Annotated in this window: 63 protein-coding genes (2 of these 63 cut by a window edge); 33 read left to right on the top strand and 30 right to left on the bottom strand. The window is 65.0% G+C overall.

Annotated elements, in window-relative coordinates:
* Positions 1–686, bottom strand: the 5' portion of a protein-coding gene (purB, locus tag IVA81_RS35520) for an adenylosuccinate lyase (RefSeq protein ID WP_247326891.1). It extends 622 nt beyond the left edge of the window; only the first 686 of its 1,308 coding nucleotides appear in the window; it begins with the start codon at positions 684–686; its stop codon lies off the left edge, out of view.
* Between the two features lie 571 nt (positions 687–1,257).
* Here purB and IVA81_RS35525 point away from each other — a divergent pair.
* Positions 1,258–1,845, top strand: a complete 588-nt coding sequence (locus IVA81_RS35525) for a TetR family transcriptional regulator (RefSeq protein ID WP_247326892.1) — start codon at positions 1,258–1,260, stop codon at positions 1,843–1,845.
* Between the two features lie 28 nt (positions 1,846–1,873).
* On the opposite strand, the gene IVA81_RS35530 is transcribed toward IVA81_RS35525, so the two are convergent.
* From IVA81_RS35530 to IVA81_RS35540, 3 genes are all read right to left on the bottom strand, one after another.
* Positions 1,874–2,179, bottom strand: coding sequence for a hypothetical protein (locus tag IVA81_RS35530; RefSeq protein WP_247326893.1), 306 nt, complete (start codon positions 2,177–2,179; stop codon positions 1,874–1,876).
* Between the two features lie 113 nt (positions 2,180–2,292).
* On the bottom strand, positions 2,293–2,943 hold the full coding sequence (locus IVA81_RS35535) for a response regulator transcription factor (protein ID WP_246928647.1): 651 nt from the start codon (positions 2,941–2,943) through the stop codon (positions 2,293–2,295).
* Between the two features lie 7 nt (positions 2,944–2,950).
* Entirely contained in the window at positions 2,951–4,321 is a 1,371-nt protein-coding gene (locus IVA81_RS35540) for a histidine kinase (protein ID WP_247326894.1), read from the bottom strand.
* Positions 4,322–4,506: 185 nt separating this feature from the next.
* On the opposite strand from IVA81_RS35540, the gene IVA81_RS35545 reads away from it, so the two are divergent.
* The 5 genes from IVA81_RS35545 (at position 4,507) to IVA81_RS35565 (ending at position 8,877) form a co-directional block, all read left to right on the top strand.
* Positions 4,507–5,292: a MotA/TolQ/ExbB proton channel family protein gene (locus tag IVA81_RS35545; RefSeq protein ID WP_247326895.1), complete on the top strand. Its 786-nt coding sequence runs from the start codon at positions 4,507–4,509 to the stop codon at positions 5,290–5,292.
* Positions 5,289–5,975, top strand: coding sequence for a hypothetical protein (locus tag IVA81_RS35550; protein ID WP_246931042.1), 687 nt, complete (start codon positions 5,289–5,291; stop codon positions 5,973–5,975). The genes IVA81_RS35545 and IVA81_RS35550 overlap by 4 nt, the downstream gene beginning before the upstream one ends.
* Complete coding sequence (locus IVA81_RS35555; RefSeq protein ID WP_247326896.1) at positions 5,968–6,573, top strand: hypothetical protein; 606 nt, start codon at positions 5,968–5,970, stop codon at positions 6,571–6,573. Before IVA81_RS35550 ends, IVA81_RS35555 begins: the two co-directional genes overlap by 8 nt.
* A gap of 118 nt (positions 6,574–6,691) precedes the next feature.
* A complete protein-coding gene (locus tag IVA81_RS35560) occupies positions 6,692–7,432 on the top strand; it encodes a metallophosphoesterase family protein (protein WP_247326897.1) in 741 nt (246 codons plus the stop codon).
* Positions 7,433–7,437: 5 nt separating this feature from the next.
* Positions 7,438–8,877, top strand: coding sequence for a bifunctional serine/threonine-protein kinase/universal stress protein (locus IVA81_RS35565; protein WP_247326898.1), 1,440 nt, complete (start codon positions 7,438–7,440; stop codon positions 8,875–8,877).
* Positions 8,878–8,902: 25 nt separating this feature from the next.
* Here IVA81_RS35565 and IVA81_RS35570 read toward each other — a convergent pair whose 3' ends face one another.
* The 5 genes from IVA81_RS35570 to IVA81_RS35590 form a co-directional block, all read right to left on the bottom strand.
* On the bottom strand, positions 8,903–9,094 hold the full coding sequence (locus IVA81_RS35570; protein ID WP_247326901.1) for a hypothetical protein: 192 nt from the start codon (positions 9,092–9,094) through the stop codon (positions 8,903–8,905).
* 24 nt (positions 9,095–9,118) lie between these two features.
* Positions 9,119–9,298 carry a hypothetical protein gene (locus IVA81_RS35575; protein ID WP_247326903.1) on the bottom strand — a complete coding sequence of 60 codons (180 nt, stop codon included), beginning with the start codon at positions 9,296–9,298 and terminating at the stop codon, positions 9,119–9,121.
* Positions 9,299–9,303: 5 nt separating this feature from the next.
* Positions 9,304–9,447 carry a hypothetical protein gene (locus IVA81_RS35580; RefSeq protein ID WP_247326905.1) on the bottom strand — a complete coding sequence of 48 codons (144 nt, stop codon included), beginning with the start codon at positions 9,445–9,447 and terminating at the stop codon, positions 9,304–9,306.
* A 165-nt stretch (positions 9,448–9,612) separates the two neighbouring features.
* Positions 9,613–10,314 (bottom strand): ribulose-phosphate 3-epimerase, encoded by a 702-nt coding sequence (gene rpe, locus IVA81_RS35585; protein WP_247326907.1) that lies wholly within the window; start codon positions 10,312–10,314, stop codon positions 9,613–9,615.
* Between the two features lie 164 nt (positions 10,315–10,478).
* Entirely contained in the window at positions 10,479–10,709 is a 231-nt protein-coding gene (locus IVA81_RS35590) for a hypothetical protein (RefSeq protein WP_247326909.1), read from the bottom strand.
* Between IVA81_RS35590 and IVA81_RS35595 the strand changes: the two genes are divergently transcribed.
* Entirely contained in the window at positions 10,708–11,346 is a 639-nt protein-coding gene (locus tag IVA81_RS35595; protein WP_247326911.1) for an EF-hand domain-containing protein, read from the top strand. The genes IVA81_RS35590 and IVA81_RS35595 overlap by 2 nt on opposite strands.
* 13 nt (positions 11,347–11,359) lie before the next feature.
* On the opposite strand, the gene IVA81_RS35600 is transcribed toward IVA81_RS35595, so the two are convergent.
* Genes IVA81_RS35600 through IVA81_RS35610 form a run of 3 tightly spaced genes read right to left on the bottom strand, consistent with a single transcriptional unit; the run spans position 11,360 to position 15,484 of the window.
* Entirely contained in the window at positions 11,360–11,572 is a 213-nt protein-coding gene (locus IVA81_RS35600; protein WP_247326913.1) for a KTSC domain-containing protein, read from the bottom strand.
* A gap of 50 nt (positions 11,573–11,622) precedes the next feature.
* A complete protein-coding gene (locus tag IVA81_RS35605; protein ID WP_247326915.1) occupies positions 11,623–12,618 on the bottom strand; it encodes a P1 family peptidase in 996 nt (331 codons plus the stop codon).
* 58 nt (positions 12,619–12,676) lie between these two features.
* Positions 12,677–15,484 carry a PAS domain S-box protein gene (locus IVA81_RS35610; RefSeq protein ID WP_247326916.1) on the bottom strand — a complete coding sequence of 936 codons (2,808 nt, stop codon included), beginning with the start codon at positions 15,482–15,484 and terminating at the stop codon, positions 12,677–12,679.
* A gap of 245 nt (positions 15,485–15,729) precedes the next feature.
* Between IVA81_RS35610 and IVA81_RS35615 the strand changes: the two genes are divergently transcribed.
* Entirely contained in the window at positions 15,730–16,116 is a 387-nt protein-coding gene (locus IVA81_RS35615; RefSeq protein ID WP_247326917.1) for a response regulator, read from the top strand.
* An 80-nt stretch (positions 16,117–16,196) separates the two neighbouring features.
* Here IVA81_RS35615 and IVA81_RS35620 read toward each other — a convergent pair whose 3' ends face one another.
* From IVA81_RS35620 to IVA81_RS35640, 5 genes are all read right to left on the bottom strand, one after another.
* Positions 16,197–17,315, bottom strand: a complete 1,119-nt coding sequence (locus IVA81_RS35620; protein ID WP_247326918.1) for a branched-chain amino acid ABC transporter substrate-binding protein — start codon at positions 17,313–17,315, stop codon at positions 16,197–16,199.
* Positions 17,316–17,477: 162 nt separating this feature from the next.
* Positions 17,478–18,221, bottom strand: a complete 744-nt coding sequence (locus tag IVA81_RS35625) for an ABC transporter ATP-binding protein (protein ID WP_247326919.1) — start codon at positions 18,219–18,221, stop codon at positions 17,478–17,480.
* Entirely contained in the window at positions 18,218–19,051 is an 834-nt protein-coding gene (locus tag IVA81_RS35630; protein WP_247326920.1) for an ATP-binding cassette domain-containing protein, read from the bottom strand. The genes IVA81_RS35625 and IVA81_RS35630 overlap by 4 nt, the downstream gene beginning before the upstream one ends.
* Positions 19,048–20,343, bottom strand: coding sequence for a high-affinity branched-chain amino acid ABC transporter permease LivM (gene livM, locus IVA81_RS35635; RefSeq protein WP_247326921.1), 1,296 nt, complete (start codon positions 20,341–20,343; stop codon positions 19,048–19,050). Before livM ends, IVA81_RS35630 begins: the two co-directional genes overlap by 4 nt.
* Positions 20,344–20,370: 27 nt before the next feature.
* Positions 20,371–21,288, bottom strand: coding sequence for a branched-chain amino acid ABC transporter permease LivH (locus tag IVA81_RS35640; RefSeq protein ID WP_246924939.1), 918 nt, complete (start codon positions 21,286–21,288; stop codon positions 20,371–20,373).
* Between the two features lie 277 nt (positions 21,289–21,565).
* Between IVA81_RS35640 and IVA81_RS35645 the strand changes: the two genes are divergently transcribed.
* A complete protein-coding gene (locus tag IVA81_RS35645) occupies positions 21,566–21,745 on the top strand; it encodes a hypothetical protein (protein WP_247326922.1) in 180 nt (59 codons plus the stop codon).
* A gap of 194 nt (positions 21,746–21,939) precedes the next feature.
* Positions 21,940–22,494, top strand: a complete 555-nt coding sequence (locus IVA81_RS35650; protein ID WP_247326923.1) for a hypothetical protein — start codon at positions 21,940–21,942, stop codon at positions 22,492–22,494.
* Here the strand turns inward: IVA81_RS35650 and IVA81_RS35655 are convergent.
* From IVA81_RS35655 to IVA81_RS35665, 3 genes are all read right to left on the bottom strand, one after another.
* A complete protein-coding gene (locus tag IVA81_RS35655; protein ID WP_247326926.1) occupies positions 22,456–22,848 on the bottom strand; it encodes a carboxymuconolactone decarboxylase family protein in 393 nt (130 codons plus the stop codon). The genes IVA81_RS35650 and IVA81_RS35655 overlap by 39 nt on opposite strands.
* A 107-nt stretch (positions 22,849–22,955) precedes the next feature.
* Entirely contained in the window at positions 22,956–23,738 is a 783-nt protein-coding gene (pcaD, locus tag IVA81_RS35660; protein ID WP_247326927.1) for a 3-oxoadipate enol-lactonase, read from the bottom strand.
* Between the two features lie 27 nt (positions 23,739–23,765).
* Entirely contained in the window at positions 23,766–25,121 is a 1,356-nt protein-coding gene (locus IVA81_RS35665) for a 3-carboxy-cis,cis-muconate cycloisomerase (RefSeq protein ID WP_247326928.1), read from the bottom strand.
* Positions 25,122–25,292: 171 nt separating this feature from the next.
* On the opposite strand from IVA81_RS35665, the gene IVA81_RS35670 reads away from it, so the two are divergent.
* From IVA81_RS35670 to IVA81_RS35715, 10 genes are all read left to right on the top strand, one after another.
* On the top strand, positions 25,293–25,739 hold the full coding sequence (locus IVA81_RS35670) for a carbon monoxide dehydrogenase subunit G (protein WP_246931074.1): 447 nt from the start codon (positions 25,293–25,295) through the stop codon (positions 25,737–25,739).
* Positions 25,740–25,874: 135 nt separating this feature from the next.
* Positions 25,875–26,360 (top strand): (2Fe-2S)-binding protein, encoded by a 486-nt coding sequence (locus tag IVA81_RS35675; RefSeq protein ID WP_247326929.1) that lies wholly within the window; start codon positions 25,875–25,877, stop codon positions 26,358–26,360.
* Positions 26,361–26,387: 27 nt separating this feature from the next.
* The gene (locus IVA81_RS35680) at positions 26,388–27,194 is read left to right on the top strand and encodes a xanthine dehydrogenase family protein subunit M (protein WP_247326930.1); all 807 of its coding nucleotides are present in this window, start codon (positions 26,388–26,390) and stop codon (positions 27,192–27,194) included.
* A 62-nt stretch (positions 27,195–27,256) separates the two neighbouring features.
* A complete protein-coding gene (locus IVA81_RS35685) occupies positions 27,257–28,177 on the top strand; it encodes a MoxR family ATPase (RefSeq protein WP_247326931.1) in 921 nt (306 codons plus the stop codon).
* A 125-nt stretch (positions 28,178–28,302) separates the two neighbouring features.
* Positions 28,303–29,505: a VWA domain-containing protein gene (locus IVA81_RS35690; protein ID WP_247326932.1), complete on the top strand. Its 1,203-nt coding sequence runs from the start codon at positions 28,303–28,305 to the stop codon at positions 29,503–29,505.
* Between the two features lie 10 nt (positions 29,506–29,515).
* Complete coding sequence (locus IVA81_RS35695) at positions 29,516–29,839, top strand: XdhC family protein (RefSeq protein WP_247326933.1); 324 nt, start codon at positions 29,516–29,518, stop codon at positions 29,837–29,839.
* A 2-nt stretch (positions 29,840–29,841) separates the two neighbouring features.
* Positions 29,842–30,543, top strand: a complete 702-nt coding sequence (locus IVA81_RS35700) for an XdhC family protein (protein WP_247326934.1) — start codon at positions 29,842–29,844, stop codon at positions 30,541–30,543.
* Positions 30,540–32,144 (top strand): molybdopterin-binding/glycosyltransferase family 2 protein, encoded by a 1,605-nt coding sequence (locus IVA81_RS35705; protein ID WP_247326938.1) that lies wholly within the window; start codon positions 30,540–30,542, stop codon positions 32,142–32,144. Before IVA81_RS35700 ends, IVA81_RS35705 begins: the two co-directional genes overlap by 4 nt.
* Before the next feature lie 209 nt (positions 32,145–32,353).
* Complete coding sequence (locus IVA81_RS35710) at positions 32,354–32,743, top strand: DUF4189 domain-containing protein (RefSeq protein ID WP_247326941.1); 390 nt, start codon at positions 32,354–32,356, stop codon at positions 32,741–32,743.
* 65 nt (positions 32,744–32,808) lie between these two features.
* Positions 32,809–33,219, top strand: coding sequence for a DUF2000 family protein (locus IVA81_RS35715; protein WP_247326944.1), 411 nt, complete (start codon positions 32,809–32,811; stop codon positions 33,217–33,219).
* 122 nt (positions 33,220–33,341) lie between these two features.
* Here the strand turns inward: IVA81_RS35715 and IVA81_RS35720 are convergent, their stop codons facing one another.
* From IVA81_RS35720 to IVA81_RS35730, 3 genes are read right to left on the bottom strand one after another with little or no spacing between them, the layout of a single operon-like run.
* Positions 33,342–33,755, bottom strand: coding sequence for a GFA family protein (locus tag IVA81_RS35720; protein WP_247326945.1), 414 nt, complete (start codon positions 33,753–33,755; stop codon positions 33,342–33,344).
* A 12-nt stretch (positions 33,756–33,767) separates the two neighbouring features.
* Positions 33,768–34,232 carry an SRPBCC domain-containing protein gene (locus tag IVA81_RS35725; protein WP_247326947.1) on the bottom strand — a complete coding sequence of 155 codons (465 nt, stop codon included), beginning with the start codon at positions 34,230–34,232 and terminating at the stop codon, positions 33,768–33,770.
* Positions 34,229–34,564: a metalloregulator ArsR/SmtB family transcription factor gene (locus IVA81_RS35730; protein ID WP_247326950.1), complete on the bottom strand. Its 336-nt coding sequence runs from the start codon at positions 34,562–34,564 to the stop codon at positions 34,229–34,231. Before IVA81_RS35730 ends, IVA81_RS35725 begins: the two co-directional genes overlap by 4 nt.
* Before the next feature lie 113 nt (positions 34,565–34,677).
* Between IVA81_RS35730 and IVA81_RS35735 the strand changes: the two genes are divergently transcribed.
* The 7 genes from IVA81_RS35735 to IVA81_RS35765 all read left to right on the top strand — a co-directional run bounded on the left by IVA81_RS35735 (position 34,678) and on the right by IVA81_RS35765 (position 41,046).
* Positions 34,678–35,364 (top strand): TetR/AcrR family transcriptional regulator, encoded by a 687-nt coding sequence (locus tag IVA81_RS35735; RefSeq protein ID WP_247326952.1) that lies wholly within the window; start codon positions 34,678–34,680, stop codon positions 35,362–35,364.
* Entirely contained in the window at positions 35,361–36,149 is a 789-nt protein-coding gene (locus IVA81_RS35740; RefSeq protein ID WP_247326954.1) for an efflux RND transporter periplasmic adaptor subunit, read from the top strand. The genes IVA81_RS35735 and IVA81_RS35740 overlap by 4 nt, the downstream gene beginning before the upstream one ends.
* The gene (locus tag IVA81_RS35745) at positions 36,146–37,078 is read left to right on the top strand and encodes an ABC transporter ATP-binding protein (RefSeq protein ID WP_247326956.1); all 933 of its coding nucleotides are present in this window, start codon (positions 36,146–36,148) and stop codon (positions 37,076–37,078) included. The genes IVA81_RS35740 and IVA81_RS35745 overlap by 4 nt, the downstream gene beginning before the upstream one ends.
* On the top strand, positions 37,075–38,238 hold the full coding sequence (locus IVA81_RS35750; protein WP_247326958.1) for an ABC transporter permease: 1,164 nt from the start codon (positions 37,075–37,077) through the stop codon (positions 38,236–38,238). The genes IVA81_RS35745 and IVA81_RS35750 overlap by 4 nt, the downstream gene beginning before the upstream one ends.
* Before the next feature lie 29 nt (positions 38,239–38,267).
* The gene (locus IVA81_RS35755) at positions 38,268–39,575 is read left to right on the top strand and encodes an adenylate/guanylate cyclase domain-containing protein (protein WP_247326960.1); all 1,308 of its coding nucleotides are present in this window, start codon (positions 38,268–38,270) and stop codon (positions 39,573–39,575) included.
* A gap of 143 nt (positions 39,576–39,718) precedes the next feature.
* Positions 39,719–39,934 carry a hypothetical protein gene (locus tag IVA81_RS35760; RefSeq protein WP_247326962.1) on the top strand — a complete coding sequence of 72 codons (216 nt, stop codon included), beginning with the start codon at positions 39,719–39,721 and terminating at the stop codon, positions 39,932–39,934.
* Positions 39,935–40,131: 197 nt separating this feature from the next.
* Positions 40,132–41,046 carry a PhzF family phenazine biosynthesis protein gene (locus IVA81_RS35765; protein ID WP_247326964.1) on the top strand — a complete coding sequence of 305 codons (915 nt, stop codon included), beginning with the start codon at positions 40,132–40,134 and terminating at the stop codon, positions 41,044–41,046.
* Positions 41,047–41,148: 102 nt separating this feature from the next.
* Here the strand turns inward: IVA81_RS35765 and IVA81_RS35770 are convergent, their stop codons facing one another.
* Positions 41,149–41,610 carry a DUF488 domain-containing protein gene (locus tag IVA81_RS35770; RefSeq protein ID WP_247327126.1) on the bottom strand — a complete coding sequence of 154 codons (462 nt, stop codon included), beginning with the start codon at positions 41,608–41,610 and terminating at the stop codon, positions 41,149–41,151.
* Positions 41,611–41,775: 165 nt separating this feature from the next.
* Positions 41,776–42,612: a DUF72 domain-containing protein gene (locus IVA81_RS35775; protein ID WP_247326967.1), complete on the bottom strand. Its 837-nt coding sequence runs from the start codon at positions 42,610–42,612 to the stop codon at positions 41,776–41,778.
* A 103-nt stretch (positions 42,613–42,715) separates the two neighbouring features.
* Between IVA81_RS35775 and IVA81_RS35780 the strand changes: the two genes are divergently transcribed.
* From IVA81_RS35780 to IVA81_RS35795, 4 genes are all read left to right on the top strand, one after another.
* On the top strand, positions 42,716–43,096 hold the full coding sequence (locus tag IVA81_RS35780) for a hypothetical protein (RefSeq protein WP_247326968.1): 381 nt from the start codon (positions 42,716–42,718) through the stop codon (positions 43,094–43,096).
* 145 nt (positions 43,097–43,241) lie between these two features.
* Complete coding sequence (locus IVA81_RS35785) at positions 43,242–43,439, top strand: hypothetical protein (protein WP_247326969.1); 198 nt, start codon at positions 43,242–43,244, stop codon at positions 43,437–43,439.
* Between the two features lie 273 nt (positions 43,440–43,712).
* Entirely contained in the window at positions 43,713–44,846 is a 1,134-nt protein-coding gene (locus IVA81_RS35790; RefSeq protein ID WP_247326970.1) for a glycosyltransferase family 2 protein, read from the top strand.
* A 6-nt stretch (positions 44,847–44,852) separates the two neighbouring features.
* On the top strand, positions 44,853–46,355 hold the full coding sequence (locus IVA81_RS35795; protein WP_247326971.1) for a glycosyltransferase family 39 protein: 1,503 nt from the start codon (positions 44,853–44,855) through the stop codon (positions 46,353–46,355).
* A gap of 5 nt (positions 46,356–46,360) precedes the next feature.
* Here IVA81_RS35795 and IVA81_RS35800 read toward each other — a convergent pair whose 3' ends face one another.
* Both IVA81_RS35800 and IVA81_RS35805 read right to left on the bottom strand, forming a co-directional pair.
* Positions 46,361–48,247: an adenylate/guanylate cyclase domain-containing protein gene (locus IVA81_RS35800; protein WP_247326972.1), complete on the bottom strand. Its 1,887-nt coding sequence runs from the start codon at positions 48,245–48,247 to the stop codon at positions 46,361–46,363.
* Between the two features lie 73 nt (positions 48,248–48,320).
* On the bottom strand, positions 48,321–48,842 hold the full coding sequence (locus IVA81_RS35805) for a FecR domain-containing protein (RefSeq protein WP_247326973.1): 522 nt from the start codon (positions 48,840–48,842) through the stop codon (positions 48,321–48,323).
* 653 nt (positions 48,843–49,495) lie between these two features.
* Here IVA81_RS35805 and IVA81_RS35810 point away from each other — a divergent pair.
* A complete protein-coding gene (locus tag IVA81_RS35810) occupies positions 49,496–50,572 on the top strand; it encodes a tlde1 domain-containing protein (protein WP_247326974.1) in 1,077 nt (358 codons plus the stop codon).
* A gap of 30 nt (positions 50,573–50,602) precedes the next feature.
* Here the strand turns inward: IVA81_RS35810 and IVA81_RS35815 are convergent, their stop codons facing one another.
* The 3 genes from IVA81_RS35815 to IVA81_RS35825 form a co-directional block, all read right to left on the bottom strand.
* On the bottom strand, positions 50,603–51,967 hold the full coding sequence (locus tag IVA81_RS35815; RefSeq protein ID WP_247326975.1) for a caspase family protein: 1,365 nt from the start codon (positions 51,965–51,967) through the stop codon (positions 50,603–50,605).
* A 110-nt stretch (positions 51,968–52,077) separates the two neighbouring features.
* Positions 52,078–52,707, bottom strand: coding sequence for a glutathione binding-like protein (locus tag IVA81_RS35820; RefSeq protein WP_247326977.1), 630 nt, complete (start codon positions 52,705–52,707; stop codon positions 52,078–52,080).
* An 11-nt stretch (positions 52,708–52,718) separates the two neighbouring features.
* Positions 52,719–53,312 carry a cysteine hydrolase family protein gene (locus IVA81_RS35825; RefSeq protein WP_247326980.1) on the bottom strand — a complete coding sequence of 198 codons (594 nt, stop codon included), beginning with the start codon at positions 53,310–53,312 and terminating at the stop codon, positions 52,719–52,721.
* A gap of 130 nt (positions 53,313–53,442) precedes the next feature.
* Here IVA81_RS35825 and IVA81_RS35830 point away from each other — a divergent pair, with 130 nt between their 5' ends.
* Positions 53,443–53,503, top strand: the start of a protein-coding gene (locus IVA81_RS35830) for a LysR family transcriptional regulator (RefSeq protein WP_247327128.1). It continues 773 nt past the right edge of the window; only the first 61 of its 834 coding nucleotides appear in the window; it begins with the start codon at positions 53,443–53,445; the stop codon falls past the right edge of the window.

Consider the following 53,503-nt stretch of genomic DNA (forward strand, 5'->3'; position numbering starts at 1 on the left):
AACACCGAGAAATACATCGCGTGGCGGTCGCGCGGGATCACCTGGGTCGAGATCGGCTCGGGGACGAGGCCCATGGCTTTCGCCACGTGCTCTTCGACGCGTGGATCGATCTGCGCGAAGGTGCCGACGGCGCCGGAGATGGCGCAGGTCGCGACCTCCTTGCGCGCCGCAATCAGGCGCTCCTTGGCGCGCGTGAATTCGGCATAGGCATAAGCGAGCTTGAGGCCGAAGGTCACGGGCTCGGCATGGATGCCGTGGCTGCGGCCGATGGTCGGCGTCATCTTGTGCTCGAAGGCGCGCTTCTTCAGCGCCGCCAGCACCTTGTCGATGTCGGCGAGCAGCAGGTCGGCGGCGCGGGTGAGCTGGACGTTGAGGCAGGTGTCGAGCACGTCGGACGAGGTCATGCCCTGATGCACGAAACGCGCCTCGGGGCCGACGATCTCGGCGAGGTGGGTGAGGAAGGCGATGACGTCGTGCTTGGTCTCGCGCTCGATCTCGTCGATGCGGGCGACGTCGAAGGTGGCGTTCTTGGCCTTGGCCCAAACCGTCTTGGCGGCCTCCTTGGGGATGGTCCCAAGCTCGGCCAGGGCGTCCGCCGCGTGCGCCTCGATCTCGAACCAGATCTTGAACCGGGTCTGCGGCTCCCAGATCGAGGCCATTTCCGGGCGGGTATAGCGGGGGATCATCTGACGGCTCCAAAGAGGTGGGCGGGGACACCCCAGGGATGCTAGGGGCGCAGGCTCCGGCCAAAATGCTTTTTACGCCGCGATTTAGCAGAGCGGCGAGGGCGAAACAAACGTTCCGGCCCACGGAGCGGGGTATGGGGCGGTTAATCCACCGGCGGGGGCTGAAACGGGGTCGCCCCGGAACTGAAAAATTAGCTGTCAATCACGGATCATTGACTGACAGATATTGAAATCTGTCAGCGGGACGTGTATATCCGTTCTCGGACGCTCCGATTGGGCGTCCCGCGACAAGCCCCGGGGAGCCCGACATCCGAACCAAGCTCGGATCGGAGGGTGGATTGAAGAACGGGACCGCGGACGAATGGAGACTTAAGACAATGACGACCGAAATCCTCAATCTGACCGGCGTGATTGGGCATTGGCTCAATGTGCTGGTGGCGCGCCAGATCGCGGCGCAGGCTGCAAAACTGCCTCACTAAGGCATAGGCTTTCCGAAACGACCGGCCAGGGCGCTTCGGAAGCAGCTCTACTGCCGGGGTAACTGAGCCCTGAACGGGAACATGGTGCTGGCATGACTGAAGCTGTTGTCTTGACGCCGGAGCGGATCCTCGAAGTCACTGAGGACGTGCTCAGGCGCTTCGGACTTGCCAAGGCCACTGTGGTCGACGTTGCCCGTGCGCTCGATGTGAGCCACGGCAGCGTCTACCGCCATTTTCCCAGCAAGGCTTCGCTGCGCGAGGCCGTTGCCAAACGCTGGCTCGACCGCATCGATGCGCCGTTGCGCGCGATCGTCGAGGAGCAGGGGCCGGCGCCGGCCAGGCTCGATCGCTGGCTGCGTACGCTGTTCGCTGCCAAGCGTTCGCGCGTGCTCGACGACCCCGAGATGTTCGACACCTATCTGACGCTGGCACGCGAGGCCTGTGCGGCCGTCAAGTGTCACAAGGACACCATGATCGACCAGATCGCGGCGATCCTGAGCGACGGCGTGAAGCAGGGCGTGTTTGCCGTGGACGACGTCAAGACCACCGCGCGTGCCATCTTCGATGCCACCGTCCGGTTCCACCACCCGGCTCATGCCGACGAGTGGAGGGACGCCGATCTCTCCGCGCGCGTGGACGCGACGTTGGCGCTGCTTCTGCGCGGGCTGAAAGCGGGATAGACCGCCGCACCTGCTCAGCACGTACCAGTCAAACTCGCGCCTTCTGAAGATGGACGCCGTTGTGAACCGGTGGCGAGGACGCCGAGCGTCTGCGCGCATGGACGTTCGGGTCGGACGATGGCACGACCGGGGGACTTTCCGGATATGCATTGACCGCGATTTCGACGGAGTCCTTTGACCGCTTGCGCAGGCGGTAGAAGGTCAGCTCCTGATCGAGCATGGGGCAGCGGAAGTGGACGACCGCGGTGTCCGGCAGACGGCAGAGTTCGTCGATGAGTTCGCCTACTGTGATGATCGGGGGATGGTCGACTGCGTTGTGATGACCCTTACTCATGACCTATGACTCCTTCACTCCGGTACTAACCGGACTCGGACAGTCTCTGTTCCAATCTTGCTCAGTAGATTGAGAAGCTTCCCGGGGGCCAGGACAGTGCGGCAGCTCTGCTGCTAGATCCTCGTCAGACCGCATGTGGCGGCGAGCCGCACCAGCTGCGCATCCGTGCGCGCGCCGGTCTTGGTCTTGATGAGGTAGTGATAGTTCTGCACCGTCTTCACACTGAGATTGAGATGCGTCGCGATCTGCTCGGTGGTGGCGCCGCCGGCGAACTGGCGCAAAATCTCGATCTCGCGTTCGCCCAGTTGATCCAGCACTGAGCCGGTCGACAGGCTGTCCTCGGCGAGGATATGCGCGATATCGTCGCTCATGGCGCGTTCGCCGCGGGCGACGCTGCGGATGGCACCTACCACCGCCGACGGCTCGCTGCTCTTGGTGACGAACCCGCTGGCGCCGGCGCTGAAGGCGGCTTTCACCAGCACGGCCTCGTTGTGCATGGTGAAGACGAGGATTCGCGCCCGCGGGCTGCGGGCGCGGATGTTGCGGATCGCTTCCAGCCCGCTCGCGCCCGGCATCGAGATGTCGAGCACGACGACATCGGGGTCATGCGCCTTGAAGGCGCCGTAGGCGTCCGCGGCGTTGTCGGCTTCCGCCACGACATGCAAATCGCCCTGGCTTTCCAGCACGCGCCGATAGCCTTGCCGGACGATCGGATGGTCGTCGACGAGCAGCACGGAGATGCCTGTTGCTGCAACCTCGCTCATTTCGGCCTCATGCGGCGAGCGGAATGGTGGCGGCGACACTGAGGCCGCCGCGGGCAGGCAGGATCGACAACGATCCACCGGCGGCCGCAACGCGTTCGCGGATGCCGGTAAGGCCGAATCCGGCCGATTGCGCGACGCGCTCCGCATCGCCGCCGCCGTCGTCCTCGACGTGGATCAGCAGCGCGTTGTCCTCGCCGGCCCGGCGTTCGATGCGCAAGCTGATCTCGCGGGCCGCACCGTGACGCAGCGCGTTGGTCAGACATTCCTGTGCCACGCGATAGGCCGTGGTGGCGGCCGGTCCGCGCACGTCCGTCAGATCACCCCTGAGATCGAGCTGGATCGTCGGCCGCGCCGCGCTCTGCGAACGCCAGCTGTCGACGAGATTGACGAGGCTTGCCTCGAGCCCGAGTTCCACGGGCAGGGGATTGCGCAGGCGCTTCAGCGCATCGCGAAGCGAGGCCATCAGATGATGGGTGGCCTGCGAGATCATGCGTGCATCCTGTGCGATGGCTATATCCCTGTCGTCCTTCGCGCTGGCGGTCTCGATCGTGTTGGCGAAGGCGAGGATGGCGGAGAGATTCTGTCCGAACTCGTCGTGGAGTTCGCGGGCGAGGGCGCGGCGCTCGTCGTCGCGGATCTCGATCAGGCGCCGCGTCAGTGCAGCGCGCTGCTCGGTGGCTTCCTCCAGCCGGCCGCCGAGCTCGCCGACGGCGCTGCCGATCATTGCCAGCTCCATGGAACGGAAGCGTGGTAGTTTAGTGCGATACTGTCCGCGTGCCATGCGCTGCAAGGCGGTCACGATCGCGCGCGCCGGTGCCAGCGCATGCGCGATCGCCAGCGAAGCCAGCAGCGCAATCGCTGCCGCCATCAATAGCGCGACGTCGATCACGTTGAGGATGTACTCCCAAGCGAGCGAAATGGCGGCCGCGGCATCCGGCGTCGCGACCACGCTGCCGGCAGAATCGGCGCGGGGGCTGACTGGCCGCACCACCTCGGCATGGCTGCCGAGGAAGGTCGGCACGATTGCGGCGAACCAGCGCGGCGGCGTCTTGCCCAGTCCCTCGCTCTGGCCGCAGAGCGGCTTCTCGAATGCTGTGGCGGGCTGGAACTCGACGCAGACGCCGGGTGAGATCAGCTTCATCGTCTCCAGGGTGCGCCAGTCCGGAACGGGCAGGAGATGCTCCCGCGCTCTGCTGCTCCGCAACAAAAGCTCACGCCAATACAGCGCCTGAAGCGCCTGTGCCACCCGCTGCGCCGAGGCCGCCGTCGCCCGGTCGACGCTGCGATAGGCGTCGAACGTGGCCCATATGGTTGCCGCGCCGAGACACAGTGCCACGATAAGAAGCAGACGGGCGACGAGCTGAAGCACGAGGCGCATGCGATCACCCCCAACGTTTGGTAAGCTCAGCCTAACAACGCCGCCGCCCCTTGCCAATCGCGGGGTGTGGCAGGACGGCAGCTCGGGCAAATTTCCCAAGCCGGATTGGGCATGGGTCTTTGGACCGGGCGCGGCGGCTTTGATCTAATCGGTGGGGAATTGTTGCAAGCCAGGAGCAGTACGGCATGAGTTCGATGACGATTGGACCGATCGCGCCGTCTGCGACCGACCCATCCGAGCGCAGCGCGCTCCTGTTCTGGATGATCTTCACCGGGCTCTCGATCTTCGCCGTCGTGCTGCTGTGGCGCTTCGGCCTGATCCACCTGATGCTGACCTCGGATCGAACCTACATTTCGAGCGTCATCGCGTTGCTCTATGTCGTCACCTGCGGCCACTGCTTCCTGCGCACGCGGGCGATTGCCCGTGAGGGGGCCGCGGCGCGGCGCTGCCGGGCGATGCTATCGGCCACCGGCGGCAGCAAGGCGCTGGAGGCGGGGGCGACCGCGCTGCCGCGCGGCCTCGTACGCGATCACATCCAGAGCCTGGTGACCAAGGCCGCCGCGCAGGACTACCGGCCGGTCGACCAGACGCTGCTGCTGCGGACGCTCGCCGACCGGCTGCGCGGCTCCAATGGGTTCGGCGCCTTCGTCTCGGATACGCTGATGAAGCTCGGCCTGCTCGGCACCATCGTCGGCTTCATCATCATGCTGGCGCCGATCGCGGGGCTGGACGCCGCGGACAAGGTCGCGATGCGCTCCTCGATGGGGCTGATGAGCGACGGTATGGCGGTCGCGATGTACACGACGCTCGCCGGGCTCGTCGGCTCGATCCTGGTCCGCATCCAGTACTACATGCTGGACGCCGCGACCCAGCAGGTGTTCTCGGATGCCGTGGTGCTGACCGAGACCCATGTGACGCCGGTGCTTGAGCGCCAAGGTGCTGGAATAAAAGGCGCCGGAACCTCGTCATGATGGATGATTTCGGTCTCTATCCGCGCGAGGAGCCGTTCGATCCGCTGGGCGTGATGCTGTTCAAGGCGCTCCAGGTGATCGCGTTTCTCTTCTTCCTGGCGCTGCTCGCGGTCTCCCCGGACGCCAAGGAAGGCAAGATCGACTCCAAGGCCGAGTTCATGATCACGCTGGACTGGCCGGACAGTCACCCCGACGATCTCGACCTGTTCGTGCAGGATCCCGTCGGCAACATCGCCTGGTATCGCCACCGCGAGGCCGGCTTCCTCACCCTCGACCGCGACGACCGGGGCGGGGCCAACGACTTCATCGTCGTCGCCGGCAAGAAGATTGCCTCACCCATCCGCGAGGAAATTGTCACCGTGCGAGGCATCGTGGCCGGCGAGTACACCGTCAATGTCTCGCATTTCGTGGCGACGACGGGCGAACCCGTCACAGCCAATGTGAAGGTGCAGAAGCTCAATCCAACGGCTCAGGTGGTGTTCGACAACAAGTTCACGCTCGACCACACCGGCGACGAAAAGACCGCGGTGCGGTTCCGGCTCGATGCCGAGGGCAAGGTGATCAACGTGGACCAGCGGCCGAAATCGCTGCTGGAGACGTTCCGCAGCAGTTGGCGTAACGGCGCCGATCTCGACCCGAGGACCGGTGTGAGCAGTAACGCTAAGAGGGTGCGCCGTGACTAGCCTGCAAACGGTCATCCTGACGCTGTCAGTCGCCTACGCCGTCATCGGCGCACTGCTGCTGGTCGTGCTGGTCTACGCGCGCCTGCACTGGTCGCTGAAGGCGATCGCCGTGGTCGTGACCAGCGCCTTCTATGTCGTCAGCTTCACCGAGATGCGCGGGCTGCTCGGCTGGGCCAGCGCCGACCGGCTGCCGACGACCTTCAAGCTGTTGAAGGCCCGCATCGTCGAGCCGCATTCGCTTCAGGGCGATCCCGGCTCGATCTATCTCTGGGTCGAGCAGCTGGATGAGGACAATCGGCCAAGCGGCATCCCACGAGCCTTCCGCGTGCCCTACGATGACAGGCTCGCCGACAAGACCCATGCGGCGGAGAACGAGATCGCTCTGGGACATCCGCAAGGCGGGCGCGCCGCGGATTTCGGCGGCGGCGATGGCAGCCTCATCGACATGGTCCGCGAATATGTGACGCCCAAGACGATCCTGGAGACGACCGGCGGCGATTCCTCGACCGGCGAGTTCATCGCCCCGCCCGCCGGCGCGCAAGGCGCAGTGTTCACGCCGATCCCGCCGCCCCGGATGCCTCCGAAGGACGAGCAATAGGCTCTTCAGCATCGTGACGGCGGCGCGCTGGTAAACGGCGCGGCGCTGGCGCATGGTTTTGACCTCCCTCAATTTGGCCTTATCGACTTTCGATAAGAACCCTGAGGGTGGAGGGTGCGTGCTCCTAGCTGTCTTCTCGGATATCCACGGCAACCGGCAAGCCTTCGAGGCCTGTCTGAAGGTCGCCCGTGCGAAGGGCGCGGAGCGATTTGTCCTGCTCGGCGATTTCGTCGGTTATGGCGCCGATCCCGAATGGGTGGTGGATACCGCGATGGAGCTCGTCGCCCAGGGTGCTGTCGCCGTGCGCGGCAATCACGACCAGGCGGTCAATTCCTCGGCAGAGACCATGAACGCCGAGGCGCAAATCGCGATCGAGTGGACCCGCGGCCGGCTTGACACCGCGCAGCGGCGGTTCCTGGCCGAATTGCCGATGCTGGTGGAGGACAGCGATCGTCTGTTTGTGCATTCGGAAGCCTCTCACCCCCCGCGCTGGCACTATGTCCGCTCGACGGTCGACGCCGCCAAGAGCCTGATTGCGACGCCCGCCCATGTCACCTTCTGCGGCCATATCCATCGTCCCGCGCTCTATTCGATGTCGGTGACGGCGAAGATGACGAGCTTCGTGCCGAAGACCGACGTCCCGGTGCAACTGCTGCGCGGACGGCAATGGCTCGCCGTGCTCGGCTCGGTTGGCCAGCCCCGCGACGGCGATCCGTCGGCAGCCTTCGTCTTGTTCGACACCGAATCGTGCCAGATCACCTATTGCCGTGCGCCTTATGACGTCGCGACCGCGGCGGACAGGATCCGCGACAACGGCCTGCCGCACTGGCTTGCCGACCGACTGTCGCAGGGACGCTGACGGCTATGCCGAAATCACTGGTCAAATCCGGCGCGGAGATCGACGGCTACACCATCGGTGAATGCGTTCATGCCGGCGGCATGGCGACGCTGTGGACGGTCACCCATCCCGGCATCGACATGCCCTTGCTGATGAAGATTCCGCGGGTGTCGGAGGGCGAGGACCCCGCCGCGATCGTCTCCTTCGAGATGGAGATGATGATCCTGCCGCGGCTCGCGGGTCCGCACGTCCCGACCTGTTTCGGCACCGGCGATTTCGCGCGTCAGGCCTATGTCGTGATCGAGCGCATCGGCGGCACCACGCTCTACAAGCGGCTGCCCGACCTGCCGCTGCCGTATGACGAGGCGCGGCAGCTCGTCGCCAAGATCGCAACCGCGCTTGCTGATCTCCACCGGCAGAACGTGATTCATCACGACATCAAGCCGAGCAGCATCATGTTCCGTGAGAGCGGCGAGGCGGTGCTGATCGACTACGGCCTGTCGCATCACAACCACCTGCCGGATCTCTTGCAGGAGGAGTTCCGCCTGCCTTACGGCACCGCGCCCTACATGGCACCCGAGCGGCTGTCTGGGGTGCGCGACGATCCGCGCAGCGATCTGTTTTCGCTCGGTGTGCTGCTATATTTCTTCACCACCGGCGAGCGGCCGTTCGGCGAGGGCGAGACGCTGCGTGCGATGCGGCGCCGGCTGTGGCGTGATCCGTATCCGCCGCGCAAGCTCCGCGCCGATTATCCGCCCTGGCTTCAGGAGGTGGTGCTGCGCTGTCTCGAGATCGAGCCGGTGTGGCGCTATCCGACGGCGTCCCAGCTCGCCTTCGATCTCGCCCATCCGGACCAGGTCAAGCTCACCACGCGCTCGGAGCGGATCAAACGCGACTCCCTCGGCGTCGCATGGCGCCGCCGCTTCAACCAGGGCGTCATGGCGCCGCGCGCGAAATCGGATGTTGCCGCCCAAATCGCGTCGAGCCCGATCCTCGCTGTCGCGCTCGACACGGTGGAAGGCGCACCGGAGCTGAACGAGGCGCTACGCGTGACCACCGAGCGCATCCTCGCCACCTTGCCGTCGGCGCGGCTTGCCTGCGTCAACGTGCTCAAGCTGAACCGGATCGCGATCGACCGGACGCTGGACGAGCAGGGATCCAACAAGCATATCGACCGTCTGGTGGCGCTCAGGCATTGGGCGACGCCGCTCAAACTGGACGAGAGCCGGCTGTCGGCTCATGTGCTGGAGGCGGTCGATCCCGCCGCCGCGATCCTGGAGTTTGCCGAGGCCAACCAGGTCGACCATGTCATCATCGGCGCGCGGCAAGGCTCGTTCAGGCGCACGCTGCTCGGCAGCGTCTCGGCCAAGGTGGCCGCGGAAGCGGCCTGCACCGTCACCGTGGTACGGCCGCCGCGGATGGCTGGGGAAGTCGGCGAGTCCCATGCCGCCGAAGGGCCGGGATAGGCCGCCTGGCGAGCTGAGGGGTGGATCAGGCCGCGTGGGCGGAGTGGGAGACGCGCTTGCGGCGGATTGGCCAGGAGAAATGCGGGCCGGGCTCGCCGTGATCCGCGCTGCCGCCAAAATACTGGATGATCTCGCGGCAGGGCTCGCAATTGAACAGGTTGCGCGACGCGGATGCCTTGGTCATTTCCTTCAGGCAGTTCGGGCAGTGCGGTTTCATGGGAGGGGTCCGGAAAAGGAAGTCTCAGTGTCGTCGCTGCGAGAAAAACGAATGATCGAGGTCCGAATTGTCGAGCCCGGCATCGTCGTCGGGCGCGCCATCGGCGCGCTCGAGGCGGCCGAAGAAATAATCGAGGCCCGGATGCGGGCGGCGCGGAATCCGGCACCTGCGCTTCGGCTGGCGCTTCACGAGTGCGATCTGCATGGCGCTCAGCCCCGGCGACGATGAAGGTGGATGATGCGGGCAGAAGCCGCGACCTTCACCGGTCGCGCCACGTAGAAGCTGCGAGCCGCAATCGCCGCATTGAACCCTAACCACAACGCTACGCCAGTCCAAACCAGGGTCGTCGTCATGATGTGCTCCCGTCAAAAGCAAGCAGGAGTCACTTGCGGTGATTTGCGCGAATCAGTGAAGTCCGGATGAGTACGGATCAAGAGTGCAATTTTGGACGTCGCGCGTTGCAACACCCGTAAAAGCCGCGGGACTTTCCGCCGTCCGCCTGCGCCGCTTGAACCAGCTCAAATCGCTTCGCCGCGGGCCCCTAGCGCAGCGTTGCGGATCGCGGCGATGTTGGTCTTGTAGGCTTCCTGCGTGCCGCCCTTGAACACGGATGTGCCGGCGACGAAGGCGTTGGCGCCGGCCGCGGCGAGCGCGCCCGCAACGTCGGCACCGACGCCGCCGTCGACCTCGATGTCGATCGGGCGTCCTGCCGTCATCGCGCGGATGTCGCGGATCTTGCCGATCGCGGAGGGGATGAAGGCCTGGCCGCCGAAGCCGGGATTGACCGACATCACCAGCACGAGGTCGACGAGGTCGAGGACATATTCGAGCGTGCTGACCGGCGTGCCGGGATTGAGCGAGACGCCGGCCTTCTTGCCGAGCGCGCGGATCGCCTGGAGCGAGCGGTGCAAATGGGGACCCGCTTCCGCATGCACGGTGATGTGGTCGCAGCCGGCTTTCGCGAAAGCCTCGAGATAGGGGTCGCAGGGCGAGATCATCAGATGTGCGTCGAAGATCTTCTTCGTATGGGGACGCATCGCCTTGATGACGTCGGGGCCGTAGGAAATGTTGGGAACGAAGTGACCATCCATCACGTCGAGATGGATCCAGTCGGCGCCGGCGGCGTCGACGCTGCGCACCTCCTCGCCGAGCCTGGAGAAATCCGAAGCCAGGATCGAGGGCGCGATTGCCAGGGGGCGGGGGGCGAAGGCTTGGGTCATGGCGCGATTTCCCGTGGCGACCGTGAAAGATGGGCCTCGCCTAACATGGGCCTCCGTGGCGGGCAATGCAGGGGAGGCGTGCTTCCTGTGGGCGGAAATTTCTGCCGCGACCGGCATGAATTGCCGGTCTTCCCGGGCCGTCCAAGCCGCGGCGGCGGCGGATTTCATTGAACTTTTTGCGTTGGCACGACGCTTGCTGACATCACCTGCAGAACATTGGCCGCGGCATGCCGCGTCGGTTGGAGTTGTGCAATGTTGTTTGCCCTTGGCGCTGTCTCGAGTGCCCTCGACGCGATCCAGTCGCTGACGAACTCGAAGTCGTCTTCGTCGACGCAGAAGGCCGGATCTTCGCAAGGCGCAACCAACCCGTTCGCGATCGACAGCACGGGCAGCATGACGACCTCGTTGGTCAGTTCAGGCAGCCCCCCACAGATCGCGCCGGCGACCATGAGCGCGCTGCTCGCGGCGCAGAGCCAGTCGACCGACGGCGCGAGCAGTTCGGCGAGCTCGACCTCGTCGAATTCGTCGTCCTCGGCGTCGAAGGGCCGGGAGGCTGCGCTCAAGGATCTGTTCTCGCAGATCGATGCGGACGGCGATGGCAGCATCACCAAGTCCGAGTTCGAGGACGCGCTGGGCGCCGGCGGCACCAACCTCGCGCAGGCCGATAACGTGTTCTCGAAGCTCGATGCGAACTCCGACGGCAACGTCGGCCTTGACGAGATCTCGAAGGCGCTGAAGAGCGGCCACCACGGACACCATCACGCGCAAGGTGCCGGCGGCTCGGGCGATGGATCGGATTCCTCGTCGAAGTCCAAGGGCGGATCGACCTCGACCACGACGACCGCTGCCGACGGCTCGACCACGACGACCGTCACCTATGCCGACGGCTTCAAGATGTCGACAACGGTGCCGGGCGCCTCCAGCCCCCGTAATTCGGCCTATGATCTGTTCGCGCAGTTGATGCAGCGGCAAGGCGGGCAGGGGCAAAGCGCCCCGGCGGCGGCCGGCTCGTCCATGTCGATGAGCGTGTGAGCGGCATCCGAGATTAGCCGGCATATTCGTGCGTGATGTCACGATAGACATACCGGTCACGGATTTCGTGGTTGAAGAACGTCCCCTTTGCGCGCGCGTCCCTGAACGCGGCGGCGACCTCGGGCGGAACGTCCTCGTAGACATAGAGGCGTCCGCTGACAAAGGTCACCTTCAATTCGCGCGTGTCGGGCGCATAGCGAAAGAAGCGGATCACGGAAGACGGCATGGCGGTAAACCTTGACCTGCCAGGGTAACGCCGTATCCGCCGTTTCGTTTCTAACCGAACCTGTCCTTCCACGCCGGCTGCGCCCCCGGAAATGGCAGCGCGGTCGCGTTGTACACGCCGCTCGCAATCGCGCGCGCGACCACGTTGGCGGCGACCATGCCGAGCTCGGTGAGCTCAACCAGCGGCTCGATCGGCTTCTCGCAGGTGGCCGCAGCGAACAGCACGTCGCCGTCAAGTGGAGCGTGCACCGGATAGATCGCGCGTGCAAATCCGGTCTGGGCGATCATCGCGAGCCGTTTGGCCTGTGCCTTGCTCAGAATCGCGTCGGTGACGACGAGGCCGATCGTCGTGTTCTCGCGCTCAGTCGCGGCCGGACCGCCCTTGATACGCATCGCCAGCATGTCGGGCGTGAAGCTTGGCGGCAGGCCGCGTCTGCCGAACTCGCCGTTTTCCTCGAATGGTGCGGCCCAGAACCAGGGACCGTTGCCGACAGTGACGCTGCCGACCGCATTCACCACCATGATCGCGCCGACCTTGATGCCGTTCGCGGTCACGGCCGACGCCGAACCGATTCCACCCTTGAAGGTGGCGGTGGTGGCACCCAGGCCCGCGCCGACGCTGCCGAGCGCGAAGTCAGCCCCGGCGGAAGCCGCGGCGGCGTAGCCGAGGTCGCGATAGGGTGAAAAGCGGCCCCAGGCCTTGTTGCCGCCGTTGAGCAGGTCGAACACGATCGCGCCGGGGACGACGGGGATCACGGCCTCCCTTACCCTGAAACCGCGGCCCTGTTCGGCGAGCCAAGCCTGTACGCCGCCACCGGCATCGAGCCCGAAGGCGGAGCCGCCGGAGAGTGCGATCGCGTCGATCCGCTCGACCGTATTGGCGACGTCGAGCAGCGAGACCTCGCGCGTGCCCGGGCCGCCGCCGCGAACATCGATGGCCGCGACCGCCGGGGAATCGAAGATGATCGCCGTCGTGCCGGAGGCGACTTTGGCATCCTCGGCATGACCGACGCGGACGCCGGCGATATCGGTGAGGAGGTTGTTCAAACTGGCCTCGCGAGCTCAAAGGAGTTCGCCTCTGCGATAGCGCAGAGAAGTCGCCGGCTCAACTGGCCAGCGCCGTTCTGAGCATCTTGGCGAGCTCGGACTTGCGGTAGGGCTTCGCCAACAGCAACACACCGGAATCGAGCCGGCCATGATGGACGATGGCATTTTCGGTGTAGCCCGAGGTGAACAGCGTCTTGAGGTCGGGGCGACGCCGGGCCGCTTCGTCGGCAAGCTGGCGGCCGTTCATGTTGCCTGGCATGATGATGTCGGTGAAGAGCAGGTCGATGGCCTTGTCGCTGTCGATGATGATGAGGGCCTCCGCGCCGTTGGCGGCCTCGAGCGCGGTATAGCCGAGGCTCTTGACCTGCGTCACAACATATTGCCGCACCAGCGCGTCATCCTCGACGATCAGGATCCTTTCGCTGCCGCCGGTGATGGGCACGTTCTGGAGCACCTCGAACTCGGTCTCCTGCACCCCGGTCGAGCGCGGCAGGTAGATCTTCACGCTCGTGCCGTGGCCTACCTCGCTGTAGATCTTGATGTGGCCGCCCGACTGCTTGACGAAACCGAACACCATGCTCAAGCCGAGGCCGGTGCCCTTGCCGACCTCCTTGGTGGTGAAGAACGGGTCGAAGACCCGGTCGATCAGGTCCGGCGGAATTCCGCTGCCGGTATCGCTGACGGCAATCATCACGTAATTGCCGGCGACGACGTCGGGGTTCATGCTGGCATAGCCGTCGTCGAGGAAGATGTTGCGGGTTTCCAGCACCAAGGTGCCGCCGTCGGGCATGGCATCGCGCGCGTTCAATGCGAGATTGAGGATCGCGGTGGATAGCTGGCCAGGGTCGACCAGCGTCGGCCAGGCGTCCTCGGTGAGCTGCGGCATGATCGTGATCTGCTCGCCCAACGTCGGGTGCAGCAGCTTGGCGGCTTCGAGCGCCAGCGCGTTGACGTCGATCTCGCGCGGCTGCAGCGGCTGCTTGCGGGCGAAAGCGAGCAGATGCTTGGTGAGCTGCGCGCCGCGTTCGGCTGCGTCGTCGATCAGCTTGGTGATGGCGGCAAGCTCGGGCCGGTCGGCGACGGCGTCGCTGAGAATGCCGATCGTGCCCGTGATGACGGTCAGCACGTTGTTGAAGTCGTGGGCGACGCCGCCGGTCAACTGGCCGATGGAGTCCATCTTCTGGACCTGCCGGAATTGGGCTTCGGCGGCCTGCTTCTCCGTGAGATCTCGGCCGATGAAGAAATGGCGCTTCACCGGCTCGGACCAAGTGCCCATCCAGTTCAGCGTGACCTCGTGACCGTCGTAGTGATAGTAGCGAGCCTCGAAGCTGCGCTTGACCGCGCCGCGCCGCGCCGCGCGCATCTCCTCCCGCGTCTTGTCGAGGTCGTCAGGGTGGATGAACTCGGTCGCGCTGTGCCCGATCATGTCGTCCGGGCTGAATCCGAGGATGTCTTTCACGCTCGGGCTGACCTGGATGAAATTGCCGAAACCGTCAGTCACCAGGATCAGGTCCTGCGAGGTCTCGAAGATGCGCTGGCGTTCCTCGATCTCGCGGCGAAGCTTCTCCTGCGCCTGCTTCTCCTCGGTGATGTCATGGGCGATCTTGGAAGCCCCGATGATCTCTCCGTTGTCCGATCTCAATGGCGAAACATTCAGGACAACGTCGAGCGCGCGGCCGTCCTTGCGAATCCGCACCGTCTCGTGCTGGGCAATCGTCTCGTTGTCGGCGATCCGGTTGAGGATACTCCGGACTTCGCCCTTTCGCTCCGTGGGCACGATAATGTCGATCGACCTACCCACGGCCTCCGCGGCGGAATAGCCGAACAAGTGCTCGGCGGCCTTGTTCCACCCGGTGATGATGCCGTCGAGCGTCTTCGTGATGATTGCGTCGTTGGAGGATTCGACGACGGCGCCGTACAGAGCGAGGCGCTTGCCGTAGAAGTCGCGATCCGACGCCGATTGCTCGCGCAGCCTGCCGACGAGGCCCACCGTCCGGGCCTGAAGACGGACGTTCTCGATCAGCAGCACCGCGAGCACGAAGCTCGACGCGCAGAGGCCATAGAGACGGCCGGCGTAGAAACCGAGATCGAAGCGCGTGACGTTGACGATTGCAGACAGCGCGATGTCGAATAGCCATGCGCACATCACCACCATGAGCCAGATGTCGATCACCGAATGCGGGCGGCGGAACCACAGCGAAACGAGCGCGGCGAAGCTCAGCGACCACACGAAGGATACGACCCCGATCATGGTCGGTGTGTAACGGCCGTCGCGGAGCAGGACCGGCAACAGATCGTGCTGGGCGGTGACAATCCAGGTGAAGGCGGCCATGGTCGCGACGACGCCGAGCGCGATGGCGTAGATCGGGCTGCTTGTCGCGCCCCGGATCCTGGGGCCGCCGTCCTTTTCCTTCAGCCAGGCATAGCCCAGCACGAACAGCGGGAAGCCGCCGTGCCAGATCATGTAGAGCCAGACGGTGGTCTGGCTGCCGGCGCCGAACAGCCCGGTCGGTGCGAACAGGCCGGGGAAGGTGAGGGCATGGACCAGCGCTGCCGCGGCGGTGAACAGGTAGCCGGTCGACAGCCACAGCAGTGCGCGGGTCCGCAGCACCGAAAACTGCGACAGCAGCAGCACTGCCGTGATGATGTCGCTCACGGCCAGGGCGGATTGATAGCACGCGACGAAGGCGGGGACCGGCGGCAGCGCGATACCTGCGAACGGAACGGCCAGTGCGAACAGGATCGAGGAGACGCCGACGATCCACAATGCCGCGGTCCGGTCGCCCGACGTGGCCGGCAGCGTCGAAAGAAATGTGCTTCGGTCGATCAAAGGCGCGTTCATCTCTTGCAGACCCGTTTTGAGCATCTCCGCAGTTCCAAGTTCCGGCAGTCTTGACCTTCCGACCTCTACGGTAGCCCGTTCCGGGCGCGTGTCGTGAACTGTTGCAGCGACGACTCAACCGAAGGTTACAGCTTACTTAATTTTGGTGAGAACGCGGAGTAGGGTCCGGGTAAGATGCGCTTTACTGGGGCGGTGTCATAATGCCCTCCCGCCGCGGCGGGTTCCAGGTTTGAATCACACGAATTGATCGATCTGCGGGAGTTGTTCCCATGCCTCGCGTTCTCATCATCGACGACCAGAAGGCCGTGCGCGCGATGGTCGCGATTGTGCTTCGGGTCAACCAATACGAGGTCGCCGAGGCCGAAAGCGGCGCGGCCGGGCTGAAAACCTTCACGGAAAGCCCCTTTGACGCGGCGATCGTTGATATTTTCCTTGGCGACACTAGCGGCGTCGATGTCATCGCGACCCTGCGCGAACGTGTGCCGGGGCTGCCGGTCGTGGCGGTGTCCGGGATGACGACGCTGGATTTCATGGACCAGACGCCACACCTCGCCAACGTGGTCTGCCTGCAAAAGCCGTTTCGGCCGAACGACCTCCTGCAAGCGCTGCGGAAGGCGCAGGCCGCAGCGGGCGGCGAATTGCCTGCAGCCGTCTGACCTTGGCGCAAGAAGAAACGCCCCGGGGCAAGCCGGGGCGTGATGATGGTTGGTTGTCGGCTCGGGTTCGGCAAGCGCGCTCAGGTGCCGTTACCCTTGATCTCGGCGTAGCTGCCTTTGGCATCCCATTTGTAGACGACGTAGTCGAGCTGCTTGATATCGCCCTTGGCGTCATACTCGATCGGCCCGATCACGGTGTCCCACTTACCGGCCTTGATCGCTTCCATGACCTTCTTGGCGTCGGTGGAGCCGGCCTTCTTGGCCGCCTGCGACCACACCTGCATCGCCGCATAGGTGTAGAGGGTGTAGCCCTCGGGGTCGATGTTCTTGGCCTTGAAAGCCTCGACGATCTTCTTCGCGGTCGGCTTGTTGCGCGGATCGGGGCCGAAGGTGAACAACGTGCCTTCGCCAGCCGGGCCGGTGATGGAGGCGTACTCCTTGTCGGCGAGCGCGTCGCCGGCCATCAGCACGGTCTTGAGGCCCTGGTCGCGCATCTGACGCAGGATCAGGCCGCTCTCCTGATGGTAACCGCCGACATAGACGAGGTCGATGTTGTCGCGCTTCAGACGCGAGACGATCGCGTTGAAGTCCTTGTCGCCCTTGTTGTAGGACTCGTACATCTTCTCGGTGACGCCGGCCTTGTTGAGCGCCTTCTTGGTCTCGTCGGCCAGACCCTTGCCGTAGGTGGTCTTGTCGTTGAGGATCGCGATGTTCTTACCCTTGTAGTTCTTGGCGATGTACTGCGCCGCGATCAGGCCCTGCTGATCGTCACGGCCGCAGACGCGCGCCACGTTCCAGAGCTTGCGCTCGGTGAACAGCGGGTTGGTCGAGGCCGGCGTGATCTGGAGCACGTTGCCGTCGGCATAGGCTTCCGAGGCCGGGATCGACGACGACGAGCAATAGTGCCCGGCCACGAACGGGATCTTCGCGCCGGCAATCTTTTCGGCGATCGAGCGCGCCTGTTTCGGGTCGCAAGCGTCGTCCTCGACGGAAAGCGCGAGCTTCTTGCCGTTGACGCCGCCGGCGGCATTGATATCGGCCACGGCCATTTCGGCGCCGTTCTTCATCTGGCGGCCGAAGGCGGACTCGCCGCCGGTCATCGGGCCTGCGACTGCGACGGTGACATCCTGCGCGAATGCCGCGCTCGACAGCGCGAGCGATGCGCCGAATGCCAGACCGATGAGCTTCAGTGATTTCATGAGATACCTCGCGGGTGGTCGCCTGTGGAAGTTGCCGGGCATGCCCGGTTCAAACCGGCGCCATTCTTGAATGAATTCGAGGAGAAGTCACCGGCAAAATACGAGCATTGGCGCAGATATCTCGCCACATTCGGCCGCACGCGGGGCGGGCTTGCGGCTCGGTCAGCCGTGCCGGCCGCCTTCCAGGTAGGCGGCGCGAATCTCGGGGCGCTGCAACAATTCGGCCCCGGTGCCCGCCAGCGTGATCAGGCCGTTGACCATGACATAGCCGCGATGGGCAAGCTTGAGGGCGTGGTTGGCGTTCTGCTCGACGATCAGGACGGTCAGGCCGTCCTGCCGGTTCAGGGTGCGGATCGCATCGAAAATCTGGCGCGCGATCAGCGGCGCCAGGCCAAGCGAGGGCTCGTCGAGCAGGAGCAGGCGGGGACGGCTCATCAAGGCGCGGCCGATCGCCAGCATCTGCTGCTCGCCGCCGGACAGGGTTCCGCCGCGCTGGGCGTAGCGTTCCTTCAGCCGCGGAAACAGCGTGAAGACGCGTTGGAGCGTCGCCTCGCGTTCCGCCTCGGTGCATCCGGTGGCATCCGCCCCCATCTGGAGGTTTTCCGCCACGCTCATGCGCGGGAAGATGCGGCGGCCCTCGGGCGATTGCGCGATACGCAAATGCGCGATCTCGTGGGTGGGGACGTCGGTGATGTCGCGGCCTTCATACAGGATCTGGCCGGCGCGGGCGCGCGGCTTGCCGAAGATCGTCATCATCAGCGTCGACTTGCCGGCGCCGTTGGCGCCGATCAGCGCGACGATCTCGCCGGCATTGATCTCGACGTCGACGCCCTTCAGCGCCTCGATCTTGCCGTAGGCGGCGCGCAGGCCCCGGATCGCGAGCAGAGGAGAGGGCGCCGGCGTCACGAGCCGCCCTCCATCACGGCTGCCGCCTCTTCCTCGTCGGCGCCGAGATAGGCGGCGATCACCTTGGGATCGTCGCGGACTTCGCGCGGCGTGCCTTCCGCGATCTTGACGCCATGGTCCATCACCACGATGTGGTCGGAGATCTCCATCACCACCGACATGTCGTGCTCGATCAGGAGGATCGAGGTACCGAGCTCATCTCTGATCGAGAGCAGAAGCGCGCTCAAGGCCGCGCTCTCGCGCGCATTGAGGCCGGCGGCGGGCTCGTCCAGGCACAACAGAGCGGGCTCGGTGCACATGGCGCGCGCGATCTCGAGCCGGCGCTGATCGCCATAGGCGAAATTGCCGGCGGCATCGTCGGCGCGGTCGAGCAGGTTGACCCGCCTGAGCCAGTCGGTGGCGAGATCAATCGCGCGCTTCTCGGCATCGCGATAGCCGGGCGCGCCGATGAGGCCGAGGAAAGTGAAGCCGGAGGCGCGCATCAGCGCGTTGTGCTGCGCCACCATCAGGTTTTCCAGCGCGGTCATGCCGGGAAACAGCCGGATGTTCTGGAAGGTGCGGGCCACCTTGGCTTGCTTGGCGATGCGGAAATCGTTCAGCCGCTCCAGCGCGATCGTCCTGCCGTCGTCATGGGTGAGGCGAATGGCGCCGCCGCTCGGTTTGTAGAAGCCGGTGATGCAGTTGAACACCGTGGTCTTGCCGGCGCCGTTCGGTCCGATCAGCGCGGTGATCTTCTTCCGCTCTGCGGCGAAAGAAAGGTCCTGCACGGCAACGATGCCGCCGAAGCGCATGGCGAGCCGGTCGACGCTAAGAATCTTGTCGCCGCTCATCCGTGCCCTTCCTTGACGAGGTCGGAGGAGATCGCTTTCGCCTTGGTCAGATACACGGTGGGGGCTCGATGGCCGATCAGGCCGCGCGGCCGCCAGATCATGATCAGAACCATCGCCATGCCGAACACCAGCATGCGATAGGTCTCTAGGCCGCGGAACAGCTCGAAGCCGCCGATCATGGCGAGAGCGGCCAGCGCGACGCCGAGCTGCGAGCCCATGCCGCCGAGCACGACGATGGCGAGCACCAGCGCCGATTCCTGGAAGGTGAAGGATTCCGGGCTGATGAAGCCCTGGCGGGTGGCGAAGAACGCGCCGGCAAAGCCGCCGAACATCGCCCCGGTCGCGAACGCCGTGAGCTTGGTGGTCGTGGTGTTGATGCCGAGCGCGCGGCAGGCGACCTCGTCCTCGCGCAAGGCTTCCCAGGCCCGCCCGATCGGCAGGCGGCGCAGGCGGATCGTCGCCCAGTTGGTAAGCAGCGCGAGTGCCAGGATCAGATAGAACAGGAAGACGATGCGGTGCGTCGGCGAATATTCGATGTCGAGCTTGGCGGCGAGCCCGTCGTCGCTGTTGTCGAGCGGGATGCCGAAGAAGGAGGGGCGGGGAATGCCGGAGACACCGTTGGGCCCGCCGGTGAGATCCTGCCAGTTGATGATGACGAGGCGGATGATCTCGCCGAAGGCGAGCGTCACGATGGCGAGATAGTCGCCGCGCAGGCGGAGCACGGGGAAGCCGAGCAGCACGCCCCAGAACGCTGCGAGGATGCCGGCGAGCGGCAGGCAGACCCAGAACGACCAGCCGAAATTGGTCGCAAGCAGTGCGTAGGAATAGGCGCCGACCGCATAGAATGCGACATAGCCGAGATCGAGCAGGCCGGCGAGCCCGACCACGACGTTCAGTCCCCATCCCAGCATGACATAGGTGAGCACGAGGATCGCGAGGTCGAGGATGTAGCGCTGGTCATAGAAGATCACCGGCACCAGCAGCGTGAAGATCAGAAGTGCCGGCGCAAGGTAGCGGCCGATAAACGACATGCCGCTCTTCACCGCTGGCGGCACCAGGTTCTCGGCACCGGTCGGGCCGATCCATTGCCGCAGCAGCTCGATCACGATCGAGCCGCCGAATACCGCACCGACGAGGGAGGCAAGTTCGCCGAAGCGCGTCCAATAGGTGAGTTGGCCCGAGGCGCCCGCCTCGGTGCGGATGCCAACCATCAACGAGAACAGCACCAGCGCGACCAGCGCGTTGATGAAAGCCGTCTTCAGGATGGAGGGGATGCCCGGTTTGGCCTTCATGGGTAAGGAAGCTGCCACGCGCGACCGTCAGACTTTTTCGACTTCGGGACGACCGAGCAGGCCGGTCGGCATGAAGATCAGCACGACGATCAGGATCGAGAACGCCGCGACGTCCTTGTATCCGACCGAGAAATAGGCCGACCAGAACGTCTCGATCAGGCCGATCGCAAGGCCGCCGAGCATGGCGCCCGGCAGCGAGCCGATGCCGCCCAGCACGGCGGCGGTGAACGCCTTGATGCCGGCGACGAAGCCCATGAAGAAATCGACCGTCCCGTAGTAAAGCAGGTACATCAGGCCGGCGACCGCGGCGAGCGCGGCGCCGATCACGAAGGTCATGGAGATGGTGCGGTCGACGTCGACGCCGAGCAGCGCCGCCATGGTCTGGTCCTGCTCGCAGGCGCGCATGTCGCGCCCGAGCCGGGTGCGCGACACCAGCCAGGTGAAGAGCGCCAACAGCACGACGGTGGTGACGACCACCATGATCTGGATGTTGGAGAGCTGGATCACGAAGCCATCCGTGCTCTCATGCAGGGTGTAGCCACCGGTGATGAAGGGCGGGATCGGCTTGACGCGCGCGCCTTGCGCAACCTGCGAATAGTTGGTCAGAACGAAGGACATGCCGATCGCCGACAGCATCGGGGCGAGGCGAAAGGAATGGCGCAGCGGCCGGTAGGCGATGCGCTCGATGGTCCAGCCATAGAGCGCCGTGATCGCCATCGAGACCAGCAGCACGACGAGCAGGATCAGCGGGATCGCGGTCAGCCCGAACGAGATCAGGATCAGGAAGGTGATCAGGGCAATGAAGCCGCCGATCATGAAGACGTCGCCATGGGCGAAGTTGATCATGCCGACGATGCCGTAGACCATCGTGTAGCCGATGGCGATCAGGCCGTAGATCGAGCCCAGGACGAGGCCGTTGATGAGTTGCTGGGTGAAATAATCCATGGGCTGCCGTACCAAACCTGACGCGGGCTCAAAGGGAGCTCTGAGGAGAGTGGGTTGGAGTGTGGTTTTCTTGGGCCCCGGCAGCCCTTAGGCATTCTTCCGGTTTTGTAACAGGAGGGAACTGGCGGCTGCAACTGGTCACGCTGCGCCGGAAGGTCTTGTACAGAGGTCATTTGACCTTGGGGTTCCGCAACTGCGAGGAACCGGGTTCCGCGGGCAACCAAAATGGATGGCGGCCGTTGTCTCGCCTCTGACGTCCAACAAGGGAGTTCCCCGAATGACGAAGCAGCAGAACCAGAATCCGGGTCAGCAGAGTCAGAACCCCGGCCAGCAGCGCCCAGGTCAACAGCCGGGCCAGCAGCAGGGTGGCGGTCAGAAACCTGGACAGCAGCAGCAGGACGATCCGATGCGCCAGGGCGATCGCCCCGGCCAGCAGCAGGGTGGTCAGGACAAGTAATCTGGGAGCCCAAGATCGAAGGGTAGTGAGGAGGACCCCGCCGGTAGGCGGGGTCTTTTCTTTGGACGCCCGGTCCATCGGGGCAATTAAGGTAAACAAAGGGTTTAAATTGCCGCCACAGTCTGATGCGAGTTAGCTCCCGTAAAGCCGCTGCCTTCCGTCGAAGGCCTTCGGCAAATCAAGTGGGAAGCGGCATGTTCGGGAATTGGCGGATCGGCTCGGTCAACGGCGCGCTGCTGGCGGCCTATTTCATTCCGGCCTGGAGCCTCGTTGCCTTCAACATCATGGTCGCGCCCGTGCACGGCCTCTACGAGCGGCCGAGCGTCGCAGTTGCGCTGTTCCTCAGCGACCATCTCGAGATGGCAGGGATGAGCACGGTGCGGGCCGCCTGGCTGTTGGCGCTGGGCCGGATGACCGTGGTGGCGTTCTTTGCGATCTACCTCGTGCTTCTGTGCATCCCCCGCGTCCGCAAGGGCGGCGGCAGCGACGAGGCGCTCGGCATTGCGCTGGCGATCGGCAGCCTGATCTCGTTTGCCAGCATGGTGATGGCTTCGAAGGTCGGTGAGATGGCCGCGCTCCGGCTGCACGCCACCGAGCTGCTGCTCTTGCTCGGCGCTGCCATCGTGGTGGTGATCGAGCGGCCTGAGGCTGCGCCGAGGAACGTCGCGAACGTCGCGCCGCCAAGTCTTCAGCCTCCAAGTCTTCAGCCGCTAGGACTTGAGCAGGCCGAGCTCCTGCACAATCGCTGAGGCTTCCTTCACGGCGTGGTTCGCGGCCGGCACGCCGCAATAGATCGCCTGCTGCAGCAGGATTTCCTTGATGTCGTCGGGGGTGAAGCCGCCCTCGGCGAGCGCCGCGCGCACGTGCAGGCGGAATTCGTCCCATTGCCCGAGCGCGACCATGGTGCCGATCACCAGCACGCGCCGCGTGCGCTCGTCGAAATGCGGCCGCGTCCAGACTTCGCCCCATGCGTAGCGCGTGATCAGGTCCTGGAAGTCGGTGTTGAAGGCATTACGGTTCGTAATCGACTTGTCGACCCAGGCATTGCCCAGCACCTTTCGGCGAACGTTCATGCCGGCATCGCGGCGCTTCTGGTCGTCCATGTCTCTCCTCCTCTCCGTCATTGCGAGCGTAGCGAAGCAACCCAGAATCTTTCCGCCGAGACGGCTAGATTGCTTCGTCGCTACCCTCCTCGCAACGCCGGCTGCGGTTAGCGTTGCGTCAGGAAGCCGACCACGGCGTCGGTGAACGCATGTGGCTGCTCGACGTTGGAAATGTGCGCGGCGTCGATGATGGTCATGCTGGCGCCGGGAATTTTTGATCGGATCAACTCTCCCGCCGAGATCGGCGTCGCCATGTCGTGGCGACCGGCGATCACCAGCGTCGGACTCCTGATCTTGGGAAGCAGTTCGCGCTGGTCGAGTGTCGACAGCGCCTCGCAGCAGGCGAGATAACCTTCGACCGGGGAGGCGAGCAGCATCGACTTCATCCTCGCGGTGATGTCAGGCTCGCGCTCGCGGAACTCCTGCGTCAGCCAGCCTGCGATCACGGCATCGGCAACTGCGGCGATGCCGCCTTTCTTCACCGCGTCGATGCGCTCCAGCCATTTGGTCGGCTCGGCATAGTAGCAGGAGGTGTTGGCGAGAATGAGCTTGCCGAAGCGTGCCGGTGCGTTGGCGCCCAGCCATTGCCCGACCATGCCGCCCATCGACAGGCCGCACCAATGCACCTTCTCGATGTTGAGGTCGTCGAGGATCGCGAGCACGTCGCGGCCGAAGCGCTCCATCGTGTAGGGGCCGGGCGGAACGTTGGACTTGCCGTGGCCGCGGCGGTCGTAGCGGATGACGCGGAACACCTGCGTCAGCGCCTTCATCTGCGGCTCCCACATCTGCAGCGTGCAGCCGAGCGAATTGGAGAGCATCAAGGTCGGCCCGCCGTCGCGGCCCTCGACGGAGACGTTGATCAGGCAACCGTCGGCATCGATCATGGGCATGCGGCGTCTCCGTCGTATTTGCGGTTCTTACGCGCGGTCGAGGCTGTCGAGCAGCCGGTCGATCAGGGCTTGGGAAGCCCCTTGATAGGCCATCGGCTCGAACAATGCCGCAATTTTTTCCGGAGAAAGGTGCGCAGTGACCTGCGAATCGGCCGACAGCACCTCGCGCAGATGTTTCTTCTCGGCGACTGCGCGCTTGCTGGCGGCCTCGATGAGATGGTGCGCATCGCTCTTGCCGATCTTTTCGGCCAGCGCAAAGGTGATCGCCTCTGCCATGATCAGCCCCCGCGTCGCATCGAGATTGCTGCGCATGCGCGCGGCATCGACGTCGAGGCCTTCGGCGATGTCGACGACGGCGGCAAGCGCCCCCGAGGTGACCAGCATCAACTGCGGCAGCGTCGGCCATTCCGCGTGCCAGGGGCCGGCGCTGCGCTCGTGGTCCTGCACTTGAGCAGCAAAAATCGTCGCGGCAAGCTGCGGAGCCATTGTGGCGGCGCCCAGCGCACTGGCAGCGGCGACCGGGTTGCGCTTATGCGGCATGGTCGAGGAGCCGCCACGGCCTTCGCCGGCCGGCTCGAACGCTTCGGCGACGTCGGTCTGCATCATCAGCGAGACGTCGCGCGCGATCTTGCCGCAGCTTCCGGCCAGAATAGCGAAGCTGGAAGCGGCCTCCGCGATGCGGTCGCGATGGGTGTGCCAGGGGGCCTCCGGCAACGGCAGGTTCAGCTCCCGTGCGAGGCGTTCCGCCACGGCAAGCCCTTTGTCGCCGAGTGCGGCGAGCGTCCCCGCGGCGCCGCCGAATTGCAGCGCGAGGCCCTCGCGGGAGAGCCGCCGCAGACGGCAGCGGGCGCGGGCGAGGCTTGAGGCATATTCGGCGGCTTTCAGGCCGAACGGCATCGGCAGCGCGTGCTGCAGCCAGGTCCGTGCCACCATCGCGGTGTTGCGATGGCTGCGCGCCAGCGCAGCAAAGCCGTTGATGGCGCGGCTGAGGTCGGCGTCCAGCGTATCGATGCCGGCGCAAAGCGTGAGCATGGTCGCGGTGTCGATGACATCCTGGCTGGTTGCGCCCCAATGCACGTAGCGCGCGGCCTCCATGTCGGCCTTGCCGACATTGGCGGTCAGCGCCTTGACCAGGGGAATCGCGAGATTGCCCGATCGCATCGCGGCCTCTGCCAGCGCGGCGATGTCGAAGGAATCGGCCTTGCACGCGGCCTCGATCGGGCCCACCGCAGCTGCCGGAATCACATCCGTGGCGGCCTCGGCGCGTGCCAGGGCTGCCTCGAAATCGAGCATGTTCTGCAGGGTCGACCGGTCGTCGCAGACGGCGCGCATGGCGGCGCTCGACAGCATCGGTGCGAGCAGGGGGGAGAGGGATGTGCTCATATTGCGCGCGACCTAATCATCATGGCCCGGCTGTGCCAATCCCCAACCGCCCGCGCACGTCTTTTTGCAGTTGCGAATATGCATTGCACTTGACCGGGCGCCGCCCTTTCCTTTGCCGCGTCCCTGCGTTACTTGATCAGCACTATAGTTGCGCGATCCGGGAGGCACCTCATGGCCATGACGATGAACGGCGAAGTCCAGCTTGCGGCGCCGCGCGAGGCCGTGTGGGCCAAGCTCAACGATCCCGAGGTGCTCAAGGCCTGCATCCCCGGTTGCGAGGAGCTCGAGAGGACCGACGACGGCGGCTTTCGCGCAACGGCGAAAATGAAGGTCGGCCCGGTGTCGGCACGCTTCAAGGGCAAGGTCACACTCTCCGATCTCGATCCGCCGAACGGCTATAGGATCTCGGGCGAGGGCGAGGGCGGGGTCGCCGGCTTCGCCAAGGGTGGCGCGGTGGTCAAGCTGGCGGAGAAGGACGGCGGCACGCTGCTCTCCTACGAGGTCGAGGCGCAAATCGGCGGCAAGTTGGCGCAGCTCGGCCAGCGCCTCATCAACGGCGCCGCCAAGAAACTTGCCGACGAGTTTTTCGCGAACTTCGCCAAGGCGGTACAAGGCTGAAGGCTATCGCCTTTCGGCATGGCGCCTTGCGTCCGGGGCGATGTTGCCCCGGGGCATAATGGCCCATATGATGGGTTGGAATAATTATAAGAACCGCTTCGACGGGACCCGTCGGGGCGCTGATAGAGAGTGCTTATGGCAAAAATCTCCCTCATCGTGAACGGCAATCCAGTCACGGCCAACGTCGATCCCCGCATCCTGCTGGTGCAGTTCCTGCGCGAGAATCTGCACCTGACCGGCACCCATGTCGGCTGCGACACCTCGCAGTGCGGCGCCTGTGTCGTGCATCTTGACGGCAAGGCCGTGAAGTCCTGCACCACGCTGGCGGTGATGGCTGACGGCCACGAGGTCAAGACGATCGAGGGGCTGGCCGCAGACGGCGCGCCGCTGCATCCGATGCAGGAGGCCTTCCGCGAGCACCATGGTTTGCAATGCGGCTTCTGCACGCCGGGCATGATCATGACCGCGATCGACATCGTGCAACGCAAGGGCAACGAACTCGACGACCACACCATCCGCGAGGAGCTGGAAGGCAATCTCTGCCGCTGCACCGGCTACCAGAACATCGTCGCCTCGATCTCCGCCGGCGCCAAGGCGATGGCGAAATCCGACCTCGCGTAACGCGCATCCCGCGATCAGGACATTCAGATGTACGAATTCAAATATCATCGCCCCGGGACCGTTCGGCAGGCCGCCAACCTCCTGGTGAAGAACGAAGACGCCAAGGTGATCGCCGGCGGCCACACGCTGATTCCCGTCATGAAGCAGCGCCTCGCCAGCCCCCCGCATCTGGTCGACCTCTCCCATATCGAGGGGCTCAACACGATCGAGATGAAGGGCCGCTCGCTGGTGATCGGCGCCACCGCCAGGCACGCCGAGGTCGCCAGCTCCGCCATCGTCGGTGAAGCGATCCCGGCGCTCGCGAATCTTGCCGGCGGAATCGGCGACCCCGCCGTGCGTCACAAGGGCACGATCGGCGGCTCGCTCGCCAACAACGACCCGACCGCGGACTATCCGGCCGCGGTGCTCGCGCTGGGCGCGACCATCGTCACCAACAAGCGCCGCCTCAAGGCCGAGGAGTATTTCCAGGGCCTGTTCACGACGGCGCTGGAAGCCGACGAGATCATCACCAAGGTGATGTTCCCGCTGCCGAAAAAGGCGGCCTACATCAAATTCCGCAACCAGGCCTCGCGCTATGCGCTGGTCGGCGTGTTCGTGGCACGGCGTCCCTCCGATGTGCGGGTTGCCGTGACCGGCGCCGGCTCCGAAGGTGTGTTCCGCGTCAGCGCATTCGAGGAGGCCCTCAAGAAGCGCTTCGCCGCGAAGGCACTTGACGGCATCGAGGTGCCGGCCGAAGGCCTCAACAGCGACATCCACGGCAGCGCCGAGTACCGCGCGCATCTTCTCGGGGTGCTGACGCGCCGCGCCGTCGATGCCGCCAACGCCAAGGAGTGAGGTGATCTCACGCCTCGGCCCAAACTTGTCCCCGGTGAGGGCGTAGCGAGACTGGCTTTTTCATGACTTCAGCGGCCAATTCTTCCGGTGCTTTGCCGGCATCGGTCGATGCGATGCTCGAACTCCTGACATCGCGCGGCTACCTCGCGGAGCGATCGCTGGCGACGGTGACGTACCTCTCGCTGCGCATGGGCCGGCCGCTGTTCCTGGAAGGCGAGGCCGGCGTCGGCAAGACCGAGATTGCAAAGGTCTTGTCGGCCGCGCTGGGGCGGAAGCTGATCCGCCTGCAGTGCTACGAAGGCCTCGACGTCTCCTCCGCGGTCTATGAGTGGAATAGCGCCGCGCAGATGATCGCAATCCGGATGGCGGAAGCCGCCGGCGACACCGATCGCGACCAGCTCTCGAGCGACATCTTTGCCGACCGCTACATGATCAAGCGGCCGCTGCTGCAGGCGCTGGAGCCTGATGTGGCCGGACCACCGGTGCTCTTGATCGACGAGCTCGATCGCGCCGACGAGGCGTTCGAGGCGTACCTGCTCGAAATCCTCAGCGACTTCCAGGTGACGATCCCCGAGTTCGGCACCGTGAAGGCGCCGAGCCCGCCGATCGTCATCATCACCTCCAACCGCACCCGTGAGATCCACGACGCGCTGAAGCGGCGCTGTCTGTATCACTGGGTCGATTATCCCGCCGCTGAGCGCGAGCTCGCCATCGTGAAGTCGCGCGTGCCCGGCATCTCCGCGAAGCTGTCGCAGCAGGTCGTGCGCTTCGTCCAGGCACTGCGCAACCAGGACTTCTACAAGTCGCCGGGCGTCGCCGAGACCATTGACTGGGCCACCGCTTTGTCCGAGCTCGACGCCCGCTCGCTGACCCCGCAAGTGGTCGGCGACACGCTGGGCGCGCTGCTCAAGTATCAGGACGACATCACCCGGATGCAGGGCGACACCCTGCAGAAGGTGCTGAAGGAAGCGACGAGCGAGTAGCTCGTCATTCCGGGGCGCGCGTCAGCGCGAACCCGGAATCCATCGGGCTGCAGAGTTGGTGGATGAATGGATTCCGGGCTCGATGCTGCGCATCGCCCCGGAATGACGACTGAGAGTGCTGAACCATGGCCATCAACCACCTTGCCCCCGAGCAGACCGAGCAGTTCGCCGACAACATCGTCGGTTTCGCCCGCGCGCTGCGTTCGGCGGGCATGCCGGTGGGCCCAGGCGCCGTCATCGACGCCATGAGCGCGCTCCAGGTGATCGACATCGGCAAGCGCGCCGACGTTTTCACCACGCTGGAGGCGATCTTCGTCAAGCGCCACGAGCACGCGCTGATCTTCAAGCAGGCCTTTAACCTGTTCTTCCGCGCCTCCGAGGAATGGAAGCACATGCTGGACTCGGTGCCGCTGCCGGACGAGGCCAAGAAGAAGCCGCAGGCCGGCTCGCGCCGCGTGCAGGAGGCGATGTCGCGGCCGCGCATGACCGAGACGCCGCAGCATCAGGAGCAGGATCTGCGCCTGTCAGTTTCCGACAAGGAAATCCTTCAGAAGAAGGATTTTGCGCAGATGAGCGCCGCCGAGATCACCGAGGCGCTGCGTGCCGTCGAGCGGATGCACCTGCCGCAGGCCGAGCTCCTGACGCGCCGGCACCGGCCTGATCCACACGGGCTTCGTCTCGATCTGCGCCGCACGCTGCGTGCATCCTTGCGCACCGGCGGCGACATCATCGACATCCATCGGCTCGGGCGGATCGAGAAGCCGGCGCCGATCGTGGCGCTGCTCGACATCTCGGGCTCGATGAACGAATACACCCGCCTGTTCCTGCATTTCCTCCATGCCATCGGCGATGCGCGCAAACGCGTCTCGGTGTTCCTGTTCGGCACCCGTCTCACCAACGTCACCCGCGCGCTGCGCCAGCGCGATCCCGACGAGGCGCTGGCGAGTTGCTCGGCCTCCGTCGAGGACTGGGCCGGCGGCACGCGGATCTCCGCCTCGCTGCACAACTTCAACAAATTGTGGGCGCGGCGCGTGCTGAGCCAGGGCGCCATCGTGCTGCTGATCTCGGACGGACTGGAACGGGAGGCGGATTCCAGGCTTGCCTTCGAGATGGACCGGCTGCACCGCTCGTGCCGGCGCCTGATCTGGCTCAACCCGCTATTGCGGTTCGGCGGCTTCGAGGCCAAGGCGCAGGGCATCAAAATGATGCTGCCGCACGTTGACGAATTCCGCCCGGTACATAATTTGAGTTCGATCCAGGAGTTGATCACGACGCTCTCCCGGCCGCTGCCGCCGCATCACCGCAGCCTGATCCGCTCCGCAGCTTGAGAGGCACCCCATGCTCGATCGCGACGAGGATATCCTGAAGGCGGCGGAGGACTGGCAGAAGGCCGGCCGTGGCGTCGCGCTGGCGACGGTGGTGGAGACCTGGGGCTCGGCACCGCGCCCGGCGGGCTCGAGCCTCGTCATCAACGACGAGGGCACTTTCCTGGGCTCGGTCTCCGGCGGCTGCGTCGAGGGCGCCGTGGTCACCGAGGCCATGGATGTGATCCAGAGCGGCAAGCCGCGCATGCTTGAGTTCGGCGTGGCGGACGAGACCGCCTGGAATGTCGGGCTGTCCTGCGGCGGCACCATCCGCGTCTTCGTCGAGAAGGTCGCCTAGCCGTGAAGCTCGAGATCCTGCACGAACTCAACGCCGAGCGGGCCGCGCGCCGGCCGGCGATCCTGGTAACGGACACCGAGAGCGGCGAGCAGCGCCTCGTGAAGGCTGCGGCTTTTTCCAAGGACCCTCTGCGTGCCGAGCTTGAAAAACAGCTTCGGACGGGCAAGAGCGCCAGTGTCGAAGCCGGCGGCAAAAAGCTGTTCCTCAACGTCTACGCCCCGACCGCAAAGCTCGTCATCGTCGGCGCGGTCCATATCAGCCAGGCCTTGGCGCCGCTGGCGCGCTCGCTCGGCTACGACGTCACCGTAGTCGATCCGCGCACGGCGTTCGCCAGCCCCGAGCGCTTTCCCGACGTTCCGCTGGTCGCCGAATGGCCGGACACCGCGCTGCCGCCGCTCAATGTCGATGCCTACACGGCCTTCGTCGCGGTGACGCACGATCCGAAGATCGACGACCCCGCGCTGCTGCACGCCTTCGAGCGCAATTGCTTCTATATCGGCGCGCTCGGGTCCCGGAAAACGCACGCCAAGCGCGGCGACCGGCTGCGGGCGCAGGGCGCGAAGGAGAGCGACATCGCGCGCATCCACGCGCCCATCGGGCTTGCGATCGGCGCGGTCTCTCCGTCCGAGATCGCGGTGGCGATCATGGCCGAGATCACGGCCGTGCTTCGGCTCCCTCCCAAAGAAAAAGAAGAAGCGGCATGAAATTTGGCCCGGCGAGTCCCAGGGATGCGATCGGCGGGGTGACCGTCCACACCCTGCGCCAGGGACCGCTGGTGCTGAAGAAGGGCACGACGATCGGCCCCGCCGAGGTCGAGGCTCTCGAGCGTGCCGGCATCAAGGACATCGTCGTGGTGCGTATGGAGGCGGGCGACGTCTCCGAGGACGTTGCGGCTGCCAGCATCGCGCTTGCCGTCGGCGGCGAGGGCATCCATGTCGAGCGTGCCTTCACCGGCCGCGCCAATCTGTTCGCCGCGCGCCCGGGCGTGCTGGTGATCGACCGCGCCGCGGTCGAACGCATCAACAACATCGACGAGGCCATCACCTTTGCGACGCTCTCGGCCTACAAGCCGGTGGTCGAGGGCGAGATGGTCGGCACCGTCAAGATCATCCCGTTCGGCGTCGAAGGCAATTTACGCGATGCCGCGGTGAAGGCCGCCGGCAAGGACGTGCTGAAGATCGCGCCTTATGTGATCCAGCGCGTCGGCGTGGTCTCGACCCTGCTGCCGGGCCTGTCCTCCAAGGTGATCGATAAGACGCTGCGGGTCACGGCCGAGCGGCTCGCGCCGGCCGGCGCCAGCATCATTGCCGAACGTCGGGTCCAGCACGACGAACAGGCGCTGTCGGCGGCGATCAAGGAATTGCTCGCGCTCGGCGCCGAGCTCGTCATCGTGTTCGGAGCGTCTGCGATCGCCGATCGCCGCGACGTAATCCCGGCAGCCGTCACCGGCATCGGCGGCGAGATCGAGCACTTCGGCATGCCGGTTGATCCCGGCAATCTGCTGCTGATTGCCCGCGCCGGCAATGTGCCGGTGCTGGGCGCGCCGGGCTGTGCGCGCTCGCCGGTCGAGAACGGCTTTGACTGGGTCTTGATGCGGCTTCTCGCCGGCATCAAGGTGACGCGTTCCGAGCTGATGGGCATGGGCGTCGGCGGCCTCCTGATGGAGATCGTCACGCGGCCGCAGCCGCGCGCCAAGCCCGAGACCGAGGGCAACAGCCAGGTCGCCGCCATCGTGCTTGCGGCGGGACGCTCGACCCGGATGGGCGGGCCAAACAAGCTGCTCGCCGAACTCGACGGCAAGAAGCTGGTGCGCCTCGCCGCCGAGCAGGCGCTGGCCTCGAAGGCGTCCGAGGTGATTGTCGTCACCGGCCATCAGGCCGAGCTGGTCGAGCAGGCGCTGCAAGGCCTGAAGGTGAAGTTCGTCCGCAATCCCGATTTTGCCGGCGGCATCGCAAGCTCGGTCAAGGCGGGCATCGCCGCCGTGCCTGAGGCTTGCGACGGCGCCGTTGTCTGCCTCGGCGACATGCCGCTGATCGATGCCGGCCTGATCGACCGCCTCATTGACGGCTTTGCGCCGGACCGCGGCAACCTCATCGTCGTGCCCGTCAGCGAAGGCCGCCGCGGCAATCCCGTGCTGTGGTCGCGCCGCTTCTTCAAGGAGTTGATGACACTCGACGGTGATATCGGCGCGCGGCACTTGATCGCCAAGCACACGGAGGCGGTCGCCGAAGTACCGGTGGATGGCGAGAGCACCTTCCTCGACATCGACACGCCGCAGGCGCTGGAAGCGGCAAGGCGCGGATGAAGGTGCGGTAAATAACGGTGCCGTAGGGTGGGCAAAGGCGCATAGCGCCGTGCCCACCATCTCTCGATCGCAACTACGATTCGTGGGCACGCTTCGCTTTGCCCACCCTACGGCACCTCCCAATCATCCGATTTCAACCACCCGTTCACCATCTGGAAACGACCGGCGCTTACAGTCGCCTCCACCTGCCTTGGGGGAGGGGATTTTCCATGGCTTCGAATGTCGTCGCGCGACGTTGCGCGATGTTTTGCTTTGTCTTGTCAGTTGCCGTCACGGGCGCCCGCTACATCACCGACGCCCACGCCGCGGGTGCCATCGCGGTCGGCAAGTGCGGCGCCTATGGCCAGGCTTTTGATTACGGCGCCGAGCACGAGGCGCGTGCCGCGGCGCAGAAGCAATGCAAGGGCGATTGCACGACGGTGACGATGAAGCGCGCCTGCGCTGCGATGTCGGTCGATCTCGCCAATCCCTGCGGCGCCTATGGCTATGCCGTCAAGCCGAAGATATCGGCTTCCCTCAACGCCGCCACGCGCGAGTGCTACAAATACGGCGGCAAGGAATGCGTGATCCGCGCCTGGGCCTGCGACGCGAAAGGCTAATTTTTCTTGCTGTCCGTCCGCGGCGATGCGTAGCATCTCATCAGGAATGACAGTCGAGGAATTGCATGCAGTTCGACACCAAGATCGCAATCGTGATCCGCGCCGATCTTCAGGCCTGGCAGAAGCTCAACGTCGCGTCCTTTCTCACCAGCGGCATCGCCGCGGCTTTTCCCGAATGCATCGGCGAAGCCTATGAAGACGCCTCGGGCACGACATATCATGCGCTGATCGGCCAGCCGATCCTGATCTATGGCGCCGACGGTCCGGCGTTGTCGCGCGCGCTGGACCGTACGCTCGCGCGCAACGTCAAGCCGGCGGTCTATACCGAGGATATGTTCAGCACCACGCACGACGCCGCCAATCGCGAGGCGGTGAGGGCAGTGGCGCGCACGGACCTCAATCTCGTCGGCATCGCCATGCGCGCCGAACGCAAGGTGATCGACAAGATCGTTGATGGGCTGAAATTCCATAGCTAGCGAGGGCGCTCGACAGCTTCCACGTCGTCATTGCGAGCGCAGCGAAGCAATCCAGAATCTTTCCGCGGAGGGTTTCTGGATTGCTTCGTCGCAAGTGCTCCTCGCAATGACGGAGTGCGTGGCTATCCCGCCGGCATGCCTTCGAACTTCGTCAGGCCGGGGTCGATCTGATCCCAGTCATGACCGCGCGCGGCGAAGGTGACGGCCTGCGGCTTGTAGCGGGCGGGCTCGTCGAGGCTTGCAGCGCGGATCGTGAAGACGTCGGGCTGCGCTGCGAAGGTCATGTACACAGGCACACCGCATTGCCTGCAGAAGCCGCGCGTCTTCACGTTGCCGCTGTCGGCGACCATGTCCCAATGCTTCGCCTCTCCGGTGAGCGTGACGCCGGCACGCGCGAACGTCGCGTACGAGCCATGCGCACTGCCGCTTTCGCGTTGGCAGTCCCGGCACTGGCAATGATTGCTGAACAGGGGTTCGCCGACAATCGAATAGCGGATCGCGCCGCAGGCGCAGCCGCCGGCATAGGGCTTGTCCATCACGATGCTTCCTTATTTGTCTTCGCCGGAGATGGCATCGAGCCGCTGCAGCACCTTGACCCAACCGTCGCTCATGTTGCGATAAGCGGTGTCGTTCGTCGGCGTCACGAAGCCGGAGTGCACCACGCGCACGCGCGTTCCTGCTTCGACCGGCGTGAGCGACCAAGTGACGACGGTGTCGAGCGCTGAACCGTAACCGGTATTGCTCTCGTCGCCCCCCTTCCAGGCGTAGGCGAAGCGCTGGTTCGGAACGACCTCCAGAACGCGGCAATGGATCGTGCCGTCCCACACGCCGGCCGGATTGGTCTTGAACGTGAAGATGTTGCCTTCGACGGCCTCGAAACCGGTCGGCGGCATCAGCCAGCGCGCAATGAGTTGGGCGTTGGTCAGTGCCCTCCAGATCGTCGCGACGGCGTGAGGGAAGACCTCGTCGAGGACGATGTCTTGAGTTTGGACTTTGGAAGCAACTGCACTCACGGATCGATCTCCTTCAAGAGGTCACGCAGGTTCTGGAAACGCTCGCGCCAGAACATGCCGTAATGGTCCATCCAGGTGACCAGGGGCTCGAGCCCTTGCGGCGCGGCGCGGTAATAGACGTTGCGGCCCTCGGCACGCTCGGCCACGAGGCCAGCCTGCTTCAGGGATTTCAGGTGCTGCGAGATCGCGCCCTGGGTCACGCCGCTACCGCGGGTGAGCTCGGCGACGCTGATCTCCTTGCTCTCGAAGACGCGCTCGAACACGGCGCGCCGGGTCGGGTCGGCGAGGGCGCGCATCACAGTGGTGATGGGATTTGGGGCGGCGTCGATCATGTCATTCGATTAGCCAATACTAATGCATTAGTCAATACTAATTTATTCGGGGCGCGCATTTACGACATGATGGTTGCCTTGACTATGACTGACTAGTCAGTCATAAATTATGGATGGCACGGAAGTCGACCAAACTCGCCAAGCCGTCTGCACAAAGCGGGGGCCATGCCTCCGCGGCCACCGGAGAGGTGCCAGTGTCGAACCGCACTGCGCGCGCGATGGAGCGGCGCGCGGCGATCGTGGAGGCGGCAATGGAGGAGTTCATCGCCCGCGGCTTTGCCGCAACGCGCCTCGACGACATCGCCAAGCGCGCCGGTGTCGCCAAGGGCACGATCTACCTGCACTTCAAGGACAAGGAATCGATGTTCGAGGAGCTGGTGCGCATCGTGATCGTGCCGGTCGTGGCGCGGCTGACCGCGCTGCCGCCGCCGACGGGCTCGGTGCGCGACCTCATCGAGGCCTTTGCCAGCAACTTCCTGAAAGAGGTCATCGGCACCAGGCGCGGCGATCTGGTGCGCCTGATCGTGGCGGAGGGGCCGCGCTTTCCAGCCGTCGCCGACTTCTACTACCGCGAGGTCGTCTCGCGCGGCATCGCCGCCATGCGCGCGCTGATCGAGCTCGGCATCGCCCGCGGCGAGATCCGCCAAAAGGAACTTGCGCGCTATCCGCAGATCCTGGTTGCTCCCGCGATGATCGCGGTGATCTGGCAGAGCCTGTTTGCGCGGCATGCGCCGCTCGATGCGCAGGAGATGCTGCGCGTCCATCTCGATTTGATTTTTGGCGAACGGAGGACGACATGAGGTCGTCGCAAGCAATTTTCAGATTGGCATTGGTCGTTGCCCTCGCAACCGGGCTGGCCGGCTGCAACGACAAGCGCGATCCCGGCTTCCAGGGCTGGGTCGAGGCCGACATGATCTTCGTCAGCCCGGACGAAGCCGGCCGGGTGACGAAGCTCAATGTCCGCGAGGGCGACGAGGTCAAGGTCGGCGATCACCTCTATTCCGTCGACGACGATCTCCAGCTTGCCGATCTCAACCAGAACAAGGCGACCCTCGCCAACGCACAGCAGACCTATGATCGGGCGGCCTCGCTGAACAAGACCGGCTCCGGCACGCAGGCCAATCTCGATTCCGCGGTGTCATCCTTGCGCGTCGCGGAGGCGCGGGTGGCGACGTCGGAGACGCGGATGGCGCGGCGCAAGGGCTTTGCGCCTGTTGCCGGCACCATTCAGCAGATCTATTTCCGCGAGGGCGAGATGGTCGCGGCGCAGCGGCCGGTGCTGTCGATCATGCCGCCCGGCAACATGAAGCTGCGCTTCTTCGTGCCGGAGACCGCGCTGCCGAAGCTCGCGATCGGCGATACGGTGCGTGTCTCTTGCGACAATTGCGCGGCCGACCTCACCGCAAAGATCTATTTCATTGCGACCTCGGCCGAATACACCCCGCCTGTCATCTACAGCCTCGATGAGCGCAACAAGCTGGTCTATTTGGTCCAGGCGCGGCCATCGCGGCCTGACGCGCTGCGGGTCGGACAGCCGATCGACGTCTATCTCAATCCAAAGACTCCGGTGGCGGACAAGCGATGAACGGCGGCAACGGTATCGCGATCGACGTCAAGGGCCTGACCAAGTCGTTCGGAGGCCGCGAGGTCGTGCACGATCTCTCGATGCAGGTGAAGCGCGGCTCGATTTACGGCTTCCTCGGGCCCAACGGCTCGGGCAAGACGACGACCATCCGCATCCTCTGTGGGCTGCTGACGCCTGATAGTGGCGAGGGCACCTGCCTCGGCTACGATATCCGGCGCGATGCCGAAAAGATCAAGCGCCAAGTTGGGTATATGACCCAGCGCTTCAGCCTGTACCAGGATCTCTCCGTGCGCGAGAACCTCGAATTCGTGGCGCGGCTCTATGGCTTGGCCGATGCGCGAGGCGCCGCGCGCGACATGATCAAGCGGCTCGGGCTCTCCGGGCGCGAGGAGCAGCTTGCGGGCGAGCTCTCCGGCGGCTGGAAGCAGCGACTGGCGCTCGGGGCCTGCACGCTGCCCAATCCGCAATTGCTGCTGCTGGACGAGCCCACCGCCGGCGTCGATCCCAAGGCACGGCGCGACTTCTGGAACGAGATCCACGCGCTCGCGGCCGAGGGCCTCACCGTACTGGTCTCGACTCACTACATGGACGAAGCCGAGCGCTGCCACGAGATCGCCTACATCGCCTACGGCCATCTGCTGACGCACGGCACGGTGGAGCAGGTGATCGCCAAGTCCGCGCTCACGACTTACACTGTGACGGGCGAGGATCTGAACGAGCTCGCGGCCGAGCTTACCGGCAAGCCGGGCATCGACATGGTGGCGCCGTTCGGCACCTCGCTGCACGTTTCCGGCCGCGACGTCGCGGCGCTTGAAGCCAGCATCGCGGCTTGGCGCGAAAAGAGCGGCCTGCATTGGCAGAAGTCGCAACCCTCACTCGAAGACGTGTTCATCGAGCTGATGGGTCGCTCCAAGGACAATTTCCAATGAGCACTGTGGATCACCCCGCCCCACGCCAAGAAATCCGCGAGCGCTTCGGCTTCCTGCGGCGCTCTTATGCGATGCTGGTCAAGGAGTTCATCCAGCTCAAGCGAGATCGCGTGTCCTTCGCGATGATCGTGATGCTGCCGGTGATGCAGCTCATGCTGTTCGGCTATGCCATCAACACCACGCCGCACCATCTGCCGAGCGCGGTGCTGCTTCAGGAGGACTCTGATCTTGCCCGTTCGGTCCTGAAAGCTCTCGAGAATACGGCCTATTTCCGCTTCCTCCATGAAGTCCACGACGTCGACGATTTCGACAACCTCTTGAAGTCCGGCAAGGTGCTATTCGGCGTCGAGATTCCGCGCGGCTTCGAGCGCGCGGTGCGGCGCGGCGACAGGCCGGCGCTGCTGGTGGCGGCCGATGCGACCGATCCGGTGGCGGCAAGCGCGGCCATCGGCTCCCTCGGCATGGTCGTGCAGACCGCGCTCAAGCACGATCTCTATATCGGCGATCCCCCGGAGATGCCGTTCGAGATCCGCGCGCACGCCCGCTACAATCCGGCCGCGGCCTCCAGCCTCAACATCGTGCCGGGGCTCGTCGGCACCATCCTCACCATGACCATGCTGATCTTCACCGCGCTGTCGGTCACGCGCGAGGTCGAGCGGGGCACCATGGAAAGCCTGTTGTCGATGCCGATCAAGCCGGTCGAGGTGATGTTCGGCAAGATCGTGCCTTACGTGCTGGTCGGCTTCCTGCAGGCCTTCCTCATCATTGGCATCGGCGTCGGCCTGTTCGGCGTCCCCGTGCTCGGCAATCTGTTCCTGCTGGCGCTGCTCTCGACGCTGTTCATCACCACCAATCTGGCGATCGGCTACACCATCTCGACGCTGGTGCAGAACCAGCTCCAGGCCATGCAGATGTCGATGATGTTCTTCCTGCCGAGCATTCTCTTGTCCGGCTTCATGTTCCCGTTCGCGGGCATGCCGGCCTGGGCGCAATATCTCGGCGAAGGCCTGCCGCTGACCCACTATCTGCGCATCGTCCGCGCCATCATGCTGAAGGGGGCGACCATGCAGAATTTGCGCTTCGACGCGTTGGCATTGGCGGTCCTGATGGCGGTCGCCATGACCATCGCCGTGACCCGCTTCCGCCGCACGCTGGATTGAGGCACAATGCCCCGGACGAGAGGGGTGGAATGGCCAGGTTTGCGAGCAGGAAGACGCGGAAGCACGCCGTGCTCTCGGAGGATTTCGAGCGCGAGCTGACGCGCGAAGTGCTGCGCACCGAGTTGTTGCGGGTACGGACGCTGATCATCACCGGCTGCGTCATGATCTTGTTCCTCACCTCGACCTTCCTGATCGACCCTGCTCTTGTGAACCGGGTCTGGCGCGGGACGGGGGGCCTCGTCCGCGAATACATCCTCCTGGGGAGCTTCATCCTCTTCGAAGCCTGGGTCCACAGCCAGATCAGGCGAAATCTCAAGCTCGATCGCGACCTGCCGGTGATAAGGCGCTACATCGGCGCCTTTATCGAAACATCGCTGCCGACGATCATCCTGATCCTGCAGATCCACAGCATGGGTGCGAGCCAGGCACTCGGTTTTGTGCTGCCGCTGGTCTATTTCATCTTCGTCATCCTTTCGACACTGCGGCTCGATTTCTGGCTGTCCACCTTCACGGGATTCGTGGCTGGAGCCGAACTCCTGGCCGTCGCGCTGTATTACAATTCGGCCAACGACGCAGGCGAACCCCTGATCTACTTCCACGCCGTGCGCAGCACCGTCATCCTGGTCTGCGGCGTGCTGGCGGGCTCGGTCGGCGCGCAGCTCCGCCGGCAGTTCGCCGCGAGCATCTCGGCGGCCACCGCGCGCGACCGTGTGACCAATCTGTTTGGCCAGCACGTTTCTCCCCAGGTGGTGGAGCGGCTGATGGCGGCGGGAACCAGCGCGGGCGGCGACCTTCGCCGCGTCGCCGTAATGTTCGTCGATTTCCGCGGCTTCACCGCCGGCGCACAGACCCGCACCCCGCAGGAGGTGGTCGACCGCCTCGACGGCGCTTTCGCCGTGCTCGTCGATATCCTCGATCGTGAGGGTGGCATCGTGAACAAGTTTCTGGGCGACGGCTTTCTCGCGTTGTTCGGCGCGCCGCTGGAGGCCTCCGACGCCGCGCATCGCGCCGTCGCCGCCGGCCGCGAGATGCTGACCGCGATGGACCGTATTAACGCAGAGACGAGCTGGCCGCTCAGAATCGGCATCGGCATCCATTTCGGCGAGGTCGTCGCCGGCAATATCGGCTCGCCCCGGCGCAAGGAATACACGGTCATCGGCGACACCGTGAACTTCGCCTCGCGGCTGGAGGCGCTGAACAAGGAGTTCGGCTCGCAGCTCCTGATCTCCGCGTCCGTCCGCGAAGCGCTGGGCAAGGACGGCGACGACGCCGTCGCGCTCGGCGAGGTCGAGGTGCGCGGCTATGAACGGCCGGTGGCGGTGTTTCAGTTGGGGTAGCGCCTTCACCTGTAAGTCGCGTTTCGTTGAAGCGGAGTCGCGCGCCGTTGAACGCGCGTGATGAAAGATCTTTGCTAGCTTGCGGGTCTCGCACAGTGGAAGCCGAGACATCTCGTCTTCCGTATGTAGTCCGGAGAAAGCCAATGACCCGAATGACCCTTGTTGCGGCCGCCTTGATCGCCGCTGCCGCCACCCAGACTCAGGCCGCGTCGGCGCGCCACGCTGCGCCGCCGCGCCCTGTTGTAACTCAGGCGGCGACCGACTCCTGCGTCAGGGCTCCGGCGGAGGGCGCCTATGCCTCCGCGCCCTACACGCAGCCGCCATGCCTGCCGAACACGGGCTACCCGTACGCTTATTGACGATCACGACAAACGATGTCGGGCTGGCGAAATCCGCCAGCCCGCTTCGAGAATTTGCCGCAGCTCGTCAGCCTCCAACACGTCATTGCGATTGCTCCGATTGCTCCGAATTTTGGGGCATGACGAGCGATATCGCCGGCCTGTAAACTGCCGGCCATGCGGCCGGTTGCGGCCGCGACTTGCATGAGGGATCGAAGATGCAGCGCCGCTACGTCACTGTCGACGTGTTCACCGACCGCGCCTTCGGCGGCAATCAGCTCGCCGTGGTGCTCGATGCCGACGGGCTCACGACCCAGCAGATGCAGACGATCGCCACCGAATTCAACTATTCAGAGACCACCTTCGTGCTGCCGCCGCGCGACAAGGCCAATGATGCCGAGGTTCGCATCTTCACCCCCGTCAGGGAGATGCCCTTCGCGGGTCATCCCAATGTCGGCACTGCCTTCGTGCTGGCGAGCCTCGCCAAGGAGCCGAAGCCGCGCCTGCTGTTCGAAGAGAAGGCGGGGCTGGTGCCGGTCGAGATTCGGAGAGAGCAGGGAAAGGTGGTCAGCACCGAGCTGACCGCACCGCAGCCGCTGTCGCGGCTGGCGGAAGTTTCCGCCGCGGACGTCGCGGCCTGCATCTCGTTGACCGCCGATGACATCAGGACCGATCACCACGCGCCACAGGTCGTCGGTGTCGGGACGCCGTTCCTGGTCGCAGAGGTGCGATCGCGCGAGGCGGTGCGGCGGGCCAAGCCCGATGCCGCGGCATTCGGCCGGATACTGCCGCGCGACGGCGCCTTCTCGGTCTATTTCTACACGCGCGATGTGCCGGCCGCGGAGGCGCCTTGCGAGCGCCAGGCGAGGATGTTCTTCCCCGGGGCCAGCGGCCTGATCGAAGACCCCGCCACCGGCAGCGCGACGGTCGCCGCGGCCGCGCTGTTCGCCGATCTCGATCCCGCGCGTGACGGCGAGCTCAAGCTCACGGTGGGCCAGGGTTTTGACATGCGCCGGCCGAGCATCCTGCTGACGCGCGTGCGCAAGCACGACGGCAAGATCGTCTCCGCCCATGTCGGCGGGCAATGCGTGCAGATGATGGAAGGAACGTTTAGGTTGGCGGGAGAGGGGTAGACGCTCTCTCATGCCCGGGCTTGACCCGGGCATCCACGTCTTGGCCACGCGAAGGAAGAACGTGGATGGCCGGGACAAGCCCGGCCATGACGGAGAGGCCGATCAGACCTGCCGTCCCGCCAGATTCCTCACCGCCAGGCCATCGCGCTCCTCGATGATCTCCGCGATCATCTGGCGGTGGCAGTGGGTGTGGTCGCGCTCGTAGCAAAGCAGGCAGACGGGGCCGGCCTTCTTCACCAGTGCCGCGAGCTCGTCGATCTCTTCCCGTGCCTGTGGCGTCTTCAGGTGCTTCGCGTAGATTTTCTCCAGCACATCGTACTGGCCGCTGCGCGCGGCGAGGCGGCCTTCCCTCGGCGTGCCAAGGGCTGCGAGATGAACATAGGCGATGCCGCGCTCGTCGAGTCCGGCAGACAGCTGCTTCTTGGAAAATCCCGGGCGCCGCGACGACGTCACCGCGCGCACGTCGACCACGAGCTTGACGCCGGCCTGTTCCAGCTCGTCGAGCACCGCGTGTGGCGGCGTCTGCTCATAGCCAATCGTGAACAGCTTCTTAGCTTTTGCCATGGGGCACCTCAGGCCATCACACGGGAGGTCGTCATGCCCGGGCTTGTCCCGGGCATCCACGTTCTTCGCGCAGCGCAGCGGATCGTGGATGGCCGGGACAAGCCCGGCCATGACGCGTGGAGGCTTCGGTGCTCCTGACTGCAAGCGACATAGACGATAGACACCTCAGCTCACCCGCGTGATCAGTTCCATGGCGCCGTGAGGCGCGCGCACCTTGCCCTCGTGGATGACGTAGGCGAACACGTCGCGCGGCTCCTTCTTCGGCTTGGCCTTGTCAACTTTCGGCAGGTCGTCCGGTTCGCCGCCCGAAGCCCAGGCCTGAAAGCGCTCGGCCCAGGCATCGAGCTGCTTCGGTGGGTAGCAGGTCTTGATCTCGTCATTGCCTTTCTGAAGCCGGGCATAGACGAAATCGCCGGCGACGTCGGCGATAGCAGGATATTTGCCGTGCTCGGCGAACACCACAGGCGTCTCGAACTCCCGGATCAGCGCCACGAAGTCCGGCGTGCAGAAGCTGTCGTGGCGGACCTCCACGACATGGCGCAGCGCGCGGCCCTCGAGCTTGCGGGGCAACAGTTCGAGGAACTTGCCGAAATCGGCGCCGTCGAACTTTTTCGTCGGCGCGAACTGCCAGAGCACCGGCCCGAGATGGTCGCCGAGCTCCAGCACGCCGGAATCATAAAACCGCTTGATGGAGTCGCCGGCCTCGGCGAGCACACGGCGGTTGGTGGCAAACCGCGGTCCCTTCACCGAGAACACGAAGCCGTCGGGCACCTCGCTTGCCCATTTGCGAAAGCTCTCCGGCTTCTGCGAGCCGTAATAGGTGCCGTTGATCTCGATCGAGGTCAGCTTCGAGGCTGCGTAAGACAGCTCCTTCGCCTGTGTGAGTTTCTCCGGATAGAACACGCCGCGCCAGGGCTCGAAGGTCCAGCCGCCGATTCCGATGAAGATGTTGCCGGATTTTTTTGACGCGGTTTTTGCTTTGGCCACGGGAGGATCTCGCATCGACGGGAAGGGAGGGCTTTATTCTAGTCAAACGAGATGTGATTGGCCAGTTCTCGCGTCGAGTCTAAGCTCGGCAGCGCGATCTGCGAAAAAGGAGAACAAGATGCGGATGCTGGTGGTGGGAGCGGCGCTCGTCATGATGACATCTGCTGCCATGATATCTTCAGTCATGGCGGATGATGACGATGCCAAAGGCGCGCAGAAGCTCGCCCAACAGGGCCGCGACGATTACTGGCATTGCCTGGCGCGGGAATATTCGCGCGACAGCAATCAGGGAATGACGGAACAGGATTTTGGCCGCTCGGTCGCGGGTGCCTGTCCGTCGGAGCGGCAATACTACCGGGTGGCGCTGCTCGACTACCTCACCACACAATATCCGAACATTGATGCCGGCGCCCATCTCGCGACCGCGAACAGGGCGGTGGAGTCTGCGCAGAAGGACATCGTGACGGCCTTCGTCAAGCACAGGCCGCCAGCGAAATAGCGAATGGCGAATGGCCAATAGCGAATAGGGCAGAAGGGGCCGACTTTCCCATTCGCTACTCGCCATTCGCAACTCGCCCCAGCCCTTCCGGGTCCGCGCGCATCCGTGGTATCAACGGGCCGCATCTGGAACGGGGATGGGTTTCATGTCGTCTGAGTCGATGGGGGGTATTTTGGGCGCGATCGTCGCCGCGATCGTGCTTGCGGTCGCGGTCATGTTCGGGCCGATCGGCCAGTATGGCAAGCCGGCCAAACCGGCGAAAGTCGAGCCGGCCCCGGCCCCCGCAGCCCCTGCCGCGCCCGCGCCGCGCGGCCCGATAATCCGGGAAGTGCCCAACCAATAGGGCACAAAATCGTGGTTTTCGCCCCCTTGCGAAGCGGCCTTGTCGTTCCTATCTAGGCTCTAACGGCGACGTTGAGCGAAAACTCCGGCGCCGGAACGACCTTGGAATAGCTTGGGCTTGCGCCGGATGTACGCGCGGCCCGCCGTTCCGGGGTCGTTGGCATTTTAGGACCCCTTTTGGGTCATTTCCCACAGACCCCCCGGCTTCGCAGCGCAAGAACTTGGCAGCGCAAGAGCTTGGCAGCGTAGGACGCGGCGGATATACGCTGCCGTCATGAATGAAGCGATCAGACCGGGCTCCGACAATCCGCCGCAGGCTCAAGAGGGGCCGGAACTGTCGGTCATCGTCCCGACCTTCAACGAGCGCGACAATGTCACGGTATTGTACCGGCGGCTGGAGGCAACGCTTGCCAACGTCGCCTGGGAGGTCGTGTTCGTCGACGACAATTCGCCCGACGGCACCTGGGACGTCGTGCGCGCGCTGGCGCAGCAGGACAGCCGCGTGCGCTGTGTCCGCCGCATCGGCCGCCGCGGTCTGTCAGGCGCCTGTATCGAGGGCATCCTGGCCTCGAGTGCACCGTTTGTCGCCGTGATCGACGCCGATCTCCAGCACGACGAAGCGCAGCTGCCGAAGATGCTGTTGCTGCTCGCAAGCGATCAGGCCGACCTCGTCGTCGGTAGCCGCTATATCGAGGGCTACAAGAGCGAAGGCTTCAACAAGCAACGCGCGGGCGCCAGCGCGCTCGCGACCGAGTTCGCAAGGAAGATGCTGCGGGTCGAGATCGCCGATCCCATGAGCGGCTTCTTCATGATGCGCCGCGATCGTTTCGAGCAGCTCGCGCCGCAGCTTTCCGTGCACGGCTTCAAGATCCTGCTCGACGTCGTCGCGACCGCGCACGGCAGCTTGCGGGCGGTCGAGATCCCCTACACCTTCGGCGCCCGCCAGCACGGCGAGAGCAAGCTGGATTCCATGGTCGCGCTCGACTTCCTCGGTCTCGTGCTGGCCAAGCTGAGCAACGACATCGTCTCGCTGCGCTTCATCCTGTTCGCGATGGTCGGCGGCATCGGCCTCGTGGTGCACTTGACTACGCTGTTCATCGGACTTCAGCTGTTCAAGGCGCCGTTCGCGGAGGCGCAGGCCGCCGGCGCCATCGTCGCCATGACCAGCAACTTCATCCTCAACAACTTCCTGACCTATCGCGACCAGCGGCTGAGGGGCTTTGCGCTGCTGCGCGGCCTGATCGCCTTCTACATCGTTTGCAGCGTCGGCCTGCTCGCCAATGTCGGCGTCGCCTTCTCGGTCTACGACCAGGAGCCGATCTGGTGGCTGGCCGGCATGGCTGGTGCACTGATGGGCGTGGTGTGGAACTACGCGATGTCAGGCCTGTTCGTCTGGCGCAAGAAATAACCCACGATGGGCGGAGCTGACGCGCGGATCATCCGCAACACCGCGCTGCTGATTCTCGCGCTGGTGACCCTGCGGCTCGTCGCGGCCGCGTTCACGCCGATCACGTTCGACGAAGCCTATTATTGGATGTGGTCGAAGAATCTGGCAGGCGGCTACTACGACCACCCGCCGATGGTCGCCTACGTCATCCGCGCCGGCACTGTGATCGCCGGCGACACCGAGCTCGGCGTCCGCCTGGTCTCGATCCTGCTGGCGCTGCCGATGAGCTATGCGGTCTATCGCTCTGCCGCCATCCTGTTCGGCGGTGCGCGCGTGGCCGCCACCAGCGCCATCCTGCTCAACGTGACCATGATGGCCTCCGTCGGCACGCTGATCGTGACGCCCGATGCGCCGCTGCTGGTCGCATCCAGCTTCGTGCTGTTCTTCCTCGCCAAGGTGCTGGAGACCGGCCGCGGCGCCTGGTGGCTCGCGGTCGGTGCGGCCGTCGGCGCGGCGCTGCTGTCGAAATACACGGCGATGTTCTTCGGGCTGGCGATCCTGATCTGGCTCGCTGCCGTGCCGAAGCTACGGCGCTGGTTTCTCTCGCCCTGGCCCTATCTCGGCGGCCTCGTTGCACTCGCGCTGTTCTTGCCGGTGATCCTCTGGAATGCGGACCATCAATGGGTCTCGTTCGCAAAGCAGCTCGGACGCGCGAAGATCGAAGACTTTCGTCCGGTCTTCATCGCCGAGCTGATCCCGACCCAGATCGCGTTCGCAACCCCGCTGGTGTTCATCCTCGGTGCGATGGGCCTGCACGCACTGACCTGGCGGCGCGCCGGCGCGCTGGCCTCGCGCGTGCTGATCGAGACGATGTTCTGGACCATCGTCGCCTATTTCGTCTGGCATTCGCTGCATGCCCGCGTCGAGGCCAACTGGTTTGCGCCGGTCTATCCGCCCTTCGTCGTCGCCGCGGCCGCCGCCGCCAACCTCGTGCAATGGAAGCTGCGTGCGCGGCGCCTGGTGGATTTCTGCCTGCGCTGGGCCGCGCCCGTCGGGATCGTGATGTTTGCCGCGCTGATCGTGCAGGCCAACACCGGCTGGCTCTCCGGTTATCGTCGCGATGCCACCGTGCGCAGCGTCGGCGTCGGCTGGCGCGAGCTTGCCGCCGAGATCGAGGCCGTGCGCGCGCGCCATGGCGCGACCTGCGTGCTCGCGCAGGACTACGGCACCACGGGCTGGCTCGCCTTCTACTTGCCGCGCGGCACCTGCGTGGTGCAGCAGAACCAGCGCATCCGCTGGGTCAACATGGGCGAGCCGGATCCAAAGCTTCTTGCGGGCAAGCTGCTCTATGTCGACGAGCTGCGTCCGGAGGGGCATCCCGTCTTCAACGACCTCTTTGCGAAGGTCACGCAGGTTGCGCAATTGCAGCGCAAGCGCGGGCCGCTCGTGGTCGAGACGTACAGCGTCGATCTGCTGGAAGACGCGAAGGGCGACGTGCTGGACCGCTCACCGCCGCCGGAAGCAAGGTAGCTGCCTCAGTCGATCATTTCGGCCCTGGCCGCTGCCTGGTCCGGCCTGTCCTGGTCGCGCCAGAACCAGACGGTCACGATCCCGGAGCGGCCTCGGACCTGGGCGAGCAGGGGGCCTGACAGAACGCCGTCGGGAGCTCCGTGGAAGTCGGCCGCATCGAGCAACGTATCGCTCAACGCGAGCCGCGCGCCGTTCTGAGCGGCGACTTCCATCAGCCGGCTCGCGACGTTGACCGTGTCCCCTGTCGCCGTGATGTGCTGGTGACTTTCGCCGAGGCGGGAGGCGACGATCTCGCCGAAATGCGCGCCGATCTTGAAGCCGAGCCGATCGCCGATTGCTGACGGCAGCGAGGCGATCCAGCGTTCGACGCCGCGATGCAGGTCGATCGAACATTTCAGCGCGCGTGCCGCATCATCGGGCATCGCGCCCGGCAGTCCGAACAGAAGCATGGCGCCGTCGCCGAGAAAGCCGGTGATCGTGCCGCCGCAATCGACCGCGGTCTTGTCGATCAGTGCGTGAAATGCCTTCAGGATTTCCTGGATCGCGTCCGGCTCGGTCTGCTCGCTCAAACCCGTGAAGCCGGAGAGATCGATGAAGACGACGGCCGCGTTTTGCCGGACGGGTTTTGACAGAAAATCCGGATCGCGCGCCAACCATTCCTGCACCGCAGGCGCCTGGAGCCGGGCGAGCGACCTGCTCTTGGCAGCGAGATATTGCGTGCGTCGGCCTCCGGCCCACAGCTGCACGCCGGCGAAGATCGCAACCGGGGGCACTGCGGCGGCAAGCGTGGTTGCTGCATTCAGCCAGACGCCATGGGTGAACGCGAACGTATTGAGCCCGGCCCAGGCGATCATCACCGCGGCCGCCGCCATGATGCCGAGCGCGCTGCGCCGCCAGGCCAGCAAGCCGACCAGCAACATCGGCAGCAGGATCGCAGCGAGCGCGTCGGCGATACGAACCCGGTAATCGCGCACGATGCCGTCGCCGGCAACGAGATGGGTGATCGCAGTCGACACCACTTCGACGCCGGGCATCAGGGAATCGAACGGTGTGGGATAGAAGTCGCCGCCGCCGGCGACCGAGGCGCCGATCACGACGATCCGGTTCTCGATCGCGGCGCGATTGAGCGTGCCGTCGAAGATGCTCTGTGCGCTGACGGTGCGGATGGTGCGTCGCGGGCCGTAATAGGTGATCGGCAGCGCGAAATCGGTGTCGGTCGGCACCGCGCGATCGCCGAGCATGAGACGATCCGGCGCGATCGTCAGCGGCTTGTCGAGCGCGCGCGTCGCGACGCGCAAGGGGAACGACAGTTCGACCTTGTCGTGCGTCCGGAACAGCATCGGCACCGAGAGAGGTGAGCCTGATTGTCCCGTCGCGACATTGACGACGCCGACCTCGGCGTGGTCGGCGAACGCCGGCAACGGCAGCAGGAAGCGTTCGGCCTGCGGCAGCACGGCGAGGGGGCCCTGGCTGCCGGCCTCGACGGTCTCGCTGGCGCTGGGAAAGATCGCCGCGGCGGCGAGCACCATGGGGCCGGTGGCGAGCGTGTTTGCCAGTGTCGCATCTCCGATCGCGGCGCTGCGGTCGACCAGCAACAGGTCGATCGCGACGACCTTCGGCTTGAACTGCACGATGGTGTCGACGACACGGGCGAGATCGGCGCGCGGCAGCGGATAGCTGCCGCCGCGCTTCACCACAGTGTCGTCGATCGCGACGATGGTGACGAGATCGGGCGGACGCTGCACGCCGCGAACCTGGGTCCGCCAATCGGTCAGCGTTGCCTCGAGGCGGTCGAGAAAGCGCAGATGACCGTGGGCGTGCGCGGCATAGATGCCTGCGCCCCACAGCGCGGTGAGGATGAGTGCCACCAGGATCTGAACGCGTCTAGTCACTACGTGCTGCAATCTTCTTTGCTCTAAGTCCTGTTGACCAAGCCCTATTGACCAAGCCTTATTGACCAAGTCTTTATTGACCAAGTCTTGCCATCAGCGCGTCAACGCGCGGTCGGCCCCATGTCTTGACGGTCAACGCGCCGGTCCCTTCCACGTCGACGCCTTCGCCGGGGCCGAGAACGACGCCACGCCCACGAGCCCTGCGGCTGACGCCGACGCGGCCGTCAGCGACGAAGACGGATGTCTTGGCCTCAGCGACATCGACGGCCCATCTGGTGCCGCGAACCGCGGCAATCGCCTGCGGGGTCAGCACCTTGAAGGGAGTGCCGCCGGGCTTCTTGGGCACCTCGATCAGCAGGGCTTTGCTGCTCAACTCCACGGAGTCTATATGTCCGTCGCGGTTGGCGTCCTTAAGTTCAAATCTGGCGCCGTTTTCTGCAACGATGGTGATGCCGTTGTCGCAGCGCCAGGTCTGCGTGCTCGCGGCTGAAATCGACGCCGCGCAACCGGCATTGGCAGTCTGCGCGGCCGCATGTCCCATCAATAGAGTCGACCACGCCAGCGCGAAACATCCGGCGCGCGCGAACCTTCTCATGCCAGCCTCCATTTGCGTGCCCGGCACAGTTCAAGGCGATGTTGATACGGTACCGTATCACCCGCGGAGGCTGCTGAAAAGTGCCGCCCACGCAGCTATTTCCTCAGCACAGCATTTTCCAGCCCGGCGCGATCAACTTTCGGTCAGGGGCGAGTGCCGTGCGGCGCGTGATGGCATGAGCGGCCCACCGCAGGCGGCCATGAGACGTGAAGGGGCGCATCGCGCACCAGCCTCGCGCAACGCTTTCCCGTTATCGTGCGGGCATTGAAGACCACGAAAAGGACTTGGTTGGATGCGCTTAGAGAGGCGGCCGGAGACGTTTGCTGAATGCGCCGATCCGGCCGAGAATTATGGTTAACAGACGCGCCTAAGTCCGTAGTTCTGCGGGCTTTTTTCTCAGAATGAGACAGCGTTGACGAGCCGCCCCACATCTGCCCGAACTTAATCCGCATTTAACTAAAAGTCGCCTTAATGACGCTCCGACCCTCTGCGAGATGCTGTTCCCGGATCGTGACCAGCGGCACTTTGAAGGGGGACCGAGTGACACCGTCCTGGACGCAAGGCGAATGAGTAAGAGTATCGCTGCGCAGAGTAACGCGGCACGGAAGTCCAAGAAATTCTCCAAGAATTATTCGCGGAAATCTTCCCGGAAAATGACCACGACCAATTGGCTTGGCGCCGCGGCGATCGGCTGCGTCGTGATGGGCGCCGGCTGGACCATCTACAACAACGTGCTCGGGGCCAGCGTCTATCCGACCGTCGGCAGCACCGGCTACGACGAGCCGGTGATCAAGCGCGCGCCCAGGGTCGCGCTGCGCGAGGCGGGCGAGGCCGTCAGGGAGGCCTTTGCGGTCTTGCCCGACCGATTGCAGGTCGCCGCGCCGATCTCCCGCGAGATGTTCAACGAACGCTTTGCCGCCGCTGCGACGCAGGGCGTGACCTCCAATGCGGCTAGCGCCGCGCCAGCGACCCAGGTTGCGATGGCCAAGGACGCGCCGAAGCAGAGCGTGATCGCGAAGGTCGCGGAAGCGCTGAAGCCGTCGGCCAAAACCACTGACAAGACCGCGGACAAGGCCAAGCGCGCTCCGGATGCCCAGATGCAACTCGCCTCGGCCGATCCGGCCCAGATCGTGCCGGCACCCGAGGCGAAGCCGAAATCGTTCGCCGATCGCGCCAAGGCGGCGGTGATGTCCATCACGGGTCCTCGCCAGTCGATGGTCGAAAAACTCTGGGGCAAGCGCGAGCCGTCCGGGGGGCTGCTCGCTTATGCCTCGGCCGATGCCAGCATCACCGCGTCCATCGCGCCGAAGGAGCAGAACCCGATGCTCGGCGGCGCGCCGCCCTATGAGCGCGATACCGCGGTCTACGACATCACTGCCAAGACGGTCTATCTGCCCGACGGCACCAAGCTCGAGGCGCATTCCGGCCTCGGCTCCAATCTCGACGATCCGCGCTCCCAGCGCACCCGCATGCGCGGCGTGACACCGCCGCACATCTACACGCTGAAGCCGCGCGAGGCGCTGTTCCACGGCGTGCCCGCGCTGCGCCTGACCCCGATCGGCGGCGAGAGCGCGATCTACGGCCGCGACGGCCTGCTCGCCCACACCTTCATGCTCGGGCCGAACGGCGATTCCAACGGCTGCGTGTCGTTCAAGGACTATTACGCGTTCCTCGACGCCTACCGCAACAAGGGCATCCGCAAGCTCGCGGTGCTGGCGCGGGTGGAGTAAGGCCGACGCGGTGCGCCGGAGCGGGCCGAGCTATCGCTTGACGAAGGTGAAGCTGCACGGACGCAGTTCGTTGCGTTTGCCGCTGCCGCGGCTACGCTCGAATTGCGCGTCGATCGTGTACCCATACGGCGAGCCGGGAGCGCTATTGTTGACCGTGTATGCGCTCGGACCCGTGAGGCCCCGTGCACTGAGCGTGGTCTTCCCGTCAGCCGATACCTGTCCGTCGATTGCGAGCGTGCTGTTTGTACGCGGGTCCCGATCCTCCGCATGAAATACGCCGTCGGCGATGGTGGCCGACAGGGTTCGGGTATAGCCCAACGCCTTGCCGGAGCTGGCGCAGTTCACGGTGACGTCCCACTTGCCATCGAACATCCTGCTCTCGCCGGTCGCAGGTGCCAGCGCCACCTTCTGCTTCAGGCCGTCGATCCGGGCCTTGGCGAGACTGGCGAAGCTGCAACTCGAAAATCGCGCCAGATGATCCTCGAAGGCGCTGACGGTGCCGATGGTGTCGGCCGCCTTCCAGTGCGCCTCCGCGGATGCGCAAGGGTCGGGCCGCGGCGCGGCTTGCGGCGCCGCAGGGGCGACCGTGACCGACACCGGGCCGTTCAGATAGAACTTGCCGATGATCGACAGCGACAGTTCCGGAAGCTGCGTCTTGCCGCTGGCGTCATAGACCTCGCTGCTGATGTCGCGAAAGACGTCGCCGATCTCGTGCGGCTCCTCGATGTGCTTGAGGAACGCCGTCGTGTAGGGGCTGTTGCGGCCGGTACCATCGGCGGCGACCTGGCCAGACTGCGTCGAGAACGACACGATCGTGCCGCGCGGCGCTTCGACCTTCGACAGGCCGCGTCCGACCGAGGCGGCGCGCGTCGCAGAGCGCTTCAGCATGTCGGCCAGCGGATTGTCGCGGCAGGAATCGAGCACCAGGATGCGCAGGTTCTTGGCTTGCTGCAGGTCGTTCACGATGTCGTCGACCCGCACGAAACGCTTGAGGTCGGCCTCATCGGTCAGCGTGGCGTCGACAGGCATCAGATAGTTCACGCCGTTGTACTGCATGGCGTGACCGCTGTAGTAGAACAGGGCGACGTCGGCTCTGCTCGCGGCGCGCGCGAAGCGGATGGTCAGGTCCTGCATGTCGGCCTGGCGCAGGTCGACGCCCTGGATCACCTCGAAACCGCTGCGCCTCAGCGAAGCCGCGACGTCCTCCGCATCATGCGACGGGTTGGGAAGTTGCGCCGTCGAGACATAGGCGCCGTTGCCGATCACCAATGCCACCCGCGTGTCCGCCGATGCAGGCCCGATGCAGAGCGAGACGAAGAACGTCAGACAAAAACCGGGCAGGTAATAATCGCGCAGGCAAAATCCGGCGAAGCAAAATCTGGAAAGAGCACTCATGAATGCCTTCCGAGGAAATATCGAAAATATTCCTCCAGATTAGCGCATGCCGCGTCGACTTCAATGCCCTCGCCAAGAAAACGCTCGGATTTCGCGACCGTGACGTCCGGTCACGCTGCCATTGTCTTGCGCAGGGCCATTTCGGTCGCGATGGCTTCTCGCACCGCCGGCCGCGCCTGCATGCGCTCGAGATAGGCCGACAAGGACGGCCATTGGGCGATGTCGACGCCGGCGGGTCGGAGCAGCAACAAGGCCCAGGTGAGGTGCGCATCCGCGACGGTGAAGCCGTTACCGACGAGGAATTCGCGCTCCGCCAGATGCGCTGACGGCACCGACAATGTCTGCGTGATTCTCGCGCGCGGCTTGGCGAGCGAACCCTCGTCCTTGTACCAGAAGGTCGGAAACAGGAACGCCTTGTGGATCTCGGCGCCGACAAAGCTGAGCCATTCCTGCAGGCGATAGCGATCGGGATCGCCGAATTCCGGCGCAAGGCCAGCCTTCGGTTTCACATCTGCGATGTATTGCAGTACCGCCGCGCTCTCGGTCAGCCGTTCGCCGTTCTCCAGCACCAGCACCGGCACCGCGCCCTTCGGCGACACGCCGCGGAAATCGCTGCCGTCGTCCACAACCTGCTTGGTCCAGATATGGGCGAGGTGATACTGCGCCTCGATGCCGGCCTCCATCAGCGCGATGCGGCTCGAGAGCGAGCAGGCCATCGGAAAGAAATAGAGTTGCAGCATCGTATGCTCCGTCAGATCAGCGCATCGCTCTGCGCGATGATCGCGAAGCGGTCCGAGAGCTCGGCCAGCGCGACCTCGTGAATCGTCCGCGCGTCCAGCGTGCCGCCGCGGCCGTCGGGCAGGTCGCGGGTGGCGCAAGCGTCTGCCGCGATCGTCGTGCGAAAGCCGAGATCGAGCGCGGCGCGGGCGGTCGAAGAGACGCACATATGCGTCATGAAGCCGGCCAGCACGATGTTCTTTCGTCCGCTCGCCACCAACCGGGCTTCCAGATCGGTGCCGGCAAAGCTGTTGGGCAGAGCTTTCTCGATCACGGGCTCGCTTGCGAGCGGTGTCAGGCGCTCAACCAGCGCGCCGCGCGCGGCCTCGCGGTCGAACAGGCCGCCGGCGCGGCCCTTATGCGCGATATGGATGATCACAGCGCCGCTCTCCCGTGCCCGCGCCAGCAGGCGCGCCGCCACGGTGATCGCGGGCTGCGCATCGGGCAGGGCCAGCGGGCCGGCGCAATATTCGTTCTGGATGTCGATCAGCACGAGGCAGGCTTCATTGAGCTTCGGCGGATTGAGATCGGCGCCGGCGAGTTCGAGCAGGGTCTTGGGAGAGGTCATGCTGGTCAGGCCTTCCAGGGATATCGGATGGAGCGACACTAGCGCAGCATGGGCCTGCTAATGTGCAGGACTATTGCAGCTTATGGCTGCAGATTTGCAGGATGCGGCATCGCCTGCTAGGCTCGCCTGGATGAACTGGGACGATCTGCGCATCATTGCCGCGGTGAGAGACGAGGGTACCTATGCCGGTG

Origin of the sequence: Bradyrhizobium sp. 141 (assembly GCF_023074055.1) — a bacterium.
In the GTDB taxonomy this organism is placed as follows: domain Bacteria; phylum Pseudomonadota; class Alphaproteobacteria; order Rhizobiales; family Xanthobacteraceae; genus Bradyrhizobium.

Bases quoted from the DNA above. Each gene is read 5' to 3' on its own strand.
- IVA81_RS35525 (WP_247326892.1), top strand. From the start codon at position 1,258: ATGACTGAAGCTGTTGTCTTGACGCCGGAGCGGATCCTCGAAGTCACT.
- IVA81_RS35530 (WP_247326893.1), bottom strand. From the start codon at position 2,179: ATGAGTAAGGGTCATCACAACGCAGTCGACCATCCCCCGATCATCACA.
- IVA81_RS35535 (WP_246928647.1), bottom strand. From the start codon at position 2,943: ATGAGCGAGGTTGCAGCAACAGGCATCTCCGTGCTGCTCGTCGACGAC.
- IVA81_RS35540 (WP_247326894.1), bottom strand. From the start codon at position 4,321: ATGCGCCTCGTGCTTCAGCTCGTCGCCCGTCTGCTTCTTATCGTGGCA.
- IVA81_RS35545 (WP_247326895.1), top strand. From the start codon at position 4,507: ATGAGTTCGATGACGATTGGACCGATCGCGCCGTCTGCGACCGACCCA.
- IVA81_RS35550 (WP_246931042.1), top strand. From the start codon at position 5,289: ATGATGGATGATTTCGGTCTCTATCCGCGCGAGGAGCCGTTCGATCCG.
- IVA81_RS35565 (WP_247326898.1), top strand. From the start codon at position 7,438: ATGCCGAAATCACTGGTCAAATCCGGCGCGGAGATCGACGGCTACACC.
- IVA81_RS35570 (WP_247326901.1), bottom strand. From the start codon at position 9,094: ATGAAACCGCACTGCCCGAACTGCCTGAAGGAAATGACCAAGGCATCC.
- IVA81_RS35575 (WP_247326903.1), bottom strand. From the start codon at position 9,298: ATGCAGATCGCACTCGTGAAGCGCCAGCCGAAGCGCAGGTGCCGGATT.
- IVA81_RS35580 (WP_247326905.1), bottom strand. From the start codon at position 9,447: ATGACGACGACCCTGGTTTGGACTGGCGTAGCGTTGTGGTTAGGGTTC.
- rpe (WP_247326907.1), bottom strand. From the start codon at position 10,314: ATGACCCAAGCCTTCGCCCCCCGCCCCCTGGCAATCGCGCCCTCGATC.
- IVA81_RS35595 (WP_247326911.1), top strand. From the start codon at position 10,708: ATGACGACCTCGTTGGTCAGTTCAGGCAGCCCCCCACAGATCGCGCCG.
- IVA81_RS35590 (WP_247326909.1), bottom strand. From the start codon at position 10,709: ATGCTGCCCGTGCTGTCGATCGCGAACGGGTTGGTTGCGCCTTGCGAA.
- IVA81_RS35600 (WP_247326913.1), bottom strand. From the start codon at position 11,572: ATGCCGTCTTCCGTGATCCGCTTCTTTCGCTATGCGCCCGACACGCGC.
- IVA81_RS35610 (WP_247326916.1), bottom strand. From the start codon at position 15,484: ATGCTCAAAACGGGTCTGCAAGAGATGAACGCGCCTTTGATCGACCGA.
- IVA81_RS35615 (WP_247326917.1), top strand. From the start codon at position 15,730: ATGCCTCGCGTTCTCATCATCGACGACCAGAAGGCCGTGCGCGCGATG.
- IVA81_RS35620 (WP_247326918.1), bottom strand. From the start codon at position 17,315: ATGAAATCACTGAAGCTCATCGGTCTGGCATTCGGCGCATCGCTCGCG.
- IVA81_RS35630 (WP_247326920.1), bottom strand. From the start codon at position 19,051: ATGAGCGGCGACAAGATTCTTAGCGTCGACCGGCTCGCCATGCGCTTC.
- livM (WP_247326921.1), bottom strand. From the start codon at position 20,343: ATGAAGGCCAAACCGGGCATCCCCTCCATCCTGAAGACGGCTTTCATC.
- IVA81_RS35640 (WP_246924939.1), bottom strand. From the start codon at position 21,288: ATGGATTATTTCACCCAGCAACTCATCAACGGCCTCGTCCTGGGCTCG.
- IVA81_RS35645 (WP_247326922.1), top strand. From the start codon at position 21,566: ATGACGAAGCAGCAGAACCAGAATCCGGGTCAGCAGAGTCAGAACCCC.
- IVA81_RS35650 (WP_247326923.1), top strand. From the start codon at position 21,940: ATGTTCGGGAATTGGCGGATCGGCTCGGTCAACGGCGCGCTGCTGGCG.
- IVA81_RS35655 (WP_247326926.1), bottom strand. From the start codon at position 22,848: ATGGACGACCAGAAGCGCCGCGATGCCGGCATGAACGTTCGCCGAAAG.
- pcaD (WP_247326927.1), bottom strand. From the start codon at position 23,738: ATGCCCATGATCGATGCCGACGGTTGCCTGATCAACGTCTCCGTCGAG.
- IVA81_RS35665 (WP_247326928.1), bottom strand. From the start codon at position 25,121: ATGAGCACATCCCTCTCCCCCCTGCTCGCACCGATGCTGTCGAGCGCC.
- IVA81_RS35670 (WP_246931074.1), top strand. From the start codon at position 25,293: ATGGCCATGACGATGAACGGCGAAGTCCAGCTTGCGGCGCCGCGCGAG.
- IVA81_RS35675 (WP_247326929.1), top strand. From the start codon at position 25,875: ATGGCAAAAATCTCCCTCATCGTGAACGGCAATCCAGTCACGGCCAAC.
- IVA81_RS35680 (WP_247326930.1), top strand. From the start codon at position 26,388: ATGTACGAATTCAAATATCATCGCCCCGGGACCGTTCGGCAGGCCGCC.
- IVA81_RS35685 (WP_247326931.1), top strand. From the start codon at position 27,257: ATGACTTCAGCGGCCAATTCTTCCGGTGCTTTGCCGGCATCGGTCGAT.
- IVA81_RS35690 (WP_247326932.1), top strand. From the start codon at position 28,303: ATGGCCATCAACCACCTTGCCCCCGAGCAGACCGAGCAGTTCGCCGAC.
- IVA81_RS35695 (WP_247326933.1), top strand. From the start codon at position 29,516: ATGCTCGATCGCGACGAGGATATCCTGAAGGCGGCGGAGGACTGGCAG.
- IVA81_RS35705 (WP_247326938.1), top strand. From the start codon at position 30,540: ATGAAATTTGGCCCGGCGAGTCCCAGGGATGCGATCGGCGGGGTGACC.
- IVA81_RS35710 (WP_247326941.1), top strand. From the start codon at position 32,354: ATGGCTTCGAATGTCGTCGCGCGACGTTGCGCGATGTTTTGCTTTGTC.
- IVA81_RS35715 (WP_247326944.1), top strand. From the start codon at position 32,809: ATGCAGTTCGACACCAAGATCGCAATCGTGATCCGCGCCGATCTTCAG.
- IVA81_RS35720 (WP_247326945.1), bottom strand. From the start codon at position 33,755: ATGGACAAGCCCTATGCCGGCGGCTGCGCCTGCGGCGCGATCCGCTAT.
- IVA81_RS35730 (WP_247326950.1), bottom strand. From the start codon at position 34,564: ATGATCGACGCCGCCCCAAATCCCATCACCACTGTGATGCGCGCCCTC.
- IVA81_RS35735 (WP_247326952.1), top strand. From the start codon at position 34,678: ATGGCACGGAAGTCGACCAAACTCGCCAAGCCGTCTGCACAAAGCGGG.
- IVA81_RS35740 (WP_247326954.1), top strand. From the start codon at position 35,361: ATGAGGTCGTCGCAAGCAATTTTCAGATTGGCATTGGTCGTTGCCCTC.
- IVA81_RS35745 (WP_247326956.1), top strand. From the start codon at position 36,146: ATGAACGGCGGCAACGGTATCGCGATCGACGTCAAGGGCCTGACCAAG.
- IVA81_RS35750 (WP_247326958.1), top strand. From the start codon at position 37,075: ATGAGCACTGTGGATCACCCCGCCCCACGCCAAGAAATCCGCGAGCGC.
- IVA81_RS35755 (WP_247326960.1), top strand. From the start codon at position 38,268: ATGGCCAGGTTTGCGAGCAGGAAGACGCGGAAGCACGCCGTGCTCTCG.
- IVA81_RS35760 (WP_247326962.1), top strand. From the start codon at position 39,719: ATGACCCGAATGACCCTTGTTGCGGCCGCCTTGATCGCCGCTGCCGCC.
- IVA81_RS35765 (WP_247326964.1), top strand. From the start codon at position 40,132: ATGCAGCGCCGCTACGTCACTGTCGACGTGTTCACCGACCGCGCCTTC.
- IVA81_RS35770 (WP_247327126.1), bottom strand. From the start codon at position 41,610: ATGGCAAAAGCTAAGAAGCTGTTCACGATTGGCTATGAGCAGACGCCG.
- IVA81_RS35775 (WP_247326967.1), bottom strand. From the start codon at position 42,612: ATGCGAGATCCTCCCGTGGCCAAAGCAAAAACCGCGTCAAAAAAATCC.
- IVA81_RS35780 (WP_247326968.1), top strand. From the start codon at position 42,716: ATGCGGATGCTGGTGGTGGGAGCGGCGCTCGTCATGATGACATCTGCT.
- IVA81_RS35785 (WP_247326969.1), top strand. From the start codon at position 43,242: ATGTCGTCTGAGTCGATGGGGGGTATTTTGGGCGCGATCGTCGCCGCG.
- IVA81_RS35790 (WP_247326970.1), top strand. From the start codon at position 43,713: ATGAATGAAGCGATCAGACCGGGCTCCGACAATCCGCCGCAGGCTCAA.
- IVA81_RS35795 (WP_247326971.1), top strand. From the start codon at position 44,853: ATGGGCGGAGCTGACGCGCGGATCATCCGCAACACCGCGCTGCTGATT.
- IVA81_RS35805 (WP_247326973.1), bottom strand. From the start codon at position 48,842: ATGAGAAGGTTCGCGCGCGCCGGATGTTTCGCGCTGGCGTGGTCGACT.
- IVA81_RS35810 (WP_247326974.1), top strand. From the start codon at position 49,496: ATGACCACGACCAATTGGCTTGGCGCCGCGGCGATCGGCTGCGTCGTG.
- IVA81_RS35815 (WP_247326975.1), bottom strand. From the start codon at position 51,967: ATGAGTGCTCTTTCCAGATTTTGCTTCGCCGGATTTTGCCTGCGCGAT.
- IVA81_RS35820 (WP_247326977.1), bottom strand. From the start codon at position 52,707: ATGCTGCAACTCTATTTCTTTCCGATGGCCTGCTCGCTCTCGAGCCGC.
- IVA81_RS35825 (WP_247326980.1), bottom strand. From the start codon at position 53,312: ATGACCTCTCCCAAGACCCTGCTCGAACTCGCCGGCGCCGATCTCAAT.